Annotated in this window: 54 protein-coding genes and 1 rRNA gene; 19 read left to right on the top strand and 36 right to left on the bottom strand. The window is 70.6% G+C overall.

The window, feature by feature from the left end:
- Positions 1 to 107: 107 nt before the first annotated feature.
- A complete protein-coding gene (locus AB0F13_RS22990; RefSeq protein ID WP_362085528.1) occupies positions 108 to 1,136 on the top strand; it encodes an alpha/beta hydrolase-fold protein in 1,029 nt (342 codons plus the stop codon).
- 89 nt (positions 1,137 to 1,225) lie between these two features.
- On the opposite strand, the gene AB0F13_RS22985 is transcribed toward AB0F13_RS22990, so the two are convergent.
- Positions 1,226 to 2,116, bottom strand: a complete 891-nt coding sequence (locus AB0F13_RS22985) for a menaquinone biosynthesis protein (protein WP_362085344.1) — start codon at positions 2,114 to 2,116, stop codon at positions 1,226 to 1,228.
- 285 nt (positions 2,117 to 2,401) lie between these two features.
- Between AB0F13_RS22985 and AB0F13_RS22980 the strand changes: the two genes are divergently transcribed.
- The gene (locus AB0F13_RS22980) at positions 2,402 to 2,605 is read left to right on the top strand and encodes a cold-shock protein (protein ID WP_003984261.1); all 204 of its coding nucleotides are present in this window, start codon (positions 2,402 to 2,404) and stop codon (positions 2,603 to 2,605) included.
- 166 nt (positions 2,606 to 2,771) lie between these two features.
- On the opposite strand, the gene AB0F13_RS22975 is transcribed toward AB0F13_RS22980, so the two are convergent.
- Positions 2,772 to 4,571, bottom strand: a complete 1,800-nt coding sequence (locus AB0F13_RS22975; RefSeq protein WP_362085342.1) for a long-chain fatty acid--CoA ligase — start codon at positions 4,569 to 4,571, stop codon at positions 2,772 to 2,774.
- 140 nt (positions 4,572 to 4,711) lie between these two features.
- Between AB0F13_RS22975 and AB0F13_RS22970 the strand changes: the two genes are divergently transcribed.
- Together AB0F13_RS22970 and AB0F13_RS22965 are read left to right on the top strand one after the other, a co-directional pair.
- The gene (locus AB0F13_RS22970; protein ID WP_362085525.1) at positions 4,712 to 5,794 is read left to right on the top strand and encodes an AraC family transcriptional regulator; all 1,083 of its coding nucleotides are present in this window, start codon (positions 4,712 to 4,714) and stop codon (positions 5,792 to 5,794) included.
- A gap of 98 nt (positions 5,795 to 5,892) precedes the next feature.
- Complete coding sequence (locus AB0F13_RS22965; protein WP_362085339.1) at positions 5,893 to 7,059, top strand: lipase family protein; 1,167 nt, start codon at positions 5,893 to 5,895, stop codon at positions 7,057 to 7,059.
- Positions 7,060 to 7,119: 60 nt separating this feature from the next.
- Here the strand turns inward: AB0F13_RS22965 and AB0F13_RS22960 are convergent, their stop codons facing one another.
- Positions 7,120 to 8,985, bottom strand: coding sequence for an AMP-dependent synthetase/ligase (locus AB0F13_RS22960; protein ID WP_362085522.1), 1,866 nt, complete (start codon positions 8,983 to 8,985; stop codon positions 7,120 to 7,122).
- A 418-nt stretch (positions 8,986 to 9,403) separates the two neighbouring features.
- The gene (locus tag AB0F13_RS22955) at positions 9,404 to 10,039 is read right to left on the bottom strand and encodes a TetR/AcrR family transcriptional regulator (protein WP_362085519.1); all 636 of its coding nucleotides are present in this window, start codon (positions 10,037 to 10,039) and stop codon (positions 9,404 to 9,406) included.
- Positions 10,040 to 11,208: 1,169 nt separating this feature from the next.
- Between AB0F13_RS22955 and AB0F13_RS22950 the strand changes: the two genes are divergently transcribed.
- On the top strand, positions 11,209 to 11,571 hold the full coding sequence (locus AB0F13_RS22950) for a hypothetical protein (protein WP_362085336.1): 363 nt from the start codon (positions 11,209 to 11,211) through the stop codon (positions 11,569 to 11,571).
- Between the two features lie 287 nt (positions 11,572 to 11,858).
- Here the strand turns inward: AB0F13_RS22950 and AB0F13_RS22945 are convergent, their stop codons facing one another.
- From AB0F13_RS22945 to AB0F13_RS22930, 4 genes are all read right to left on the bottom strand, one after another.
- Complete coding sequence (locus AB0F13_RS22945; RefSeq protein ID WP_362085333.1) at positions 11,859 to 13,199, bottom strand: dicarboxylate/amino acid:cation symporter; 1,341 nt, start codon at positions 13,197 to 13,199, stop codon at positions 11,859 to 11,861.
- Between the two features lie 170 nt (positions 13,200 to 13,369).
- On the bottom strand, positions 13,370 to 13,657 hold the full coding sequence (locus tag AB0F13_RS22940; RefSeq protein WP_362085330.1) for a DUF4229 domain-containing protein: 288 nt from the start codon (positions 13,655 to 13,657) through the stop codon (positions 13,370 to 13,372).
- Positions 13,658 to 13,725: 68 nt separating this feature from the next.
- Positions 13,726 to 14,889, bottom strand: a complete 1,164-nt coding sequence (mqnE, locus tag AB0F13_RS22935) for an aminofutalosine synthase MqnE (protein ID WP_362085327.1) — start codon at positions 14,887 to 14,889, stop codon at positions 13,726 to 13,728.
- Positions 14,890 to 14,959: 70 nt separating this feature from the next.
- Entirely contained in the window at positions 14,960 to 15,415 is a 456-nt protein-coding gene (locus AB0F13_RS22930) for an Lrp/AsnC family transcriptional regulator (protein ID WP_362085324.1), read from the bottom strand.
- A gap of 139 nt (positions 15,416 to 15,554) precedes the next feature.
- Between AB0F13_RS22930 and AB0F13_RS22925 the strand changes: the two genes are divergently transcribed.
- The gene (locus tag AB0F13_RS22925; protein WP_362085546.1) at positions 15,555 to 15,689 is read left to right on the top strand and encodes a hypothetical protein; all 135 of its coding nucleotides are present in this window, start codon (positions 15,555 to 15,557) and stop codon (positions 15,687 to 15,689) included.
- Here AB0F13_RS22925 and AB0F13_RS22920 read toward each other — a convergent pair.
- Positions 15,686 to 16,381, bottom strand: a complete 696-nt coding sequence (locus AB0F13_RS22920; RefSeq protein WP_362085321.1) for a UbiX family flavin prenyltransferase — start codon at positions 16,379 to 16,381, stop codon at positions 15,686 to 15,688. The two genes, AB0F13_RS22925 and AB0F13_RS22920, sit on opposite strands and share 4 nt — an antisense overlap.
- A gap of 112 nt (positions 16,382 to 16,493) precedes the next feature.
- On the opposite strand from AB0F13_RS22920, the gene AB0F13_RS22915 reads away from it, so the two are divergent.
- On the top strand, positions 16,494 to 17,735 hold the full coding sequence (locus tag AB0F13_RS22915; protein WP_362085318.1) for a hypothetical protein: 1,242 nt from the start codon (positions 16,494 to 16,496) through the stop codon (positions 17,733 to 17,735).
- Between the two features lie 91 nt (positions 17,736 to 17,826).
- On the opposite strand, the gene mqnP is transcribed toward AB0F13_RS22915, so the two are convergent.
- Both mqnP and AB0F13_RS22905 read right to left on the bottom strand, forming a co-directional pair.
- Complete coding sequence (gene mqnP, locus AB0F13_RS22910) at positions 17,827 to 18,726, bottom strand: menaquinone biosynthesis prenyltransferase MqnP (protein ID WP_362085315.1); 900 nt, start codon at positions 18,724 to 18,726, stop codon at positions 17,827 to 17,829.
- On the bottom strand, positions 18,723 to 20,174 hold the full coding sequence (locus AB0F13_RS22905) for a menaquinone biosynthesis decarboxylase (protein WP_362085312.1): 1,452 nt from the start codon (positions 20,172 to 20,174) through the stop codon (positions 18,723 to 18,725). The genes mqnP and AB0F13_RS22905 overlap by 4 nt, the downstream gene beginning before the upstream one ends.
- Before the next feature lie 87 nt (positions 20,175 to 20,261).
- Between AB0F13_RS22905 and AB0F13_RS22900 the strand changes: the two genes are divergently transcribed.
- Positions 20,262 to 20,567, top strand: coding sequence for a PLD nuclease N-terminal domain-containing protein (locus AB0F13_RS22900; protein ID WP_362085309.1), 306 nt, complete (start codon positions 20,262 to 20,264; stop codon positions 20,565 to 20,567).
- Between the two features lie 6 nt (positions 20,568 to 20,573).
- Here the strand turns inward: AB0F13_RS22900 and AB0F13_RS22895 are convergent, their stop codons facing one another.
- The 9 genes from AB0F13_RS22895 to hemL all read right to left on the bottom strand — a co-directional run bounded on the left by AB0F13_RS22895 (position 20,574) and on the right by hemL (position 29,630).
- Positions 20,574 to 21,098, bottom strand: a complete 525-nt coding sequence (locus tag AB0F13_RS22895; protein ID WP_362085306.1) for an SRPBCC domain-containing protein — start codon at positions 21,096 to 21,098, stop codon at positions 20,574 to 20,576.
- 37 nt (positions 21,099 to 21,135) lie between these two features.
- Positions 21,136 to 21,696: a Uma2 family endonuclease gene (locus AB0F13_RS22890; protein WP_362085303.1), complete on the bottom strand. Its 561-nt coding sequence runs from the start codon at positions 21,694 to 21,696 to the stop codon at positions 21,136 to 21,138.
- 121 nt (positions 21,697 to 21,817) lie between these two features.
- On the bottom strand, positions 21,818 to 22,897 hold the full coding sequence (gene ccsB, locus AB0F13_RS22885; RefSeq protein ID WP_362085300.1) for a c-type cytochrome biogenesis protein CcsB: 1,080 nt from the start codon (positions 22,895 to 22,897) through the stop codon (positions 21,818 to 21,820).
- On the bottom strand, positions 22,894 to 24,678 hold the full coding sequence (locus AB0F13_RS22880; protein ID WP_362085297.1) for a cytochrome c biogenesis protein ResB: 1,785 nt from the start codon (positions 24,676 to 24,678) through the stop codon (positions 22,894 to 22,896). Before AB0F13_RS22880 ends, ccsB begins: the two co-directional genes overlap by 4 nt.
- 3 nt (positions 24,679 to 24,681) lie before the next feature.
- On the bottom strand, positions 24,682 to 25,449 hold the full coding sequence (locus AB0F13_RS22875; protein WP_362085516.1) for a cytochrome c biogenesis protein CcdA: 768 nt from the start codon (positions 25,447 to 25,449) through the stop codon (positions 24,682 to 24,684).
- Between the two features lie 38 nt (positions 25,450 to 25,487).
- A complete protein-coding gene (locus AB0F13_RS22870; protein ID WP_362085294.1) occupies positions 25,488 to 26,111 on the bottom strand; it encodes a TlpA disulfide reductase family protein in 624 nt (207 codons plus the stop codon).
- Positions 26,112 to 26,134: 23 nt separating this feature from the next.
- Positions 26,135 to 27,451: a hypothetical protein gene (locus AB0F13_RS22865; protein WP_362085291.1), complete on the bottom strand. Its 1,317-nt coding sequence runs from the start codon at positions 27,449 to 27,451 to the stop codon at positions 26,135 to 26,137.
- 164 nt (positions 27,452 to 27,615) lie between these two features.
- A complete protein-coding gene (locus tag AB0F13_RS22860) occupies positions 27,616 to 28,308 on the bottom strand; it encodes a histidine phosphatase family protein (protein ID WP_362085288.1) in 693 nt (230 codons plus the stop codon).
- Positions 28,305 to 29,630, bottom strand: coding sequence for a glutamate-1-semialdehyde 2,1-aminomutase (gene hemL, locus AB0F13_RS22855; protein WP_362085285.1), 1,326 nt, complete (start codon positions 29,628 to 29,630; stop codon positions 28,305 to 28,307). The genes AB0F13_RS22860 and hemL overlap by 4 nt, the downstream gene beginning before the upstream one ends.
- A 127-nt stretch (positions 29,631 to 29,757) precedes the next feature.
- Here hemL and AB0F13_RS22850 point away from each other — a divergent pair, with 127 nt between their 5' ends.
- From AB0F13_RS22850 to AB0F13_RS22835, 4 genes are all read left to right on the top strand, one after another.
- A complete protein-coding gene (locus AB0F13_RS22850; RefSeq protein WP_362085282.1) occupies positions 29,758 to 30,324 on the top strand; it encodes a hypothetical protein in 567 nt (188 codons plus the stop codon).
- A 98-nt stretch (positions 30,325 to 30,422) separates the two neighbouring features.
- On the top strand, positions 30,423 to 30,773 hold the full coding sequence (locus AB0F13_RS22845; protein ID WP_362085279.1) for a YnfA family protein: 351 nt from the start codon (positions 30,423 to 30,425) through the stop codon (positions 30,771 to 30,773).
- Between the two features lie 59 nt (positions 30,774 to 30,832).
- On the top strand, positions 30,833 to 31,594 hold the full coding sequence (locus AB0F13_RS22840) for an SDR family oxidoreductase (RefSeq protein ID WP_362085276.1): 762 nt from the start codon (positions 30,833 to 30,835) through the stop codon (positions 31,592 to 31,594).
- Between the two features lie 141 nt (positions 31,595 to 31,735).
- Complete coding sequence (locus AB0F13_RS22835) at positions 31,736 to 32,116, top strand: VOC family protein (RefSeq protein ID WP_362085273.1); 381 nt, start codon at positions 31,736 to 31,738, stop codon at positions 32,114 to 32,116.
- Positions 32,117 to 32,236: 120 nt separating this feature from the next.
- On the opposite strand, the gene AB0F13_RS22830 is transcribed toward AB0F13_RS22835, so the two are convergent.
- Positions 32,237 to 33,430, bottom strand: coding sequence for an RtcB family protein (locus AB0F13_RS22830; protein ID WP_362085270.1), 1,194 nt, complete (start codon positions 33,428 to 33,430; stop codon positions 32,237 to 32,239).
- 162 nt (positions 33,431 to 33,592) lie between these two features.
- Here AB0F13_RS22830 and AB0F13_RS22825 point away from each other — a divergent pair, with 162 nt between their 5' ends.
- Together AB0F13_RS22825 and AB0F13_RS22820 are read left to right on the top strand one after the other, a co-directional pair.
- Positions 33,593 to 34,462: a hypothetical protein gene (locus tag AB0F13_RS22825; RefSeq protein ID WP_362085267.1), complete on the top strand. Its 870-nt coding sequence runs from the start codon at positions 33,593 to 33,595 to the stop codon at positions 34,460 to 34,462.
- Between the two features lie 148 nt (positions 34,463 to 34,610).
- Positions 34,611 to 35,327, top strand: coding sequence for a hypothetical protein (locus tag AB0F13_RS22820; RefSeq protein WP_362085264.1), 717 nt, complete (start codon positions 34,611 to 34,613; stop codon positions 35,325 to 35,327).
- An 80-nt stretch (positions 35,328 to 35,407) separates the two neighbouring features.
- Here AB0F13_RS22820 and lysS read toward each other — a convergent pair whose 3' ends face one another.
- The gene (gene lysS / locus AB0F13_RS22815) at positions 35,408 to 37,120 is read right to left on the bottom strand and encodes a lysine--tRNA ligase (protein WP_362085261.1); all 1,713 of its coding nucleotides are present in this window, start codon (positions 37,118 to 37,120) and stop codon (positions 35,408 to 35,410) included.
- A gap of 158 nt (positions 37,121 to 37,278) precedes the next feature.
- Here lysS and argS point away from each other — a divergent pair, with 158 nt between their 5' ends.
- Positions 37,279 to 39,042: an arginine--tRNA ligase gene (gene argS, locus AB0F13_RS22810; protein ID WP_362085259.1), complete on the top strand. Its 1,764-nt coding sequence runs from the start codon at positions 37,279 to 37,281 to the stop codon at positions 39,040 to 39,042.
- Positions 39,043 to 39,063: 21 nt separating this feature from the next.
- On the opposite strand, the gene AB0F13_RS22805 is transcribed toward argS, so the two are convergent.
- From AB0F13_RS22805 to AB0F13_RS22780, 6 genes are all read right to left on the bottom strand, one after another.
- Positions 39,064 to 39,504 (bottom strand): ATP-binding protein, encoded by a 441-nt coding sequence (locus AB0F13_RS22805; RefSeq protein WP_071965504.1) that lies wholly within the window; start codon positions 39,502 to 39,504, stop codon positions 39,064 to 39,066.
- Positions 39,505 to 39,773: 269 nt separating this feature from the next.
- Positions 39,774 to 40,766 (bottom strand): porphobilinogen synthase, encoded by a 993-nt coding sequence (gene hemB / locus AB0F13_RS22800; protein ID WP_362085256.1) that lies wholly within the window; start codon positions 40,764 to 40,766, stop codon positions 39,774 to 39,776.
- Entirely contained in the window at positions 40,763 to 42,421 is a 1,659-nt protein-coding gene (locus AB0F13_RS22795; protein WP_362085253.1) for a bifunctional uroporphyrinogen-III C-methyltransferase/uroporphyrinogen-III synthase, read from the bottom strand. The genes hemB and AB0F13_RS22795 overlap by 4 nt, the downstream gene beginning before the upstream one ends.
- Positions 42,418 to 43,392: a hydroxymethylbilane synthase gene (hemC, locus tag AB0F13_RS22790; RefSeq protein WP_362085250.1), complete on the bottom strand. Its 975-nt coding sequence runs from the start codon at positions 43,390 to 43,392 to the stop codon at positions 42,418 to 42,420. The genes AB0F13_RS22795 and hemC overlap by 4 nt, the downstream gene beginning before the upstream one ends.
- Positions 43,389 to 44,822 (bottom strand): glutamyl-tRNA reductase, encoded by a 1,434-nt coding sequence (locus tag AB0F13_RS22785; RefSeq protein WP_362085247.1) that lies wholly within the window; start codon positions 44,820 to 44,822, stop codon positions 43,389 to 43,391. The genes hemC and AB0F13_RS22785 overlap by 4 nt, the downstream gene beginning before the upstream one ends.
- On the bottom strand, positions 44,819 to 45,622 hold the full coding sequence (locus AB0F13_RS22780; RefSeq protein WP_362085244.1) for a redox-sensing transcriptional repressor Rex: 804 nt from the start codon (positions 45,620 to 45,622) through the stop codon (positions 44,819 to 44,821). Before AB0F13_RS22780 ends, AB0F13_RS22785 begins: the two co-directional genes overlap by 4 nt.
- Before the next feature lie 345 nt (positions 45,623 to 45,967).
- On the opposite strand from AB0F13_RS22780, the gene AB0F13_RS22775 reads away from it, so the two are divergent.
- The 4 genes from AB0F13_RS22775 to AB0F13_RS22760 all read left to right on the top strand — a co-directional run bounded on the left by AB0F13_RS22775 (position 45,968) and on the right by AB0F13_RS22760 (position 50,079).
- The gene (locus AB0F13_RS22775) at positions 45,968 to 46,246 is read left to right on the top strand and encodes a glutaredoxin family protein (RefSeq protein WP_362085241.1); all 279 of its coding nucleotides are present in this window, start codon (positions 45,968 to 45,970) and stop codon (positions 46,244 to 46,246) included.
- A 104-nt stretch (positions 46,247 to 46,350) separates the two neighbouring features.
- Entirely contained in the window at positions 46,351 to 47,295 is a 945-nt protein-coding gene (locus AB0F13_RS22770; RefSeq protein ID WP_362085238.1) for an HAD-IB family hydrolase, read from the top strand.
- 580 nt (positions 47,296 to 47,875) lie between these two features.
- Complete coding sequence (locus tag AB0F13_RS22765; RefSeq protein ID WP_362085235.1) at positions 47,876 to 48,676, top strand: ECF subfamily RNA polymerase sigma factor, BldN family; 801 nt, start codon at positions 47,876 to 47,878, stop codon at positions 48,674 to 48,676.
- Between the two features lie 215 nt (positions 48,677 to 48,891).
- A complete protein-coding gene (locus AB0F13_RS22760) occupies positions 48,892 to 50,079 on the top strand; it encodes a DUF5667 domain-containing protein (protein ID WP_362085233.1) in 1,188 nt (395 codons plus the stop codon).
- A gap of 57 nt (positions 50,080 to 50,136) precedes the next feature.
- On the opposite strand, the gene AB0F13_RS22755 is transcribed toward AB0F13_RS22760, so the two are convergent.
- From AB0F13_RS22755 to rrf, 8 genes are all read right to left on the bottom strand, one after another.
- A complete protein-coding gene (locus tag AB0F13_RS22755; protein ID WP_362085230.1) occupies positions 50,137 to 51,189 on the bottom strand; it encodes a lysophospholipid acyltransferase family protein in 1,053 nt (350 codons plus the stop codon).
- Positions 51,190 to 51,203: 14 nt separating this feature from the next.
- Positions 51,204 to 52,250 (bottom strand): NAD-dependent epimerase/dehydratase family protein, encoded by a 1,047-nt coding sequence (locus tag AB0F13_RS22750; protein ID WP_362085228.1) that lies wholly within the window; start codon positions 52,248 to 52,250, stop codon positions 51,204 to 51,206.
- 217 nt (positions 52,251 to 52,467) lie between these two features.
- On the bottom strand, positions 52,468 to 52,566 hold the full coding sequence (locus AB0F13_RS22745) for an AURKAIP1/COX24 domain-containing protein (protein WP_003948845.1): 99 nt from the start codon (positions 52,564 to 52,566) through the stop codon (positions 52,468 to 52,470).
- Positions 52,567 to 52,676: 110 nt separating this feature from the next.
- A complete protein-coding gene (locus tag AB0F13_RS22740) occupies positions 52,677 to 52,886 on the bottom strand; it encodes a helix-turn-helix domain-containing protein (protein ID WP_031145511.1) in 210 nt (69 codons plus the stop codon).
- A gap of 128 nt (positions 52,887 to 53,014) precedes the next feature.
- The gene (locus AB0F13_RS22735) at positions 53,015 to 53,830 is read right to left on the bottom strand and encodes a phosphatase (RefSeq protein WP_362085224.1); all 816 of its coding nucleotides are present in this window, start codon (positions 53,828 to 53,830) and stop codon (positions 53,015 to 53,017) included.
- 168 nt (positions 53,831 to 53,998) lie between these two features.
- Positions 53,999 to 55,171 carry an acetoin utilization protein AcuC gene (locus AB0F13_RS22730; RefSeq protein WP_362085222.1) on the bottom strand — a complete coding sequence of 391 codons (1,173 nt, stop codon included), beginning with the start codon at positions 55,169 to 55,171 and terminating at the stop codon, positions 53,999 to 54,001.
- Between the two features lie 34 nt (positions 55,172 to 55,205).
- A complete protein-coding gene (locus AB0F13_RS22725) occupies positions 55,206 to 55,850 on the bottom strand; it encodes an HAD family hydrolase (protein ID WP_362085219.1) in 645 nt (214 codons plus the stop codon).
- 68 nt (positions 55,851 to 55,918) lie between these two features.
- Positions 55,919 to 56,006: ribosomal RNA gene (rrf, locus tag AB0F13_RS22720) — 5S ribosomal RNA — on the bottom strand; the annotation flags it as partial.

Genomic DNA, 56,006 nt, shown 5'->3' with positions numbered 1-56,006 from the left:
CCCACCCCAACGGCGACTACGACAACCACGGCGATTACGGCGACTACCCGCCCAACGGCTCCTACCAGTCCCAGGGCCGCAAGCGGGCTTCCCGCGCCAAAAAATGGATGATCATAGTCGCGTCCATAGCCACGCTCGGCCTGATCGCCGGCGGGGTCCTCAAGTACTTCGAGATCGGTCCCTTCTCCGAGAAGGGCAAGCCGGTCAGCTTCGGCTCGGGCGACAATAAGGGCGGCCAGGCGGGCGGCACCAACGGCGCGAAGCCGGCCGACTCCAAGACGCTCATGCCGACCGGCCCGAAGGCCGACTTCCGCGTGGCCAACACCCTCGGCGACGGCACCAAGATCGGCGTGGTCACCCTGGACGGCCCCAAGTCGGGCTTCAAGGGCAAGGTCTGGGTCTGGGCGCCGAAGCAGTACGACGACCCGAAGTACAAGGACAGCGGCTTCCCGGTCATGGTCGCGCTGCCCGGTGGCCCCGGCTACCCGAACAACTACTGGATGGGCACCGACCTCGGCCTCCAGCAGAGCATCAGCAAGTGGTCGCAGGAGGGCAAGAGCCTGCCCTTCATCCTCGCCATGCCGGTCCTGAACCCGGACGACAAGCACTACTACGACGGTAGTGACATCCCCGGCCAGGCCAAGATGGGCACGTGGCTGACGGAGGACGTCCCGGAGCTGGTGAAGCAGAACTTCCGCACCCTGAAGTCGCGTGACGGCTGGGCCTTCATGGGCTCCTCCTCCGGTGGCTTCGCGGGCTTCAAGGCCGTGCTGAAGCACCCGGACAAGTTCAAGGCCGTGATCGCGTCCGGCCCCGACATCGTCCCGGACTCCCCCCTGTGGAAGGGGCACGAGAAGGAGATGGCGGAGAACAACCCGGAGGTCCTGGCCAAGCGCCTGATCGACACCAAGGGCCCGGACGTCTACGTCGCCTTCCAGGTGGGTACGGCGGAACCACCCATCGTGATGAGCCAGGTCAAGAAGTTCCAGGCGCAGTACGGCAAGGGCCCGGTGCACACCATGCTGCGGGAGATCCCCGGCGGTAAGCACAACGCCAAGACATACGTACCGAACATGGGCGAGGGACTGATCCAGTACATCAGTCAGCACATGGAAGGCCCCACGCCCTCCTCCTGACACCCGCCGCCGGGCCCCGGTGGTTCCACGGGAGCACGGCATCGCCGCTGCCGGTCAACGAAAAGCCCTGATCCCTCCACCCGGAGGGGTCAGGGCTTCAGCAGTTCCACGTGCACATCGGCGGGGAAGCCCGTCGTCGGCCCGGTGCGGCGGGCGAACTCCGCCACCCCGGCCAGCTGGTCCGGGCCGAAGCGGAAGTCCAGCGTGGTGAAGTAGCGCTCCAGCAGTCCGGCGTCGAAGGCCTCCCAGCGGGCCGCCTGCTCGGCGACCTTCCCGACCTCCTGCAGCGACACGTCCCGGGACGCCAGGAACGCCTCGTGCACCTTGGCGACGATGCGCGGCTCGCGGGCCAGATAGTCGCGGCGGGTCGCCCACACGGCGAAGACGAACGGCAGGCCCGTCCAGTCCTTCCACATCTGCCCCAGGTCGTGGACCTCCAGGCCGAGCCGGGGCGCATCGTGCAGCGAGGCCCGCAGGGCGGCGTCCCCGATCAGTACGGCCGCGTCCGCCTCCTGCATCATCGCGCCCAGGTCCGGCGGGCAGGTGTAGTAGTCGGGCGTCACCGAGTAGCGCTCGGCGAGCAGGAGCTGCGCCAGCCGCACCGAGGTGCGCGAGGTGGAGCCGAGCGCGACCCTGGCCCCGTCGAGCCGGTCAAGCGGCAGCTGCGAGACGATCACGCACGACATGACCGGGCCGTCGCAGCCCACGGCGATGTCCGGCAGGGCGACGAGCTCGTCGGCGTTCTTCAGGAACTCGACCAGCGTGACCGGGGCGATGTCGAGCTCGCCCCGGACGAGCTGCTCGCTGAGCTTCTCGGGGGTGTCCTTGGTCAGATCCAGGTCGAGCAGCGTGCCGGTCCGGGCGAGGCCCCAGTACAGGGGCAGGCAGTTGAGGAACTGGATGTGGCCGACGCGGGGGCGGGTACGGAGCCGCTGCGGCCCGTCGACGGCGATCGCTGCATCTGAGGCTGAATTGTCCACATCCGGAGGCTAGCCCCGGGCTGCCGGGGCCGCTGGCCCGGGGTGCCCCGCGACAGGAGCCCGACCAGCGATCTTTTCCTCTCGGAAGGGCCGGAAAACCCTCCCTGGGCGTGATCTTCGACTCCTTCCGCACGCGAACATCGCGTGCTAGGCTCGCCGCAAGTTGCAGTTTGGTTTCCCTTGCAGTACAGAGCCTGCGGAGCATGTGACCCGCAGGCTTTTGTAGTTTTCAGACTTCTCGCAGGTTCTGGAGCAGGGCAACCCTTTGGGCCCAAGGAGGGCTTTATGGCTACCGGAACCGTGAAGTGGTTCAACGCTGAAAAGGGCTTTGGCTTCATCGCCCAGGACGGCGGGGGCCCCGACGTCTTCGTTCACTACTCCGCGATCAACGCCTCTGGTTTCCGCTCCCTCGAGGAGAACCAGCAGGTCAACTTCGACGTCACGCAGGGCCCGAAGGGTCCGCAGGCGGAGAACGTCACCCCGGTCTGATCCTCGGATCTCTCCGGTACGACGGCTCGGCCGATCGCGGTCGACTTTGCTGTACCCAAGGAGCCCTGCCTCCCGCTTCGGCGGAAGGCAGGGCTCCTGCCTTTCCCCGGCCGTACCCCTTCTCACGGCCGGTGGTTTTTAACTTCTTTCACTTGAGTAACTTCGTTCACCGGCCTCGCTCGTACAGCGCATCGATTTCCGCCGCATAGCGCCGGCTGATCGCCGCGCGGCGGATTTTGAGGGTGGGGGTGAGCGCCCCGCTCGCCACGCCGAAGTCCTCGTCCAGGACCGTGAACGCACGGATCCGCGCGGGCCGGGCGACCTGCTCGTTGGCCGCGTCCACCGCCTCCTGGCACAGCCGCCGCACCGCCGGGTGCCGGGCCGGGCCGGCGTCCTCGAAAACCACCCCCTCGCGGGCCGCCCACGCCTCGATCTCCCCGGCATCCAGGGTGAGCAGCGCCACCGGGTACGGGCGGCGGTCGCCGACCATGACGGCGCGGGAGATCCAGCGGGACTGCTGGAGGGCGAACTCCACCAGCGACGGCGTGAGGTTCTTGCCGCTCGACGTGATGATCAGGTCCTTCTTGCGGCCGGTGATGCTGAGGTAGCCGTCCGCGTCCAGGGTGCCGACGTCGCCGGTGTGCAGCCAGCCCTGCGCGTCCAGCGCCTCGGCGGTCGCGGCCGGGTTGCCGTGGTAGCCGGGGAAGACGCCGGGCCCCCGGGCCAGGACCTCCCCGTCCTCCGCGATCCGCACCTCGCACCCCTGAACCGGCCGCCCGACCGTGCCGTAGCGGACCGCGTCCCGGTGATTGAGGGTGATCACGCCCGAGGACTCGGTCATGCCATAGCCCTCGTACACCGCGATGCCGCAGGCGCGCAGCAGGTCCAGGGTCTGCGGCGCGATGGGCGCGGCCCCGGTCAGGGCCCAGCGCAGCCGGCCGCCGAAAATCGCCCGGACGGGTGCGAACAGGCTCTTCTCCGCCGCCTCCCACGCCGCCCGCAGCTCCTCGTCCGGTTCCTCGCCCCGCGCGCGGGCCTCGGCCACCGCCAGCCCGGTCCGTACGGCGGCCGCCAGCCAGGCCGGGCCGTCCGGGCCCCGGGCCTCGGCGAGGGAGACCACCGTGGCGTGCACCTTCTCGAACAGGCGCGGCACCGACGGCAGATGGGTGGGCCGGACCTCGGCCAGCTCGGCGACGACGTTCTCGACCCGGCCGCCGAAGTAGCACAGGGTGCCGCCGCGGCGCAGCGCCGTCAGCTCGATGAGCTGGCCGAGGATGTGGGCGAGCGGCAGGTAGAGGTAGGTGGTGTCGCCCGGGCCGCCCTCGCTGAGGTGGGCGGTGGCGTCCTGGTTGGCGACGATGTTGCCGTGGGTGAGGCGGCAGCCCTTGGGGAGGCCGGTGGTGCCGGAGGTGTAGACGATGGTGCACAGGTCCTCGCTCCTGCGGGCCGCGCTCCGCGCGAGGAGCTCCTCCAGCGGCGCCCCGGCCGGCAGGTGCCCGAGGACCGGGATACGCGCGGCGCCGCCGTCCCCGTCGATGAGCACCAGGTGCCTCAGTCCGGGCAGCTTCGCCCGGACCGCCTCGACCCGTGCGGCCTGGGCGGCGTTCTCGCAGACGACGACCGAGGCGGCCGAGTCGCCCAGGACCCAGGCCAGTTCGTCCTCGCCGGCCGTCGGATAGACCGGCACCACGACCGCCCCGGCGGCGAGCGCCCCGAAGTGGGCGTGGGTCCACTCCGGCCGGGTCTCGGCGAGGATCGCCACCCGGTCGTCGGGGCGCACTCCGAGCGTGATCAGGCCGCGCCCGACGGCCCGGACGGCATCGCGCAGCCCGTCGTAGCAGGTCTGCGTCCAGCCGTCGCCGTCGCGCGAGCGGCAGCGCAGCGCGGGAAGCCGCCCGTACTGCCCGGCCGTCCATTCGGTGAACTGTGCGAGTGTGCCGGGCCGTTGCCGTTCCTGCTGCCGCACGACGCCTCCCTGGACTGTGCACGGACGACGGATGACATACGCCGTCGACGCTACGAAGCCCACCCGTCGCTCAGGGATGACCGGAATCGTCAGCACCACTGACCGGGACGCTCAACGGCGTTACCGTGCAGGGCATGGGCATGGGCATGCGGACGGTCTCCGTGCACTACGTGCGGGACTCGCTCGGTGGCGCGCGGCGGCTCGGCATCGACACCGCGCCGCTGCTGCAGTGCGCGGGGATACCGCCGCTGCTGCTCGGCGACGACCGGGCGCAGGTGGCGCCCGAGCAGTTCGCGCGGCTGGTGCGGGCGCTGCACCGGGCGACCGGGGACGAGTTCATGGGGCTGGGCGTGGTGCCCAGCCGGCCGGGCACGTTCGCCATGATGTGCTACGCCTGCGTCGGCTGCCGTGACCTGGGTGCGGCGCTGGAGCGGGCGGCGCGGTTCTACGGGCTCTTTCCCGGCGGCCCGGACCTCGCGCTCGAACGGCACGGGAGCGAGGCCGTGTTCGCGGTCCGCAACGACCTGCGCGGGCATGCGGAGGGCCGGTTCCTGGCCGAGTGCGCGATGCTCGTCTGGCACCGGCTGGCGAGCTGGCTGATCGGGCAGCGCATCCTGCTGCGCTGGGCCCGCTTCGCCTGCCCCGCGCCACCGTACGCCGGTGAGTGCGCTCTGATGTTCGGCTGCCCGGTGCGGTTCGGGGCGGGGCCCGCTCCCACGGCTGCGGCCGGGTTCGACGCGCGGTGGCTGACGGCGCCCGTGGTGCGGGACGAGGAGGGCCTGCGGGAGCTGCTGCGGCGGGCCCCGGCGGACCTGCTGAGCCGGCGCGAGTACGGCACGACGGTGGCCGAGCAGGTGCGGCGGGCGTTCCTGCGGTCACTCGGCGAGGGCCGGCCGGCCCGGCTGCCGGAGGTGGCGCAGCTGGCGGCGCGGCTGGCGGTGAGCCCGGCGACGCTGCGCCGGCGGCTGCAGGAGGAGGGCACCTCCTACCAGCGGCTCAAGGACCAGGTGCGGCGGGAAGCGGCGATCAGCGGGCTGGCGGAGGGGCGGGAGCCGATCGCGCAGCTGGCGGCGCGGCTGGGGTTCTCCGAGGACACCGCCTTCCACCGGGCGTTCCGCCGCTGGACGGGGACCACGCCGGGGGCGTACCGGCTCGGCGGCCCGCGGGGGCTGCCCGGCCGGCCCGGGCCCCATGGCGGCGACGTTCGCGGTCAGGAAAGCTGAGCTTTCCGGCCAACGCCTCCTTACCCACCGGTCACTACGGTCGGCCCAGTGCTTCACCTCCATCTGCTTGACCCTCACGGGACAGTTGGGAGAGCCGCATGGACCTGCGCACCAGAGCCCTCGCTGCCTTCGCCGCGCTGGCCGTCTCCTTCGGCCTGGCGGGCGGGACCGCCTCGGCCGGCGAGCCGGCCGGAAGACCGGGCGACATCGTCAGCTCCGCCCCCACCTCCTTCCATCCCCTGCCCGGCCAGCCCACCAACAGCAAGGCCTGGCACATCACCTACCGCTCCACCACCGCCCGCGGCGCCCCCGCCGTCGTCTCCGGCACGGTGATCGTTCCCCAGGACGGCCGGACGGGCCCGCGCCCCCTGGTCACGTACGCCGTCGGCACGGTCGGCCTCGCCGACCACTGCGCCCCCTCCGCCGGCTTCCCGTACGGCACCACCATGGAGGCCAACCTCATCCAGCTCCTGACCGCGCGCGGCTGGGCCGTGGCCGTCACCGACTACGAGGGCCTGGGCACCCCGGGCGAGCACACCTACGCCGTCGGCCGGGCCGAGGGCCACGCCGTCCTGGACGCGGCCCGCGCCGCCCAGCGCCTGCCGGAGGCGGGCCTCGGCACGAAGTCCCCCGTCGGCATCATGGGCTACTCCCAGGGCGGCCAGGCCGGCGGCTGGGCCGCAGAGCTGCACGACTCGTACGCCCCCGAACTGGACGTACGCGGCACGGTCACCGGCGGCGTGCCCGCCAACCTGCTGAAGACCGCCGAGCACAACAACGGCAACATCGGGGCCGGCCTCATCCTCATGGCCGCCACCGGGCAGGACGCGGCCTACCCGGAGCTGAAGCTGGACAGCTACCTCAACGACAAGGGGCGCTCGTACGTCGGCTTCCTGAAGAAGCACTGCGTGATCGTCGACACCGCCGCCGGGCTCTTCAAGCGCATCTCCGACGTGACGGTGAAGAACCCGCTGTACGAGAGCGACTGGCAGCGCGTCCTGCGCTCCTCCGACCTGGGCTCGCATGCCCCGGACCACCCCGTGTACCTCTACCACGGGGTGATCGACGAGCTGATCCCGTACGAGGTCGGCAAGCAGCTGCGCGCCGACTGGTGCACCAGGGGCACCACGGTGCAGTGGAAGTCGCTGCCGCTGGGCGAGCACGTCCTGGGCGTGATCAGCGAGTCGGTGCCGGCGGCGAACTGGCTCGCGGACCGCTTCGCCGGCAGGCCGGCGGCGGGGAACTGTCAGGCCCGCACCGCTTGAGTGCCCGGTCGCCGGGCGGGCCGGACCTCAGCCCGCCCGGCGACACGGCCACGGCACGGGTCAGCGGAGAAGGCCGCCGGTGCCTGCCTCGCCGTACAGCCGGTCGATCTCCGCCGCGAAGTCCCGTTCGATCACGGCCCGCTTCAGCTTCATCGACGGGGTCAGATGGCCGCTCTCCTCCGTGAACTCCACCGGCAGCACCGCGAACCGGCGGACCGACTCCGCCCGTGACACCGCCCTGTTGACCTCGTCCACCGCCTCCTGCACATCGGACAGCAGCCCCTTGTCGCCGACGAGTTCGGCGGCCGGCACGTCCTCCATGCCGTGCATGCCCTGCCAGTGCGCGAGGCCGTCGGGGTCCAGGGTGATCAGGGCGGTGACGTAGGGGCGGTTGTCGCCGACGAGCGCGCACTGGCCCACGAGGGGATGGGCCCGCAGCCGGTCCTCCAGCGGCGCGGGGGCCACGTTCTTGCCGCCGGAGGTGACGATCAGCTCCTTCTTCCGGCCGGTGATGGTGAGGTAGCCGTCGTCGTCGAGGGCGCCCAGGTCGCCGGTGGCGAACCACTCCCCCGGCGCCCCGCCACCCACGGGGCGCTCCGCCTCCTGCCGGCCGGCGTCCCAGTAGCCGGCGAAGACGTGGCCGCCGCGCAGCAGCACCTCGCCGTCCTCCGCGATGCGCACCGCGCTGCCGGGCAGCGGCCAGCCGACCGTGCCGAGCCGGGGGCGCAGCGGCGGGGTGAGGGTGCTGGCGGCCGCGGTCTCGGTCAGTCCGTAGCCCTCGAAGACCTCGATGCCGGCGCCCGTGTAGAAGGCGGCGAGGCGTCTGCCGAGCGGGGAGCCGCCGCTGATGATGTAGCGGACGCGGCCGCCGAGGGCGGCGCGGATGCGGCGGTAGACGAGCGTGTCGTACAGGGCCCGGGCCGCCCTGAGCCGCAGGCCGGGCCCGGCGCCGGTGCCGTGCCTGCGGGAGACGTCCGCCTCCCCGTAGCGCCGGGCCACGAGGGCGGCGCGGTCGAAGGAGGCGGCGCGGCCGAGCTGCTCGGCCGTGGCCCGGCCGGTGTTGTAGATCTTCTCCAGGACGTAGGGAATGGCGAGCAGGAACGTGGGCCGGAACCCTGCCAGGTCCGCGCGGAGTTCGTCGCCGCCGAGGGAGGGCGCGTGCCCCAGCCGTACGCGCGCCCTCAGGCAGCCGACCGCGACCATGCGGCCGAAGACGTGCGAGAGCGGCAGGAACAGGAGCGTGGCCGCGGGCTCCTTGCTGACGGACCGGAAGACCGGGTGCAGCAACTCGGTGCAATTGTCGACTTCTGCGAAGAAGTTGGCGTGCGTGAGGACGCAGCCCTTGGGACGGCCGGTGGTGCCGGAGGTGTAGATGAGGGTGGCGATGTCCCCGGGTGTGCGGCCGGCGCGCCGCTCGGCGACCACGGCGTCCGGCAGGTCGCGCCCGGCGGCGGTGAGCAGGCCGACCGCCCCTGCGTCGATCTGCCAGACGTGGGCGAGGGCGGGCAACCGCCCGCGCTCGGCGCCGACGAGGCGGACCTGCGCGGCGGTCTCGACGACGCAGGCGGCAGCCCCGGAGTCGCCGAGGACCCAGCGGAGCTGGGCGGCGGAAGAGGTGGGATAGACGGGGACGGTGACCAGGCCGGCCGCCCAGGCGGCAAAGTCCAGGAGCGTCCACTCGTAGCGCGTACGGGCCATGATGGCGAGCCGGTCGCCGGGGTGCAGGCCGTGTGCGATCAGCCCCTTGGCCACGGCCCGCACCTCGGCGGCGAAGCGCGCGGCGGTGACGTCGCGCCAGAGGCCGTCGGCCTGCTTGCGGCTGAGGACGATGTCGGCGGGGGCGACGACGGCGTTGTCGAACGGCAGGTCGCCGAGCGAGCCGTGGTGGACGGGCGGTGCCAGCGGGGGCACCGACGCCTCGCGCACGACGCCGGCGACGGCCGTCGTGCGGGGCGGGACGAGGAGGGAGGGGGTTTCGCTGCGGGGTACGGACACGTGCGGCTCCTGTTCCAGACCCACAAGAGACCGATAAGTAACCTTACTCAGCGGTAAAACTATGGCCGTAAAGGTACGCCTCCCAGTCCTGCCCGGCCAGAGGGCCCGCAGTCCTCGCGGCGGGCCCGCGCGGCGCCGCGCGGGTGGCCGCACCGGTGGCCGCACCGGTGGCCGCACCGGTGGCCGCACCGGTGGCCGCACCGGGCCGGCTGCGGCCCGGCTACCGGCGCGAGCGGCAGTCCGCGACCGGCCCGCGGGGACCGTGGCCCCGGCGGCGCCGCGCGGGCGACCGGAGCCGCGCGGGTGACCCGAGCCGGCAGGCGACCGGAGCCGGCGGGCGGCAGGGGGCTCAGGAACGGCCGTCGGGCGACCAGCGCCGTCCGTTCATGAGGTTCTCCAGCCCCACCCAGGCGACGTTCATCAACGTCGCCGCCGTCTCCTGCGCCGACGGGACGTCGTCCGTGCCTGTATTGGCCCAGCACGCGAGCGACTCGGCGGCGCCCACCAGCGCGTGGGCCAGCCCGGAGACCTCGTGCCCGTCCGGCGGGGCGCCGCACCCGGCCGACGCGGTCGCGGCCGTGGCCGCGATCAGCCGGGTGACCAGCGCGACGATCTGCTGCCGCAGCTCCGCCACCACCAGCGCGAACGGCCCCCCGTGCGTACGCGCCTGGCAGCTGAGCACCGCCCAGCCGGAGGGATGCTCGGCGGTGTACGCGAAGAAGGCGCGCAGCCCGCTCCACAGCCGGGCGTCGGCGGGGGCGTCCGGCTCGCTCGCGGCGCCCACCGCCGCCATCAGCGCCTCGGCCTCGCGCCGGATGCAGGCGCTGAAGAGCTCTTCCTTCGAGTTCAGATAGAGGTACACCAGCGGCTTCGATGCCCCGGCCAGCTCGGCGATCTCGTCCATGGACGCCGCGTTGTAGCCGCGCCGGGCGAAGACCTCCACGGCCGCGTCGAGCATCTGACGCTCACGCACCTCCCGCGGCATGCGCCTGATCTTGCCGCTGCCGCCCTTCCGCTTGGCCTTCTGCTCCATCGCGACACGTGCGGCGCCGGTCTGCGCACTTCCCATCGGCGGTACAACCTCTGCGTCATTTACGACATTCATGTCAAAAATCCCTCCCCCCCGTCACATTACCGGCAGGTAATATCACGCGGAGGAGGGACGTCAAGGGGAGAGATCAAGCCGTCGAGGCACTTCTCCGGCGCGCACACCACGAGCCGGCAGTCGATCGAACGTCCAGCGCGTCCTGCGCACGGGTGCGCGCTGCCATGACCCCAGAGACCGACAGGGCCCGCCGACACCCGCTTCGGTGGCACGCTGCGCACACACGTCGGCACTTTGCGTGAAATCACCCATGCGGTGCCGCCGATGGACGGCCCGGGACGACAACTGGCGACATGCCGATCGAAACCCGGGGGCGTGAGGGCCGGTAGTGATCCTGCTTGCCGTTCGGTTGGGCGTCGATGGTCGCTGTTCCGAACGGCAACGGCAGGGCGCGGGACTTCAGGCGGCTGCGAGGGTGGCCGGCGACGCCTCGGCCTGGCCGGCGAGGCCGGGCCGGGCAGCGGGACATGAGCGGGATGAACGCCCACTGGGTCTGGGCTTCGGGGTGGCCTGGGGCTGGTGATCCGTTGTCATGTGCGGCCTGACGTCCGCCGGGCGTGGCGGGCACAGTGCCTGGGAGCTGGTTGGGACGAGTGTCAACACCGCGACGGGGCAGGCCTCGTGCCGGTGACAGCGGTGAGGGCTGGCCGGATGCAGCGACCTCTTCAAGGGGACGGGTCAACTCGGCATGGGCGAGGATCCGCCGTTTCGGCGAACGCCGGAAGGTTTGAGGTGACCTGGGCCGTGGGCGGAATCGTCACGGTCGTCAGCTCTCTCCGGGCGGCCGTTCGAGCAGGCGTCAGGTGTGTGGTGTGACGGTGCCGTTTCCGGTCGGGTGTTTTGACCGGCGGGTTATCGCACCGGTACCCCTTGGGCCTCGCGGAGCAGCCCCCCTCGGGTGGTGGCCCGGGCCCGGGCCTTCCAGCCGTTGTTCAGCGGCGCGGGCCCGGTGCTCCGCACACCTCCGCCGTGCGCACTCATGTGCTGTGCCTCGCGTTTCGGGGCGTGCGGCGGTTTTCCTCTCCAAGTGACCCAACAAGGAGCACGTGATGTTCTCGATGCGTAGCCGCCTGGCGGCTGTGACGCTTGTCCTGGTGGCCGGTGGTGCGGTGCTGGGCCAGGCGTCGGCGGCGGTGGCCGACGACCACGACCGCCACGGCGGTTTCCCCGTCCTGGTGGTCTCCCCGGCACCGGGGAAGCTGACCAAGGAGCACAAGATCACCGACACCTTCCAGTACGACCCGAAGGCGTCGGGTTCTTCGCAGGAGCAGCCGCCGCCCCCCGGTGGTGGCTCCGCCCAGCCGTCGGCTCCCGAGCCGGGCCCGGTGTCCAACGCCAAGGACACGGCGAACCAGGCCGTGCAGTCGGCTGCCTCCGGCGCCGGGAGCACGGCCGACTCAGCTCTCAAGTAGTCCAGGCCGCGCCGGCCTGTCCACCGGCGTGGATGTGGCGCCGGGGGAGGCGCTGCTCTTCGGGCAGCGTCTCCCCCGCTGGCCACCAGGCAGTGTCTGGTGGCGGGACAGAAGCGCGTTCGCACGGTCTTCCGGAAATACGGACGAACCAGTCGCACGACCGGATGGTTTCACGACTATGACGGAGCTCACCCCACCCTGCACTGAAGGGCGTACCCGGCTTCGTGCCGGTGCCCCTGACCTCGGGCGAGATCAGGGGCACCGTCGCACTCTATGCAGCTAGGCAACTAGGCAGCGGCTGCAACCGCCTGCGGCTGAGTCTCGGTCTCGGCAACGCCGAGCTTCGAGCCGTCGGCCGTGGCGTACGCGTCACGGTCCAGGATGTTCTCGCGGGACGCGACAATGATCGGGATCACGGATTGTCCAGCAACATTGGTCGCCGTCCTCATCATGTCCACGATCGGGTCGATGGCCAGCAGCAGGCCCACGCCCGCCATCGGCAGGCCCAGCGTCGACAGCGTCAGGGTCAGCATCACGGTGGCACCGGTCAGTCCGGCGGTGGCGGCCGAGCCGATGACGGAGACGAACGCGATCAGGACGTAGTCCTTGATCTCCAGCGGCACGCCGAAGACCTGCGCGACGAAGATGGCGGCGATGGCCGGGTAGATCGAGGCGCAGCCGTCCATCTTGGTCGTCGAGCCGAACGGCACCGCGAAGGAGGCGTACTCCTTCGGCACGCCGAGCCGCTCGGTGACCTTCTGCGTCAGCGGCATCGTGCCGACGGAGGAGCGGGAGACGAAGGCCAGCTGGATGGCGGGCCAGGCGCCCTTGAAGAACTGCAGCGGGTTGACCTTGGCGACCGTGGCCAGCAGCAGCGGGTAGACGCCGAAGAGGACGATGGCGCAGCCGACGTAGATGTCGGCGGTGAACGTGGCGTACTTGCCGATCAGATTCCAGCCGTAGGTGGCGATGGCCGTGCCGACCAGGCCCAGGCTGCCCAGCGGGGCGAGCCGGATGACCCACCACAGGACCTTCTGCAGCAGCTCCAGCGCGGACTGGCTGAGATCGAGGACCGGCTTGGCCTTGTCGCCGAGCTGGAGGATGGCGATGCCCGCGGCGGCGGCCATGAAGACGATCTGCAGGACGTTCAGCTGGGTGAACGGGGTGATGACGTCGGTGGGGACGATCCCGGTCAGGAAGTCCAGCCACGAGCCGTGCTTCTTGGGCTCGGCGCCGTCGGCGGGCGTCAGGCCGGTGCCTGCTCCGGGGTCGGTGATCAGGCCGATCGCGAGGCCGATCACGACCGCGATCAGCGACGTGATCATGAACCACATCAGGGTGCGGGTGGCCAGCCGTGCGGCGTTGGAGACGTTCCGCAGGTTGGTGATCGACACCAGGATGGCGAAGAAGACCAGCGGGGCGATCACCACCATCAGCAGCTGGACGAACAGGTCGCCGATCTTGCCGAGCGTGACCTCCAGCCAGTGGATGTCACCGCTCTTGGCCGCCCAGCCCAGCAGGGCGCCCAGCACGAGGCCGAGCAGGATCTGGGCCCAGAAGGGGACGTTGAGGATGCGCGATATGCGCCCGCGCTGAGCGGACGCCGGGTTGGACGGGGGCGTCGACATGCCGAACACGTTAACACCGCTGCTTTGAGCTACCCAAAGGGAAACTTTGAGACCTATGTGACGCGGCCGCCCGGAATACACCGACGCCCCGCCACGGAACGGCTGTTCCGTGGCGGGGCGTCGCCGGGAGTGTGAGGAGACTTACACGCCTTGCTCGGGATTGGGGTGGTTTACACCCCGTCCTCCTGGCCGGCGTTGGCATTGATCCGCGCCTTGGCCCGGTCCACGCGCTCCACGATCTGCTCGGACATGGCGTCGCGCTGCTTGCGCAGCAGGACCCAGCTCAGCGGCGCGGAGAGGATGAGCGCGAGCAGCACCATCCACACGAGGTTCGAGCTGCCGACGCCGAGCGGGATGACGCGCGCGGCGCACAGCCCCCAGACGGCGGCGAAGCATGCGATGAGCAGTCCGACACGCGCAGCGGTGTAACGGAGCGAGGCGTACTTCTGGCTACTCACGGACGGGACCTTCTTCTCAACGGCAACCGAAAGGGTCTGCTCCAGTACAGCACGGCCCGGAGTGGATCTCAGAGGCGCATCGGCTGGGGGGACTCCCGCAGCGAGGCGTCGGGGCCGGGGTACTCGCGGATGACCTCGTAGCGGGTGTTGCGCTCGACGGGCCGGAAGCCGGCCTCGCGGATCAGCTCCAGCAGGTCGTCCCGGGTGAGCTTGTTCGGCGTGCCGTAGTTGTCGGCATCGTGCGTGATCTTGTACTCGACGACCGAGCCGTCCATGTCGTCCGCGCCGTGCTGCAGCGCGAGCTGGGCGGTCTGGACGCCGTGCATGACCCAGAAGACCTTGACGTGCTGGATGTTGTCGAGGAGCAGCCGCGAGACCGCGAAGGTCTTGAGCGCCTCGGCACCCGTCGCCATGCTGGTGCGCGCCTGGAGGCGGTTGCGGACCTTGCCGTCCTTCATGTCCACGAAGTCGTGCTGGTAGCGCAGCGGGATGAAGACGTGGAAGCCGCCGGTCTCGTCCTGCAGTTCCCGCAGGCGCAGCACGTGGTCCACGCGGTGGCGCGGCTCCTCGATGTGCCCGTAGAGCATCGTCGCCGGGCCCTTGAGGCCCTTGGAGTGCGCGAGGCGGTGGATGCGCGACCAGTCCTCCCAGTGGGTGTCGTGGTCGACGATGTGCTGGCGGACCTCCCAGTCGAAGATCTCCGCGCCGCCGCCGGTCAGCGACTCCAGGCCGGCGTCGATCAGCTCGTCGAGGATCTCGGAGGCGGTCAGGCCGGAGATCTTCTCGAAGTGCTGGATCTCGGTGGCGGTGAAGGCCTTCAGGGAGACGCCCGGCAGCGCCTCCTTGAGCGCCTTGAGCGAACGCGGGTAGTAACGCCAGGGAAGGGTGGGGTGCAGGCCGTTGACGATGTGCAGCTCGGTGAGGTTCTCGTTCTCCATCGCCTTGGCGAGGCGGACGGCCTCCTCGATGCGCATCGTGTACGCGTCCTTCTCGCCCGGCTTGCGCTGGAACGAGCAGTACGCGCACGACGCCGTGCACACGTTGGTCATGTTGAGGTGGCGGTTGACGTTGAAGTGGACGACGTCACCGTTCTTCTGCGTCCGGACGTGGTGCGCCAGTCCGCCCAGCCAGGCCAGGTCGTCGGACTCGTAGAGGGCGATGCCGTCCTCGCGGGTCAGCCGCTCCCCGGCGTGGACCTTCTCCTCCAGCTCGCGCTTGAGCCCCGCGTCCATGGATACGCCCGCCTCTCCTGGTACTTCCGGCACTTCCGCCTACAACCGCTTCGAGCGTACTCCCCCGCTTTCAGCCCTCTTCGGGCAGCTCGCCCACCCGGTTCTCCCACTTGGTGGAGAGCACGATCGTGGTGCGGGTGCGGCTGACGCCCTTGGTACCGGACAGCCGGCGGATGGTGCGCTCCAGCCCGTCCACGTCGCCGACGCGGACCTTGAGCATGTACGAGTCGTCGCCGGCGATGAACCAGCAGTCCTCGATCTCCTCCAGGTCGCGCAGCCGGCGCGCGACATCCTCGTGGTCGGCGGCGTCCGAGAGCTGGATGCCGATCAGGGCGGTGACGCCCAGGCCGAGCGAGGCGGAGTTGACGGTCGCGCGGTAGCCCGTGATGACGCCCGCCGCTTCCAGGCGGTTGATCCGGTCCGTGACGCTCGGTCCGGAGAGGCCCACCAGCCGGCCCAGCTCCGCGTACGAGGCACGGCCGTTCTCCCGCAGGGCCTGGATGAGCTGCCTGTCCACCGCGTCCATTGCCTGGCACCTTTCAATAATCAGCGAACTCGCCGGTTTACGTGTAGAATCTAAGGCATACAGGGTCCGAGACCCCGCAAATCTTTCACCAGATCAGTGAATCATCGACGATCCTTCGATCCTCAGGAGTGAAGCCCCCGTGTACTCGATCGAGATGGCCTACGCCCGGATGCGCGAGCTGCAGGACCTGGCCAACCGCTCGCGTGCCCACCAGTCCCCCGACCCGCGCGCCACCCTGGCGAAGCTCCGCCTGCCGCGCGCGAAGAAGCGCTAGCTCGCATCGCGAGCCCCGCTCGCACTCGCACCACCGAGCTCTCCTTCCCAACGGCGGTACAGCCGGTGCGGCACTCCCGCCGCGTCCAGCACCCGCCCGGCGACGAAGTCCACCAGATCCTGGATGTGCGTCGCCCCCGCGTAGAACGCCGGCGAGGCGGGCAGCACCACGGCTCCCGCTTCGTCGAGCGCCACGAGCTGCTTGAGCGTCTGACCGCTCAGCGGCGTCTCGCGCACCGCGACGATCAACGGCCGGCGCTCCTTGAGCGTCACGCTCGCCACCCGCTGCAGCAGATCCTTCGACAGACCGAGGGCCACGCCGGCCACGCTCGCCGTGCTGGCGGGAACGATCAGCATGCCCTGCACGGGGTACGAGCCCGACGAGGGCCCGGCGGCGAGATCGCCGGCCGCCCAGTGGCGCACATCCGACACATCGGCCTCGAACGTCCCCGGCTTGCCGTCCGCGCCCCGCGCCAGCCAGGCGCGCAGGTCCTCCTGCCAGTGTGCGTCCCGGAAGCGGATCCCGGTCTCGTCGAGCAGCGTCAGGCGCGCGGCCCGGCTGACGACCAGGTCCACGGACTGCCCCGCCGCCAGCAGCCCGCGCAGCACGGCTGCGGCGTACGGCGTCCCGGACGCGCCGGAGACCCCGACCACCCAGGGCCGGCGTTGCGTTGTGTGTTCGTACGGCTCCACGGCATCGAGCCTATCCGGACAGCGATGGCCGACCGGCCCATGTCTGCGGGCGGACGGACCGCGGGGGGCTTGACGGCACCTTGACAGCGCCTTGGCGGGATAGTCCTTTGACATGCTTATCGCCCTGGACTTAAGTGGCTTCGCACTTTCACAGCACCTGCCACTGGGGGGATTCACCATCTACACCAAGCGCAAGGGTCTGGCCGCCGCCGGCTGCGTGGCTCTCATCGCCGCCGCGACCGTCGCCTGCGACCCCACCGACAAGCTCAGCCCCGAGGGCAAGGTGGAACGCGCCTTCGACAAGCTGAGCCGGCAGAAGTCCCTGTCCGCCGAGTTCGGCTTCGACGCGAACGCGGACAAGATCTTCAGCGCCATGAAGGACCAGAAGGACTTCGACCGCGAGGCCGCCGACCTCCTGGCGAGCCTGAAGCTCTCGTTCGCCATCAGCAACGACAAGCCGCTGGGGGACGTCCAGGAGGGCGACAGGAGCGGTGCAGGAACGTTCAAGCTGGCGAAGGGCGACAAGACCCTGGTCGAGATCCGCTCCGTCGGCGAGAAGTTCTACGCGCGCGGCGACATCAAGACCCTGGCCGAGCTCGGTGGCAAGAGCAAGAGCGCCAGGAGCAAGGACCGAAGCGAGCTGGGCGGCCGCGGCAAGAAGGCCATCGACGACCTCATCAAGAAGGCCGACCAGCTGCCCCCGTCCCTGGACGCGGTCAAGAGCGCCGTCAAGGGCGACTGGGTGAGCATCGACGCCAAGTCGTTCGAGGAGTTCAGCAAGGCCGCCGGCAAGTCCTCCGGCACCGCGAAGAACGACGGCACGCTCGACCCGAAGGGCCAGAAGCAGGCCCTTGAGGCGATGCGCAAGGCGCTCGTCGACAACGCGAAGTTCGAGGACGCGGGCTCCAGGGACGGCGCCGACCACGTCAAGGTCACCGTCCCCGCGAAGAAGGCCGCGAACGACCTCGCCGAGGGCCTCAAGCCGCTCAAGGACAAGCTCGGCGACAAGTTCAGCAAGCTCACCGAGCTCGACGACGTCCCGGACAAGGACGTCACCGTCGACGTGCGCATCAAGGACGGCATGCTCGCCGGCCTGAGCCTGGACGTGGCCCAGTTCGACAAGAAGGTCAAGGGCGAACTGCCGCTGGCCATCGGCATCAAGGGCGGCGCGGGCAAGGTCGAGGCCCCCGCCGGCGCGAAGGAGCTCAAGCCGCAGGACCTGATGGGCGCGGCGATGTTCCTGTTCGCGGGCGGCGACAGCGGCAGCGGCGGGGACAGCCCCTTCGGCGGCGGCTTCGGCGGCAGTGGCGGCTTCGGCGGCGGCCGCACCAGCTCCTTCTCCAAGGACACCTGACCGCACCTGCCGAACGACGAACGGGCGGCCGCACCCAGCAGGGTGCGGCCGCCCGTTTCGCGTGGTCGCGGGCCGTCGGGCCGACGGGCCGTCAGACCGTCAGGCCACGGACCAGCAGGTCGAGCAGCGCGCACACGAACAGCGCGATCCCGATGAAGCCGTTGACCGAGAAGAACGCCCTGTTCAGGCGCGAGAGGTCAGCCGGCTTGACGATCGAGTGCTCGTAGAGGAACGCCCCCGCGACCACCACCAGGCCGGCCCAGAAGAACACACCGGCACCGGTGGCCAGCGCGTACCAGACCAACAGCCCCGTCGTGATGACGTGGCACGCCCGCGCGCCGTACAGCGCCGCCGCGATGCCGAAGCGGGCCGGGGTGGACTTCACGCCGTGGGCGCGGTCGGCGGCCACGTCCTGGCAGGCGAAGATCAGGTCGAAGCCGCCGATCCATACGCCGACCGCCAGACCCAGGATCACCGCGTCCCAGGACCACTCGCCGGTGATCGCGAGCCAGGCACCGACCGGGCCGATGGCCTGGGCGAGGCCGAGGATCGCATGCGGGAAGTTCGTGAACCGCTTGCCGTACGGGTAGACCACCATCGGGATCACGGCGAGCGGCGCGAGCGCCAGGCAGAGCGGGTTGAGCAGCGCGGCCGCGCCCAGGAAGAAGACGACGGCCACCACAGCGCCGGTCCACGCCGAGCGTACGGACAGCGCGCCGGTCACCAGCTCCCGGCTCGCGGTGCGCGGATTACGGGCGTCGATCTCACGGTCGATGATGCGGTTGCACGCCATCGCGAAGGTGCGCAGGCCCACCATGGCCACGGTGACGAGCAGCAGCCGTCCCCAGTGGATGTTCCCGTCCCACTGGAACATCGCGGTGAGGGCGGCGATGTAGGCGAAGGGCAGCGCGAAGACCGAGTGCTCGATCATCACCACCCGCAGGAAGGCCCTGGTGCGGCCCTGCGGCACCGCGGCGGCGGAGGCGCTCACAGCCCGTACTCCTTCCAGCGCTTGGTCACCCGGTCGGCGACCTCCGGATCCGACTCGACCATCCGCGGCCAGCCGCCGTCGCGCGTGTAGCCCTCCTCGGGCCACTTCGCGGTCGCGTCGATGCCCGCCTTGCCGCCCCAGAACTGCTGGTAGGAGGCGTGGTCGAGGTGGTCGACGGGCCCCTCGACGACGGTGAGGTCACGGGCGTAGTCGGTGTTGCCCAGCGCCCGCCAGGACACCTCGTGCAGGTCGTGCACATCGCAGTCGGAGTCGACCACGATGATCAGCTTGGTCAGCGACATCATGTGCGCGCCCCAGATGGCGTGCATGACCTTCTGCGCGTGCTTGGGGTACTTCTTGTCGATCGAGACGATCGCGCAGTTGTGGAAGCCGCCGGACTCCGGCAGGTGGTAGTCCACGATGTCCGGGACGATCACCTTGAGCAGCGGCAGGAAGAACCGTTCCGTGGCGCGCCCCAGCGGGCCGTCCTCCGTCGGCGGGCGGCCGACGACGATCGACTGGAGCAGCGGGCGCCGCCGCATCGTCACACAGTCGATGCGCAGGGCCGGGAAGGGCTCCTGGGGAGTGTAGAAGCCCGTGTGGTCGCCGAAGGGGCCCTCGGGGAGCATCTCGCCGGGCTCCAGCCAGCCCTCGATGACGACCTCGGCGTTGGCCGGGACCTGCAGCGGCACCGTCTTGCAGTCGACCATCTCGATCCGCTTGCCCTGGATGAAGCCCGCGAAGAGGTACTCGTCGATGTCACCGGGCAGCGGCGCCGTGGAGGCGTACGTCACCGCCGGGGGGCAGCCGAAGGCGATGGCGACCGGCAGCCGCTCCCCGCGCTTGGCGGCCACCTGGTAGTGGTTGCGGCTGTCCTTGTGGATCTGCCAGTGCATGCCGATGGTGCGCTTGTCGTGGCGCTGGAGGCGGTAGAGGCCGAGGTTGCGGACGCCGGTCTCGGGGTGCTTGGTGTGGGTGAGGCCCAGGTTGAAGAAGGAGCCGCCGTCCTCGGGCCAGGTGAACAGCGCGGGAAGCCGGTCGAGGTCCACGTCGTCGCCGGTGAGGACCACTTCCTGGACCGGCGCGTCCTTGACCTTCTTCGGCGGCACGTGCGCCACCGCACCCAGCTTGCCGAAGGCCTCGCGCATACCCACGAAGCCCTGCGGCAGCTCCGGCTTGAGCAGCCCGCCGATCTTCTCGCTGATCTCCCCGTACGACTTCAGGCCCAGGGCCTTGAGCAGCCGCCGGTCGGTGCCGAAGACGTTCATGGCGAGCGGCATCGCCGCGCCCTTGACGTTCTCGAAGAGGAGCGCGGGGCCGCCCGCCTTGTTCACTCTGTCGACGATCTCCCCGATTTCCAGGTATGGATCGACTTCCGCCTTGATGCGCTTGAGATCGCCATCGCGCTCCAGCGACCGGAGGAACGAGCGAAGATCGTCGTAAGCCATGCCTTCCAGTATCGAGCACGCACTACCCTGGACCCGTCACGGGGGCCGCCGAGCGGCCCGTAGCACCGCACTCCGGGGGCCGCCACCATGCTCAGGTATCTGCCGTTCCTGCTGATCCTGGCGCTGTGGATCTACGCCTTCATCGACTGCCTCAACACGCCGGAGAAGGAAGTGCGGGGCCTGCCGAAGCTGGCGTGGGTGTTCGTCATCCTGCTCTTCGGCGAGGTGCTGGTGGGCCCGGTGGCCTGGCTCGTGGCGGGCCGCCCGCGCGGTCGCGCGCGCGTCCGCCCGGCGCGGCAGCGGTGGGTCGCCCCCGACGACAACCCGGAGTTCCTGCGCTCGCTGAAGAAGGACGACGACAAGGACCCGGGTGGCGAGGGCCCGAAGGGCTGAGCGGCCTCAGCCGCCCTGCCCGCGCTCGTAGTGCCCCCGCAGCTGCTGCCAGCGCTCCCGCGTCCAGGTGGACCAGTCGGCGGGGTGCCCGGCCAGGGCCTGCATCAGGTACTCGAAGTGGTGGTGCCACCCGGCCAGGCAGTCCAGGCGGACGTCCTCGGGCCCGGCCATCTCATTGGTGAAGTGCAGCAGCGTCCCGCCGACACCGAGCGGCCCCGGCTCCAGCTCGAAGCGGATGCGGCCGTGGATGTCCACGGTGTACTCCGCGAGCCGCTTCGGCTCCCACGCGGTCACCTGCCCGGGCGCCACCGTGGCGTGACCCCGGGCGTCGGTGTTCTGCCACCGCAGCGTGATCGCCCCGCCCTCGCGCCGCTCGAACGGCTCGGCCACGGCCAGCCAGGTCGGCAGCCCTTCGGGCGTGGCGACGGCGTCCCACACCTCGTCGACGGGATGCGGGATGGACAGCTCGTAGCGCAGGGTGTGGGTGTCGCCCCGGGACTCGGACGCGCCGTAGGGGGAGGGGATCTCCATGGGTCCACGTCTAACACGTGGCGGCGCGGGGCGCGCGTCAGTCGCGGGGCCAGGACGTCGTGTCGACGACGATCTCGGGGAACGGGAGGGTGAATTTGCTCGTGAAGCTGTACGTGGCCTGGTCGGTGTACTCACCGTCGAATGGCGCGTGAAAAACGTGCACGAACCCGGTCTTCGGGTCTGCGATCACGTACGTGGGGATCTCGGCGATGGCGTAGGTTTTCAGCTTCGACCCGAAGTCGTCCCGTCGACTGCTTCGGGAGACGACCTCTGCGACCAGTTCCAGGTCCTGGTACTGGTACAGGCCCTTCTCCGTCTTCTCCGCGCCCTCCCTGACGAGCGCCACATCGGGTGCGAAGCCGTTGAGGCAACCTGGGAAATCGACACGCACGTCCCAGAGGATGCCCGGATAATCCATGCCGCGTACGGCCTCGAGGGCACGGGTGAACATACGGATGATCGTGGAGTGCACGTCATGCTGCGGATTCAGGACGATCTCCCCCTCGATGATCTCCGCCCGGTAACCCGCAGGCACGTTCATGGCATCAATGAGTGCGAACATCTCATCGAGCTGCGCCGAGTCCTCTATGGTCGCCATCCGGTACCTCCCCAGTCCGTTCCGAGTCTAGGGAGCCACACCACCTCCCGCTCGCACAAAGGCCCGCTTCCCCCGAACGAGGGAGCGGGCTTTCGTACACGCGCGCGGCGCGAGCGTGCGGTCACACCCCCGCGTAGGAGTGCTTGCCGCTCAGCAGGATGTTCACGCCGTAGTAGTTGAACAGGTAGCAGGCGAAGGCCAGCAGGGCCAGGTAGGCGGCCTTGCGGCCCTTCCAGCCGGCGGTGGCGCGGGCGTGGAGGTAGCAGGCGTAGGCGACCCAGGTGATGAAGGACCAGACCTCCTTGGGGTCCCAGCCCCAGTAGCGGCCCCAGGCGGCCTCGGCCCAGATCGCGCCCGCGATGATCGTGAACGTCCACAGCGGGAAGACGGTCGCGTTGATGCGGTAGGCGAACTTGTCCAGGGTGGCCGCCGAGGGCAGCCGGGAGAGGACGTTGCTCCAGGCACCGCCGCCGTCGCCGCCCTCGGCCAGACGGGCCTCGTAGCCGTCACGGAAGAGGTAGAACAGGCTCGAACACGCCCCCACCCACAGCGCCGCGCCCGACAGGATGGCGCAGGAGACGTGGATCCACAGCCAGTAGGAGTGCAGCGCCGGCACGAGCTGGTCGCTGTCGGTGTACAGCACCGAGACGGCCAGGCCCAGGTCGAGCAGGATCGACGTGGTCAGCGGCAGGCCCAGCCAGCGGACGTTCTTCTTCGCCGCGAGCAGGCCCAGGTAGACGCCGACGGCGGCCATGGCGAACGTCGTGGAGAACTCGTACATGTTGCCCCACGGCGCCCGCTCCACGGACAGCGCGCGGGTGAGCACGCCGCCCACGTGCAGGGCGAAGGCGAGGACGGTCAGCGAGACGGCGATGCGGCCGTACAGGTCGCCCTTCTCGCTGGTGCCGGCGGCGCCGGGGCCGTCGGGCACGTCACGGCTGCCGGGGGCGGCGCGCGTGACGACCTTCGGGCGCTCCAGGACGGCCGTGCCGCCGCCCTGCCCGGCCTTCTTCACGTTGACGGTCACGGCCGGCGCCGCCGCCGTGATCGCCGCGGCGGTGCGGCCGACGGCGCTGCGGCTGCCGAGGACCCACTCGGCGATGTGCGCGAGGAAGGCGAGGGTATAGACAGCCATGGCCGAGTAGACCAGCACATTGCTGATGTGGGCCAGGTTCTCGTTGGCTGCGGCGGCGAGAATCACGCGCGCGCTCCTTCGGACGGTTCGGCGGGGGCTGCTGTGTCGTCGGCGTCGGCGGCTGCGTCGGCGTCGGTGGCTTCGGTGGTGACGGGCGGGGCATCGGGCTGCAGGGCCACGGCGAGGGCGGCAAGCTCTTCGGGCAGCCGGGCGGACTCACTGCGGCCGAGGCCGGCCAGCTCCACGACCGTACGCCCCCCGCCGTCGGCCACGGCCCGCACCCACACCCGGCGGCGCTGGATGAACAGCGACCCGGCCAGGCCGATCAGGGCGCAGACCGCGCCGACGAGCGCGAGCTCGTTGCCCGGCTTCTGCGAGATCTGGAACGTGGCCCACTGCTTGATGCCCTCGAACTTCAGCTCGCCCGCACCGTCCGGCAGCGCCATGGTGTCGCCGACCTTGAGGGCCTTGGCGAAGGCCGAGCCGTCCGCGTCCTTGAACTGCTTCATCTTGGACGTGTTGAGCTGGTAGACGCTCTGCGGCACGCCCGAGTCGAGGCCGAGGCTGCCGCGGTAGGCGGTCAGCACGAGCGCCGGATTGTCCAGCGCGGGGAACCGGGACAGCATGGTTCCGGACCGCAGGTCCAGGGTCGGCACGAAGTTGCCCTGGAAGCCGAGGTCGTCCTCCTTGCCGTCCTTGTCCCGGTAGTCCGGCACCTTGAGCACACTGGTCTCGGTGACGTTGTTGTCCAGCGGCAGCGAGGGGATGGGGCCCCTGAAGGCGACGTTGCCCTTGCCGTCGCGGACCGTGACCATCGGGGCGTAGCCGTGGCCGATGAGGTAGACCTTCGAGCCGGCCGTCTCCAGCGGCTCGTTCACCTTGATGGTGGCCTTGCGGGGCGCGCCGTCGGCCCCCTCCCGGTACGTGACGTGGGCGGCGTAGTCGCGCGGGGTGCCCTTCTCGGGGCCGGTGCGCTCGTACGTGCCGGAGAAGCTGTCGAGGTCGAAGTCGAAGGCGTCGAGGTCGTCGGCGTCGAACAGCGACCCGGCCTTGAAGTCGTCGTACTGGGTGAGCGTGTTGGCGAAGCCGTCGCCCTCGACGACCAGCTTGCCGCCCTCGGACTTCCACAGCTGCCCGGCGGCGAACGCCACGAGCATGACGATCAGGGAGATGTGGAAGAGGAGGTTGCCGGCCTCACGCAGGTAGCCCTTCTCCGAGCCGACCGAGTCCGCGGCCCGCTCGGTGCGGAAGCGCCTGCGCCGCAGCAGCTTCTCCGCCGCCGCCAGCACCTGCTCCGGCTCGGCGTCCGTGCGCCAGGTGGCGTGCGCGGGCATCCGCGTCAGCAGGCGCGGGGCGCCCGGCGGGCGGCTGCGCAGCTGGCCGACGAACTGCCAGGTGCGCGGCACGATGCAGCCGATGAGGGAGACGAACAGCAGGATGTAGATCGCGGAGAACCACACCGAGCTGTAGACGTGGAAGAGCCCGAGCTTCTCGTAGACCGGCGTGAGCGTCTCGTGCCTGGTCTTCCAGGCCTCGGCCTTGAGGACGTCGACGGAGGCCTGCGGCACGAGCGAGCCGGGGATGGTGGCCAGGGAGAGCAGGAAGAGCAGGATCAGCGCGACCCGCATCGAGGTCAGCTGGCGCCACACCCAGCGCACCCAGCCGAAGGCCTCCCGGCCCGACCAGGCCAGGGCCCCCAGGGCGCCGGGCTTGCGCATGCCGCCGAACGAGCCGGGCACCGCCTCCCCACGGTCCTCCACGGGGGCCGTGGACATGGATGCGCCCGCGGCGCCGGCGTCGGGATCCTCCGGCGCCGGAGCGGAAGCGGTGCTTTTCGTCTTGGCCATTGATCAGATCCCGGGGGTGAATTGCGACGACCACGTCTGAAGGTCCTGGACCATGCTGTCCCACGCGCCTGTGACCAGGAGCACACCGACCACGACGAGCATCCCGCCGCCGGCCCGCATGACCCACGCGTAGTGCCGCTTGATCCAGCCGAACGTGCCGAGCGCGCGCCGGAAGGCGACGGCGGCCAGGACGAAGGGCAGGCCGAGGCCGAGGCAGTAGGCGACCGTGAGCAGCGCACCGCGCCCGGCGCTGGCCTGCTGGGAGGACAAGGACAGGACGGCGGCGAGCGTGGGGCCGATGCAGGGCGCCCAGCCGAGGCCGAAGAGCACCCCGAGCAGCGGCGCCCCGGCCAGGCCCATCGCCGGTCTGGTGTGGAAGCGGAACTCGCGCTGGCCGAAGCGGTTCAGCAGCCCCATGAAGGCCAGGCCCAGCACGATGGTGAGGGCCCCGAGCACCGTGGAGATCGTCTCCTTGTACTCCAGCAGCGTCTGGCCGAAGAAGCCGAAGGCCGCGCCGAAGGAGACGAAGACGGCGGTGAAGCCGAGCACGAACAGCGAGGACCCGGCGACCATCCGGCCCCGCCGGGCCTCGGCCAGGTCGGCGCCGCTGACGCCCGTGACGTAGGAGAGGTAGCCGGGCACGAGCGGCAGCACGCACGGCGAGAAGAACGAGACGAGGCCGCCGAGCACCGCCACGGGCAGGGCCAGCAGCAGCGCTCCGGTCAGGACCGTCTGGTTGACCTCACCCGCGGCGGCGAGCGAGGTGGCCACGGTCGCGTGCGTCACATCGGCCACGGAGTTCACCGGGGTCACTTCTCCGCGACCAGCGGGTCGAGGGCCTCGCGCAGCTCGTCCTCGCCCAGCGGCTTGATCGCCCTGGCGGCGATCCTCCCGTCCCGGTCGATGAAGACGGTGGAGGGGATGGCCTGGGGGTTCAGGCTGCCCTTGGGGAAGCGCAGCAGCAGCTTGCCGGAGGAGTCGTACAGGCTCGGATAGGGAACCTTGAACTCCTTCTCGAAGGCCAGGGCCGGGGCGGGGTCGGGGTCGCGGGTGTTGAGCCCGACGAACTCCACGCCCTTGGCCTTGTAGTCGTTGGCCACCGCGACGAGGTTCTTGGCCTCGGCCCGGCAGGGCGCACACCACGAGCCCCACACGTTCAGGACGACGATCTTGCCCTTGTGGTCCTTGGCGACGTCGAGGTCCTTGCCGTCCAGGCTCTTGCCGGAGAGGTCCGGCGCGCTCTGCCGGCCGGCCTTGTCCTTGACCACGTCGACGCCGCCGGAGCCCTGCACGAACTGGGTCTGCCCGCCTCCGCCGGAGGTGTTACCGGAACCGCACGCGCTCAGCGTCAGCGCCGCAAAAGCGGCTCCGGCGGCCAGCACGGTGGTACGACGGCGGGAACGGTGGCGTCGAAGGGCGCGGCAGGCACTCATGTGAAAAGTTTCGCATGGGCAGTTCAGGGATCTTCCTCACCCCCCTCGGTGTCCTCCTCGGCAGGCTTCTGCGGCTTCTCCGGCTTGGGCGGGGCTTTCGGCCCGGCTTTCGACGCGGCTTTCGGCCCCGCCTTCGCGCTCCACTTCTCGCCCACATCAAGCTTGCGCAGTCCGGCGAGCACCGCCGGACTCTGCACATCCAGCCAGTCGACGAACTGCCGGAACGACACCGGACGGACGTCCTTGCGCTTGTCGTCGGCGATGTACTTGATCGCCTCCTCCACCGCATCCATGTAAATCCCCCCGTTCCATTCCTCGAAGTGATTCCCCACAAAGAACGGCGCCCGGTTCGTCTCGTAGGCCCGGTCGAATCCGGCGATGTACGACTCCGTGGCCTGCCGCCGCCAGGACGAGTAGTGGTGGGAGGGACCGCGGGTGGTGTTCTTCGACTGATTGGCCAGGATGTTGTAGTCCATGGAAAGGACCTCGAACGAGTGACCCGGAAAGGGCATCTGCTGCAGCGGCAGGTCCCACAGCCCGTGCTTCTTCCGCGGCCACACCTGCAGCCCGCCGGCCGAACTCGCGTCGTAGCGCCAGCCGAGTTTCGCGGCGGTGGGCAGCAGATTGTCCTGGCCCAGCAGACAGGGGGTGCGGCCGCCGACGAGTTCCTTGCGGTAGTCGAAGGGCAGCGGATCAAGATCGGTGAATCCGGTGTGCGTCCGCCACCGGGAGACGAACGAGACCGCCTGCTCGATCTCGTATTCCCACTCCTTGGGCGTCCAGTGGGCCACCGATCCGCTCCCCGAACAGAAGTGGCCGTTGAAGTGCGTGCCCACCTCGTGGCCCTCCAGCCAGGCCGCCCGCATCTGGCGCAGCGTCTCCCTGATGTGCCCGTCCGTGAGGTACCCGATGTCGGACGCGCCGACGGGATTGTTCGGCGGGTCGTAGAGCCGCTTCTTCGACTCGGGCACGAGATAGACCCCCGACAGGAAGAACGTCATCCGCACGCCGTGGTCCCGGGCGAGCTTGCGGAAGCGGGGGAAGAGACCGTTGCCGACCTCGCCCGCCCCGTCCCAGGAGAAGATCACGAACTGCGGGGGCTTCTCGCCCGGCTCCAGCGGGACAGGCTTCGGCGGCTGGTTGGGCTGCCGGCCGTAGTCGGCTGTGGACCCGTCACCGATCAGGCGAGGCTTGACCGGGGCGTTCGCCTTCGCGCCGGGCTCACTCGGCCCGAGGCTCGCGGTGGCGGAGGAGCAGCCGACGCCACCGCCCAGCGCGGCCGCCGCTCCCACCCCCATTCCGAGCAGGGTCCGTCGGGTGATGTCGCGGCTTTCGCGCATGTCGGCTCCGTCCGTGCTCGCTGCGCCCCCGTACCATATGCCGTCCATATAAGTGGACATTGAGTACGAGGGCGCGTCGAACTACGACGGTTGCGCTGTTTTCAGGGTCTTCACGGAATTTTCGGTTGCGACCCTTCACCTGGTTCGCGCGGGCGTACGACCGCCTACGCCCCGAACGCCTTCGCGCCGCCCTTCACCGGCTTCGCGCCCGCCAGCAGATGAGCGGGCACCAGATCCCGGGCCGGCTCGCTGTATCCCACCGAGACGATCCGGTCCCCGCGGTAGGTGAACGTCGTCAGGCTCGCCAGCGTGCACTGCCGCCTGCGCGGGTCGTGCCACAGCCGACGCTTCTCCACGAAGCTCCGCACGATCCAGATCGGCAGCTGATGACTGACCAGCGCGGCCTCATGACCGCGCGCGGCATCCTTCGCCGCGTCCAGCGCACCCATCATCCGCACGACCTGCTCGACGTACGGCTCACCCCAGGAGGGACGGAACGGATTCGTCAGGTGCCTCCAGTTGGCCGGCTTGCGCAGCGCGCCGTCGCCGACCCCGAAGGTCTTGCCCTCGAAGACGTTCGCCGCCTCGATCAGCCGCTCGTCCGTCGCCAGCTCCAGGCCGTGCACCTTCGCCACCGGCGCCGCCGTCTCCTGAGCCCGCTCCAGCGGGGAGGCGACCACATACGCCACATCCCGCTCCGCCAGATGCTCCGCCACCCGGTCGGCCATCCGCCGGCCCAGTTCCGAGAGGTGATAGCCGGACCTGCGCCCGTACAGCACGCCGTCCGGGTTGTGCACCTCACCGTGGCGCACCAGATGGACGACGGTGATGTCGCTGTCCTTGCCCGCCCCGCTCACTTGCCCTCCTCCGTCGCCCCGGCCGCCGCACGCGCCGCGGCCGGCAGCGCCGCCGCGATCCGCTCGATCGCCGCCGCGTCGTGCGCCGTCGAGACGAACCACGACTCGAACGCCGACGGCGGCAGGTACACGCCCTGCGCCAGCATCGAGTGGAAGAAGGCGTTGAAGCGGAACGACTCCTGCGCCCTGGCCTTGTCGTAGTCCGTGACCTCGCTCCCGGTGAAGAACACCGAGAACATGTTGCCCGCCGTCTGCAGGCGGTGGACCACGCCCTCCTTGGTGAGCGCCTCGCCCACCAGGGCGCGGATCTCGGCGGAGACCGCGTCCACCCGCTCGTACGCCGCGTCGTCCAGCAGCCGCAGCTGCGCCAGGCCCGCCGCCGTGGCGACCGGGTTACCCGAGAGCGTGCCCGCCTGGTAGACCGGGCCCGCCGGGGCCAGGTGCGCCATCACATCGGCGCGGCCGCCGAAGGCCGCGGCCGGGAAGCCGCCGCCCATGACCTTGCCGAAGGTCATCAGGTCCGGCTTCACGCCGTCGATGCCGTACCAGCCGGCCTTCGAGACCCTGAAGCCCGTCATGACCTCGTCGGAGATGAACAGCGCGCCGTTGCCGGCGCAGGCGGCCTTGAGGCCCTCGTTGAAGCCAGGCAGCGGCGGGACCACGCCCATGTTGCCCGGCGAGGCCTCGGTGATCACACAGGCGATCTCGCCCGGGTGGGCGTGGAAGGCCTCGTGGACGGCCTCCAGGTCGTTGTACGGCAGGACGATCGTGTCCCCGGCCTGCGCGCCCGTGACGCCCGGCGTGTCGGGGAGGCCGAACGTGGCCACACCGGAGCCGGCGGCAGCCAGCAGGGCGTCCACATGGCCGTGGTAGCAGCCCGCGAACTTGATCACCTTGGCGCGGCCGGTGAAACCGCGGGCCAGCCGGATGGCCGACATCGTGGCCTCGGTACCGGACGAGACCAGGCGCACCTGCTCGACCGGCTCGATCCGCGCGACGATCTCCTCGGCCAGCGCGACCTCGCCCTCACCGGGCGTGCCGAACGAGGTGCCGCGCGCCACCGCGTCCTGCACGGCAGCAATCACTTCGGGGTGGGAATGGCCGAGAATCATCGGCCCCCATGAACACACGAGGTCCACATATTCCCGGCCATCGGCGTCGGTCAGGTACGGACCGGAGCCGGAGACCATGAACCGGGGCGTACCGCCCACGGCTCGGAACGCGCGCACCGGAGAGTTCACGCCACCGGGGGTCACGACCGACGCACGGTCGAAAAGCGTCTGCGAGACTGGGGCTTCATATGGGTAGCTCACGCTAGCCATGGTCTCAGAGCCCTCCGGCGAGTCGCGGCCGGGCGTTTCGCACGCTGTGCACGGGGGAGGTCTCTGAGACGATGATCGGGTTGCGCGGCGGGGGCTGTGCTGCCTAAAAAAGCGGTCGGGTGGAGATATGCATCGCGGTGGCGGACTGGGCGAGGGCACCGATGACCTGGGGCCCGAGCGAGCCGAGCAGGCCCACAGGGGGCGACACCGGCGCGAGGAACAACGCGAGGAATACAGCGCGAGCAGGAGTGGCCGGGTGGGGGTGACCTACAAATACTTCGGGGCACCGAATGGCGCCACCGCTGCCCGCGTGCCCATTTCCATGCGCCCGGAAGAGCTCGGCGGCGACGAGCTGGGCATGGGCGGCATGTTTACGAAGATCAAACCGGAGACGGTGGCCGCGATGGTCCTCACCGGCATCGAGGGCATACCCCTGCACAAGGTCCCCCCTCTCGAACTGGTCGTTCTCCATCCCGACTACGCCGTCGTGAAGCTCCCCATGACCGTGGTCGATCCGCTGCGCGGCATTGGCGAGGAATCGGTGGGCGCAGCCGCTTTCATCTGGTCCACGGTCCCCGACCGGGGCGGCCCGCGCGACGCGTTCTCGGTCTACCGGCTGCTGCACGAATGGCAGGACTTCTCCCATCGCCTGCACGAGGCCGGCCACCAGCCGTACTGCCTGGTGTGGCCGTAACCAATCCCCCGTAAATCGCCGCCGACCAAAACAAATCCCCGCTGACCGAAACAAACCCTCGCCGACCGGAACAAATCCCCGCGACATAATCTGCGGCCATGCTCATCGCCCGTTCCATCACCCTCTTCCTCCTCGCCGCACTCCTGGAGATCGGCGGCGCCTGGCTGGTCTGGCAGGGCGTACGCGGCAGCGGTTCCGGACCGGGGCGCGGCTGGGCCTGGACCGGCGCCGGCGTCCTCGCCCTCGGCGCATACGGCTTCGTCGCCACGCTCCAGCCGGACGCGCACTTCGGCCGGATCCTCGCCGCGTACGGCGGCGTCTTCGTGGCGGGCTCCCTCGCCTGGGGCATGGCCGCGGACGGCTTCCGCCCGGACCGCTACGACGTGGCAGGCGCACTGGTCTGCCTCGCCGGCGTAGCAGTGATCATGTACGCGCCCCGCGGCCGCTGACCCGGCCGGACGGGCCGCCTATGCTGCGCCTAGACCACGCCAGTCCCAGGAGGCCCAGCATGAGCACCCGCACCGCAGTCATCACCGGCGCGAGCAGCGGCATCGGCGCCGCCACCGCCCGCCGGCTGGCCGCCGCCGGCTACCGCGTCGTGCTCACCGCCCGCCGCGAGGACCGCATCAACGCCCTCGCCGAGGAGCTCACCGCAGCCGGCCACGAGGCGGTCCCCTACGTCCTCGACGTCACCGACCGCCCGGCCGTCGACGCCTTCGCCGCCTTCCTCGACGCCCACGCCCCCGTGGAGGTCCTGGTCAACAACGCCGGCGGCGCCATCGGCGCCGAGCCCGTCGCCACCGCCGACCCCACCGACTGGCGCACGATGTACGAGGTCAACGTCCTCGGCACCCTCCACATGACCCAGGCCCTGCTCCCCCGCCTCGTCGCCGCCGAGGGCACGGTGATCGTCCTCTCCTCCACGGCGGGCCTGGCCACCTACGAAGGCGGCGGCGGCTACGTCGCGGCCAAGCACGGCGCCCACGTCATCGCCGAGACCCTGCGCCTGGAGCTGTGCGGCGAGCCCGTACGCGTCGTCGAGATCGCCCCCGGCATGGTGCGGACCGAGGAGTTCGCCCTCACCCGCTTCCGCGGCGACAAGGACAAGGCCGCCGCCGTCTACAACGGCGTCGCCGAGCCGCTGAGCGCCGACGACGTCGCCGACACCATCTCCTGGGCCGTCACCCGCCCCCCGCACGTCAACGTCGACCTGCTCGTCGTCCGCCCGCGCGCCCAGGCCTCGAACTACAAGGTGCACCGGGAGAGCTGAACCGGGACGGGGGCCGGGACCGGACCGGGACCGGGACCGGGACCACGGTCGCAGGACCGGCGACCGATGCGTAAACGATCATCCAACGGTAGTTTCGTCCGTACAGCCGCCCACTGGCGGACCCGTACCAAGGGGGATCCCATGCGCGTCACCGGCTTCGACCACCTCGTGCTCAACGTCTCCGACGTCGAGCGCGCCCTCGCCTTCTACACCGGTCCCCTCGGCCTGGAGCCGGTCCGCGTGGACGAATGGCGCGCCGGCAAGGTCTCCTTCCCCTCGGTCCGGGTCTCCCCCGGCACGATCATCGACCTGGTGGCCCGCGAGCGCGGCGAGTCCAACGTCGACCACATCTGCCTCGTCGTCGAGCCCCTGGACTGGCAGGACGTCATCGCCGCCGGCACCTTCCAGGTCGTCGACGGCCCCGGCCCCCGCTACGGCGCCCGCGGCACCGCCGAGTCGGTCTACGTCCTCGACCCGGACGGCAACACGGTCGAGCTCCGCTGGTACCCGCAGGACGCGTGAACGCAAACGGAAGCGGCGCCTACGCGCGTTGCGCGCTCGCGGGTTCGAGTGACGCCCGGTTGTTCAGGACAACCGGGCGACGGGGGCGACTGACGATCGCTGCGCCGAAAATAGCGCCCGTCAGCCCTTCACGCAGACGACCTGCTTGAGCTTCGCCACGACCTCGACGAGATCCCGCTGCTGCTCCATGACCTGCTCGATCGGCTTGTACGCGGCCGGGATCTCGTCGACCACACCACGGTCCTTGCGGCACTCGACGCCCTGCGTCTGCTCCGCCAGGTCCCGCTCGGAGAAGCGCTTCTTCGCCTGGTTGCGGCTCATCCGGCGGCCCGCGCCGTGCGAGGCGGAGTTGAACGACGCCGCGTTGCCCAAACCGCGCACGATGTACGAGCCGGTGCCCATCGAGCCCGGGATGATGCCGTACTCGCCGCCGCCCGCGCGGATCGCACCCTTGCGGGTGACCAGCAGGTCCACGCCCTCGTACCGCTCCTCGGCCACGTAGTTGTGGTGGCAGGAGATCGTGGGCTCGAACATCGGCTTGGCCTTCTTGAACTCCTTGCGGACGACGTCCTGGAAGAGCGCCATCATGACCTCGCGGTTGTGCCGCGCGTACTCCTGCGCCCAGAACAGGTCGTGGCGGTAGGCGGCCATCTGCGGGGTGTCGGCTATGAACACCGCGAGGTCGCGGTCGACGAGCCCCTGGTTGTGCGAGAGCTTCCGCGCCTCGCCGATGTGGTACTCGGCCAGTTCCTTGCCGATATTGCGGGAGCCGGAGTGCAGCATCAGCCAGACAAATCCTTGGCCATCGATGCAAACTTCGCAGAAGTGATTTCCGGATCCGAGCGTTCCCATCTGCTTCAGTGCCCGACCCTGACGGAATTTGACCGCCTCCGCCACCCCGTCGAACCGTGCCCAGAAGTCGTCCCACCCCGCCGTCGGCAGCCCGTGCAGGCGGCGCGGGTCCACCGGGTCGTCGTGCATGGAGAAGCCCACCGGAATCGCCTGCTCGATCTTCGACCGCAGCCGCGACAGATCCCCCGGCAGGTCGTTGGCCGTCAGCGAGGTCTTCACCGCCGACATGCCGCAGCCGATGTCGACCCCCACCGCCGCCGGGCACACCGCGCCCCGCATGGCGATCACCGAGCCGACCGTGGCGCCCTTGCCGAAGTGGACGTCCGGCATCACGGCGAGGCCCTGGATCCACGGCAGCGTGGAGACGTTCCGCAGCTGCTGCATCGCTACCGGCTCGACCGTGGCGGGGTCCGCCCACATACGGATCGGTACCCGGGCGCCGGGCACCTCTGTGTAGGACATACCTTCCTCATTCCCCCGAAAAACATGGATAACGCAAAAGCCGGAACTATCAGCTCATCCACGACAGCGGGACGGCAGACGCGGCAGCGCGTGCGGTACACATTGTGTCCAGTCGCCACCGCGCGACGACAAACGGTTTTCGGCTGAAGGGAGCCACGGACAGTGCAGCGAAGGGCGTACGCACCGGCAGCCGCACTGGCCGCGGCGGTGCTGGCGGCAGGTCTCACCGGGTGCGGTGGAGGCGGCGGGTCCGGCGGCGGGGGCATCGACGCCAAGGCCGGGCAGTCGGGGTCCTCGGCCCCCGCGGGGCCGCCCGGGAAGTACCACAGCCTCCCCGAGCCGTGCGGTTACGTCAGCCCCGGCACCCTGCGCCGCATGCTGCCGGGCGCGGGCGACGGTGACGAGGCGGAGGCCAAGCGGCTCCTGCGGGGGCAGGCGGCCATCACGTACGACACCGACCGCCGCGTCGGCTGCCGCTGGAAGCTGGAGACGCCCAACGGCACCCGGCACCTGTCGGTGGACTTCGAGCGGGTGGTCTCCTACCAGCCGGGGGTCAGCGACGAGGCCCGGGCGCAGCAGCTGTACGAGCGCCAGGCGAGCGCCGCGCGCATCCCCAGCGCCGCGCCCTCCGCCCCGTCCGGCAAGCCCTCGGCCGCCCCCTCCGCGTCCGCGAGTGCGTCCGCGAGTGCGGGCGCGCCCGGTGACGGGGGTCCCGTGCCGCAGCTGGGCGAGGAGTCGGCGGTGCCCTCGGCCCCGTCCTCGGCGCCGGCGTCCGCGTCCACCGATCCGCGCCTGGCGCCCCGGGTGCTGGACGATCTCGGCGATGACGCGTTCGTGAACGACAAGTTGGCGACCACCGGCACGGGAGTGCACCGGGATGTCACGGTCGTCTTCCGGTCCTCGAACGTGCTGGTGACGATCGCGTACGACCAGTGGACGACGGACAAGCAGCAGGTTCCCAGCAGTCAGGACCTGCAGGGCAAGGCCCATGGCCTGGCCCGTGAACTCGACGCCGGGCACTTCGGCAATTAGCCCGCCGCCCGGCGGGTTGACGGCCCCGTTTCGGCCGCTGCCGGGCGTGGGCCGCGTACCGTGCCCGTAGGCACGACCCCGTAGGTACCGGGCGCGTACGACAGCCGCCACGCCCCGCGACCACTTACTCCGAACGAGCGAAGGACCCATGCACCGACGAACCGCCCCGCGACTCGCCCGAATCCTCGCCTGCGCCGCAGTACCGGTGATGCTCGTCGCCACCGGCTGCTCCTCGGACGGCGACTCCGGGTCCAAGAAGGAGTCGGGCAAGCCGACGAAGTCGGCGACGCCCAGTGCCGCGCCCACGGTCAAGGCGGCGACGTTCGCCAAGCTGCCGGAGGTCTGCAAGACGGTCGCGGAGAAGTCCGTCGAGAAGCTGGTGCCGAAGGCGGACAAGAAGGAGGGCAAGGCCCTCCCGGCGAGCGACACCAACGACTCGGCGAGCTGCTTCTGGAGCGGTCTGAACGACGAGGACGTGAAGGACCTGCAGTTCCGGTCCCTGACCGTCTCGTTGAAGCGGTTCGCTTCCGACCCGACGCTGGGTTCGGGCGAGAAGCGTGCGGAGGCGTTCGCGGCGCAGCAGGTGACGAAGGCGACGACGGCGGACGGTGCGAAGAACGCCAAGACCGACAAGGCGGACGGCATCGGTGAGAGCGCGAGCGTGGTGAGCACCGAGTCGAAGAAGGACGACAACGACTTCCGGAACGAGACCGTGGTGACGCGGACCGCGAATGTCGTGGTGGTCGTGAAGTACAGCGGTGCGGGCTATGAGGGTGCGAAGTCGCCGAATGTGGACGACATGAAGAAGGACGCGCAGGAGGCGGCCAAGGAGGCCGTGAAGTCGGTCGCCGAGGCGAACAAGTAGCAGCTGGGCGGGCGTGAAGCGGCGAAGGGCCGCCGGCCGGTGGGGTTCACCGGGCGGCGGCCCTTCGTGCTGTGGGGTGGTTACGCCCCGAGCAGTGTGCGTACGCGGTCGGCGCCGACCGCGAGCAGCAGCGTGGGCAGGCGCGGGCCGGTGTCGCGGCTGACCAGGAGCTGGTAGAGCAGGGCGAAGAAGGCGCGCTGGGCGAGCTTGAGCTCCGGGGTGGGCTTGGCGTGGGGTTCGAGCCCGGCCTGGACCTTGGGGACGCCGTAGACGAGGGCGGTCAGGCCGTCGAGGGACCAGTGCTCGTCCAGGCCGTCCAGGAGGAGGCGCAGGGATTCGCGGGCCTGCTCGTCGAGGGAGCCGAGGAGCTCGGTGTCGGGTTCGGAGCGGACGACCGTGCGGGACTCGGCGGGGACCTGGGTGTTGATCCAGTGCTCGGCCTTGTCCAGGCGCGGGCGGGTCTCGTCGAGGGACTTGACCGGGTTGGCCGGGTCGAGGTCGCCGAGGATGCGCAGGGTCTGCTCGTCGTGGCCGGCGGTGATGTCGACGACCGAGGCGAGCGTGCGGTAGGGCAGCGGGCGGGGGGTGCTGGGCAGCTCGCCGGCGGCGGTGCGGACGGCGCGGCTGTAGGCGGCGGCGTCGGCGGGCAGGACGGTGCCGTCGGCGACCTTCGCGCCGAGCTTGTCCCACTCGTCGTAGAGCCGCTGGATCTCCTGGTCGAAGGCGATCTTGAAGGACTGGTTGGGCCTGCGGCGGGCGTAGAGCCAGCGCAGCAGGGGGGCCTCCATGATCTGGAGGGCGTCGCCGGGGGTGGGGACGCCGCCCTTGGAGGAGGACATCTTGGCCATGCCGCTGATGCCGACGAAGGCGTACATCGGGCCGATGGGCTGCTCGCCGCCGAAGATCGGGCCGACGATCTGGCCGCCGACCTGGAAGGAGGAGCCGGGCGAGGAGTGGTCGACGCCGCTGGGCTCGAAGATGACGCCTTCGTGGGCCCAGCGCATGGGCCAGTCGACCTTCCAGACCAGCTTGCCGTGGTCGAACTCGCTGAGGAGGACGGTCTCGCGGTGGCCGCAGGCGCAGTGGTAGGCGAGCTCGGTGGTCTCGTCGTCGTACGCCGTGACCGTGGTGAGGTCCTTGTTGCAGACGGTGCAGTAGGGCTTGTACGGGTAGTAGCCCGTGCTGCTGCTGCCGTCGTCCTCGGCGGCGGCGCCGGAGCCTTCGGCGGCCTCCAGCTCGGCCTCGTCGACCGGCTTCTGCCCCTTCTTGGCGGGCTTGGCCTTGGTGCGGTACTGGGCGAGGATCGCGTCGATGTCGCCGCGGTGCTTCATGGCGTGCAGGATCTGCTCGCGGTAGGCGCCGGCGGTGTACTGCTCGGTCTGGCTGATGCCGCGGTAGTCGATGCCGAGCTCGTCCAGGGCCTCGGTCATGGCGGCCTTGAAGTGCTCGGCCCAGCTGCCGTAGGGGCTGCCGGGCGGGGCGGGGACGGCGGTCAGCGGCTTGCCGATGTGCTCCGCCCAGGAGGCGTCGACGCCGGCCGGGACCTTGCGGTACCGGTCGTAGTCGTCCCAGGAGAGGACGTGGACGCATGCGTGGCCGCGACGGCGGATCTCGTCGGCGACCAGGTGCGGGGTCATGACCTCGCGGAGGTTGCCGAGGTGGATCGGGCCGGAGGGGCTGAGACCCGAGGCGACGACGATCGGTTTGCCCGGGGCACGGCGCTCCCCCTCGGCGATGACCTCGTCGGCGAAACGGGAGACCCAGTCGGCCTCGGTGCTCTGAGCCTGAGCCACGGCACTTCCTTCCTTACGGTCCTGGCATGACCATTGTCCCAGACGGAAGGGGTGGCTCCGGGGTTGCCCGGGGCGCGGGAAATCCCCGGGAGTCCGTGATAGGCGCATGGGATACTCGGACTGTCGAAAATGCCGCCTACCGGAATGGCAACCACCTCATGGCTTCGGTTCCCTCCCTCGCTTCCACGCTCGACCAGCGCATCGCGGACGCCCTCTCGGCTGTTGTGCCGGAGGCCGGTGCCGCCGATCCGCTGCTGCGACGAAGCGACCGGGCGGACTTCCAGGCCAACGGCATGCTGGCGCTGGCGAAGAAGCTGAAGGGCAACCCGCGCGAGCTGGCCGCGAAGGTCGTCGGGGCGCTGCCGGCCGGTGACCTGATCCGGGACGTCGAGGTGTCCGGTCCGGGCTTCCTCAACATCACCGTCTCCGACAAGGCGATCACCGAGACGCTGGCGGCCCGTGCGGCCGACGAGCGGCTGGGTGTTCCGCTCGCGGAGCAGCCGGGTACGACGGTCATCGACTACGCCCAGCCGAACGTGGCGAAGGAGATGCACGTCGGCCATCTGCGCTCGGCGGTGATCGGCGACGCGGTCGTGCGGATCCTGGAGTTCGCGGGCGAGAAGGTCGTGCGCCGTCACCACATCGGGGACTGGGGCACGCAGTTCGGCATGCTCATCCAGTACCTGACCGAGCACCCGCACGAGCTGGACCACAAGGACGCCTCGTCCGGCGAAGAGGCGATGTCCAACCTCGGCCGGCTCTACAAGGCCTCCCGGGCGCTCTTCGACTCCGACGCGGAGTTCAAGGAGCGGGCGCGCCGCCGGGTGGTGGACCTGCAGGCGGGGGACGAGGAGACGCTGGCGCTGTGGCAGCGTTTCGTGGACGAGTCGAAGATCTACTTCTACTCGGTCTTCGGCAAGCTCGACATGGACATCCGCGACGAGGACGTGGTCGGCGAGTCGGGGTACAACTCCATGCTGGCGGAGACCTGCCGCCTGCTGGAGGAGTCCGGTGTCGCGGTGCGTTCCGAGGGTGCGCTGTGCGTCTTCTTCGACGACGTCAAGGGTCCGGACGGCAACCCGACGCCGCTGATCGTGCAGAAGTCCAACGGCGGCTACGGCTACGCGGCCACCGACCTGTCCGCGATCCGCGACCGGGTGCAGAACCTGGGCGCGGACACGCTGTTGTACGTGGTGGACGCCCGTCAGTCGCTGCACTTCAAGATGGTCTTCGAGACGGCGCGGCGCGCGGGCTGGCTGACCGAGGGTGTGCGGGCCGTCCAGCTTCCGTTCGGCACGGTGCTGGGCAAGGACGGCAAGCCGTTCAAGACGCGTGAGGGCGAGACGGTCCGGCTGGTGGACCTGCTGGACGAGGCCGTCGAGCGGGCCACGGCGGTGGTGCGGGAGAAGAGCGAGAAGATCGGCCTGACCGAGGCCGAGATCGTCGGGAACGGCAATCAGGTGGGCATCGGCGCGGTGAAGTACGCCGACCTGTCCACCTCGGCCGCCCGTGACTACAAGTTCGACCTGGACCAGATGGTCTCGCTCAACGGCGACACGTCCGTCTACCTCCAGTACGCCTATGCCCGTATCCAGTCGATCCTGCGGCGTGCCGAGGGTGTGAGTGCCAAGGCGCATCCGGAGCTGGAGCTGGCGGCGGCCGAGCGGGCGCTGGGGCTCCACTTGGACCGGTTCGCCGAGACGCTGGCCGAGGTGGCCGCTTCGTACGAGCCGCACAAGCTGGCCGCGTACCTGTACCAGCTGGCCTCGTTCTACACGGCCTTCTATGACCAGTGCCCGGTCCTGAAGGCCGAGGGCGGCCCGGCCCAGGTGGAGAACCGCCTCTTCCTGTGCGACCTCACGGCGCGCACGCTTCACCAGGGCATGGCGCTGCTGAGCATTCGCACTCCCGAGCGGCTGTAGCGCGTGGGGCGGCGGGCGCGCTCACCCCGTGCCCGCCCCGAGCTCGAACCAGATGAGCTTGCCGACCAGCCCCTGTGGCTGGTCGCGCAGTGCGAAGCCGCCCCAGCTGTCGGCGCACCACTGGACGAGGCCGAGACCGCGGCCCTGCTCGGCGGCCTCGGTCTCCGCGTCGGGCAGGGTGACGCGGTCGAGGGCGGGCAGCCTGGGGTTGGTGTCCCAGACGGCGACGCGCACCCGGTTGCCCTCGCGCTTGACGCGCACGGAGGCCGGGCCGTCGGAGTAGCGGTAGGCGTTGGTGACGAGCTCCGAGGTGAGCAGCTCGGCGGTGTCGGCGAGCTCCAGGAAGCCGTGCTCCTCGAAGATGGTGCGCAGCGTGCGTCGCGCGATGCACGGCGCCATGGGGTCGGAGGGGACCTGAAGCGTGTACTCCCAGTCGTCCGTCAGTTCCGGTTCATGGCTCATGCACGCCTCCGTAGCGTAAGCGTCCTGATACACACGGTAGTCATGGTCCGAGTGCATACCCCGCGCCCAAGCCGTTTCCACGAGACTCGACCTGTGTGGGTGACGGCCGTGAACTATGCGCCTCGTCTTGCGTGAGCTGCGCAAACGCGACGGGCTCGCACCAACGCATACGCCGATGGCGGCGTTCGGGGGCCAACAGGCCTTGAGAACGCCGCCATCGCGCTGTGTCACGGGTGCCGCGGGGACGCCGCCGGGGCGTCAAGCCGGTGCTACAGCTGCCGTGCGACCTCCGTCGCCCAGTACGTCAGAATCATGTTCGCACCGGCGCGCTTGATGCCGGTGAGCGTCTCCATGATCGCGCGGTCGCGGTCGATCCAGCCGTTGGCGGCGGCCGCCTCGACCATCGCGTACTCACCGGAGATCTGGTAGGCGGCGACCGGCACGTCCACCGCGTCGGCCACCTTGGCCAGGATGTCCAGGTAGGGCAGCGCCGGCTTGACCATCACCATGTCGGCGCCCTCGGCGAGGTCGAGCGCCAGCTCGCGCAGGGACTCGCGGGCGTTGGCCGGGTCCTGCTGGTACGTCTTGCGGTCGCCCTGCAGCGAGGAGCCGATGGCCTCGCGGAAGGGGCCGTAGAACGCGGAGGCGTACTTGGCGGTGTAGGCGAGGACGGAGACGTCCTCGTGGCCGGTCTGGTCGAGGGCGTCGCGGATGACGCCGATCTGGCCGTCCATCATGCCGCTGGGGCCCACGACGTGGACACCGGCGTCGGCCTGGACCTGGGCCATCTCGGCGTAGCGCTCGAGGGTGGCGTCGTTGTCGACCCGGCCCTCGGAGTCCAGGACCCCGCAGTGGCCGTGGTCGGTGTACTCGTCCAGGCACAGGTCGGACATGATGACGAGCTCGTCGCCGACCTCGGCCTTCACGTCGCGGATGGCGACCTGCAGGATGCCGTCGGGGTCGGTGCCGGCGGTGCCGAGCGCGTCCTTCTTCGCATCCTCGGGGACGCCGAAGAGCATGATTCCGGCGACGCCGGCCTCACGTGCCTCGACGGCGGCCTTGCGCAGGGAGTCGCGGGTGTGCTGGACGACGCCCGGCATCGCGGAGATCGGCACCGGCTCGCCGGCTCCCTCCCGCACGAAGGCGGGAAGGATCAGGTCGGCCGGGTGCAGCCGGTACTCGGCGACCATGCGGCGCATGGCCGGGGTGGTGCGAAGGCGCCGGGGCCGGGACCCCGGGAACGTGCCGTACGTGGTGCTCAACTCCGTGCCCTTCTGCGCGATCCGGGCCGCCGCTCGCTCGGGCGGGTGACCGGGTCGCCGGCCTCCAGCGCGGCATCGCGCCGCGCCGCCCCGAACTGTGCGAGCGCCTCGGCCAGCTTGTGCACCGAGGGCTCGGGCGACAGCACGTCCACCCGCAGGCCGTGCTCCTCCGCGGTCTTCGCGGTGGCCGGGCCGATGCAGGCGATGACGGTGACATTGTGCGGCTTGCCGGCGATGCCGACCAGGTTCCGCACGGTGGAGGAGGAGGTGAACAGCACGGCGTCGAAGCCGCCGCCCTTGATCGCCTCGCGGGTCTCGGCCGGCGGCGGCGAGGCCCGTACGGTGCGGTAGGCGGTGACGTCGTCGACCTCCCAGCCCAGCTCGATCAGGCCGGCCACCAGGGTCTCGGTGGCGATGTCGGCGCGCGGCAGGAAGACGCGGTCGATCGGGTCGAAGACCGGGTCGTAGGGCGGCCAGTCCTCCAGCAGGCCGGCGGCGGACTGCTCACCGCTGGGCACGAGGTCGGGCTTCACACCGAACTCGATCAGCGACCTGGCGGTCTGCTCGCCGACGGCCGCGACCTTGATGCCGGCGAAGGCACGCGCGTCGAGCCCGTACTCCTCGAACTTCTCGCGCACCGCCTTGACGGCGTTGACCGAGGTGAAGGCGATCCACTCGTAGCGGCCGGTGACCAGGCCCTTGACCGCGCGCTCCATCTGCTGCGGGGTGCGCGGCGGCTCCACGGCGATCGTCGGCACCTCGCTGGGCACGGCGCCGTACGAACGGAGCTGGTCGGAGAGCGAGGCGGCCTGCTCCTTGGTGCGCGGCACGAGCACGTTCCAGCCGAACAGCGGCTTGGACTCGAACCAGGAGAGCCGGTCGCGCTGCGCGGCCGCGCTGCGCTCGCCGACCACGGCTATGACCGGCTGGGCGCCCTCGGCGGACGGCAGCACCTTGGCGGCCTTGAGCACCTGCGCGAGCGTGCCGAGGGTGGCCGTCCAGGTGCGCTGGCGCGTGGTGGTGCCGGCGACGGTGACGCTCACCGGGGTGTCGGGCTTGCGCCCGGCGGCCACCAGTTCGCCCGCCGCGACGACGACCGAGTCGAGGGTGGTGGAGACGACCGCGGTCACCTCGCTCGCGCCGACCTCGGTCCAGCAGGTGGCCGAGGCGGTCCGGGCGTCGACGAAGCGGACGTCGCCGCCCCGTCCGTCGCGCAGCGGCACGCCGGCGTAGGCGGGCACGCCGACGGCCGTGGCGACGCCGGGCACCACCTCGAAGGTGATGCCCTCGGCGGCGCAGACGAGCATCTCGTCGGCGGCGTCACCGTCGAGGCCGGGATCGCCCAGGACCGCTCGGACGACCCGCTTGCCGCCGCGCGCGGCCGACATGACAAGATTGGCGGTGTCCCGAAGGACAGGTACACCGAGGGCACTGACGTTCTTTGACGACTCGTCAGTAATCGTCGGGGCCGGCATGTCCACAGTGCTGCGGGCATGCGTACGCACCACGTCGAGCACCTGCGGATCGGCGATCAGGACGTCCGCGGCGGCCAGGGCCTCCACGGCGCGCAGCGTCAGCAGTCCCGGGTCTCCGGGGCCGGCACCGAGAAAGGTGACGTGCCCGTGCGCGGGGTGGTTCGGGGCGGTGGGGTTCAATGTGCTCGCTCCCCCATAAGACCGGCCGCACCCTTGTCGAGCATCTCGGCGGCGAGTCCGCGGCCGAGAGCAAGGGCGTCCTCCTCGGACGCGGGTACGGGACCGGTGGTGGACAGCTGCACCAGCGTCGAGCCGTCGGTCGAGCCGACGACGCCGCGCAGGCGCATTTCGGTGACAACCTGCCCGCAGGCCAAAAGGTCGGCCAGTGCACCCACGGGTGCGCTGCAGCCGGCCTCCAGGGCGGCGAGCAGGGAACGCTCGGCGGTCACGGCGGCCCGCGTGTGCGGGTCGTCGAGCTCGGCGAGCGCGGCGGCGAGCGGTGCGTTGGTCGCGGCGCACTCGATCGCCAGGGCCCCCTGACCGGGGGCGGGCAAAACGGTGTCGGGCTCCAGGAACTGGGTGATCTCGCCGGTCCTGCCGATGCGGTTCAGGCCCGCGGCGGCCAGTACGACGGCGTCCAGTTCGCCCTTGGTGACGTACCCGAGGCGGGTGTCGATGTTGCCCCGGATCGGCACGGTCTCGATCGCGCGGCCGAGTGCGCGCGCCCAGGCGTTCAGCTGCGCCATGCGGCGCGGCGAACCCGTTCCCACGCGCGCGCCCTCGGGCAGGGCCTCGAAGGTCAGCCCGTCGCGGGCGACCAGCACGTCGCGCGGGTCCTCGCGGACCGGGATCGCGGCCAGGACGAGATCGTCCGGCTGTGTGGTCGGCAGGTCCTTCAGCGAGTGCACGGCGAAGTCGATGTCGCCCTCGAGCAGCGCGTCGCGCAGCGCGGAGACGAAGACCCCGGTGCCGCCGATCTGCGCGAGCGCCTCCCGCGAGACGTCGCCGTACGTGGTGATCTCGACCAGCTCGACCGGTCGCCCGGTGAGCTGCCGGACGGCCTCGGCCACCTGTCCGGACTGGGCCATGGCGAGCTGGCTGCGGCGGGTGCCGAGCCGCAGCGGCCGCCGGCCGGTAGAGGTGTCGTTCATGCCGACTCCCGTGCTGTGGTGTGCCTGTCGGCACGTGTGTCCGCCCGGCTGACGGCGGCTACCGCCTGCGGGTCGAGGTCGAAGAGTTCCCGCAGGGCGTCGGCGTAGCCGGCGCCTCCGGGGGTGGAGGCGAGCTCCTTGACCCGCACGGTCGGCGCGTGCAGGAGCTTGTCGACGACGCGGCGCACGGTCTGGGTGATCTCCGCGCGCTGTTTGTCGTCGAGGTCGGGAAGCCGGCCGTTGAGGCGGGCCATCTCGCCCGCGACGACGTCGGCGGCCATGGTGCGCAGCGCGACCACGGTGGGCGTGATGTGCGCGGCCCGCTGGGCGGCGCCGAAGGCGGCGACCTCGTCGGAGACGATGGAGCGCACCTGGTCGACGTCGGCGGCCATGGGGGCGTCGGCGGAGGCCTCGGCCAGGGTCTCGATGTCGACGAGCCGGGCGCCCGCGCCCTCCAGGCGGTGGACGGCGGCGTCGATGTCGCGCGGCATGGCGAGGTCGAGGAGGGCCAGGCGTACGCCCGTACCCGCCGCGGCGGCGCAGGGGCCGGGGGCGGCGCACGGGCCGGCCGTGTCCTTACGGCCCGCGAGGGCGGCCCGTATGGCGTCGGCCGTCAGCACCAGACCGGTGGCGCCCGTGCAGGAGACGACGACGTCCGCGAGCGCCAGCTCGTCGGCGACGGCGGTCATCTCCACCGCCGAGGCCGTCAGGCCGGCGGCGACGCCGGGGGCCCCTGCTTCGGTGAGGATCTGCGCCAGGCGCTCGGCCCGCGCCAGCGTGCGGTTGGCGACGGCCACGTGGGCCACGCCCGCGCGCGCCAGCGTGGCCGCGGCCAGCGAGGACATGGAGCCCGCGCCGATGACCAGGGCCCGCTTGCCCGCCGCCCACTCGGTGACGGGCAGGCCGTCGGCGAGCTGCTCCAGGCCGAAGGTCACCAGCGACTGGCCGGCCTTGTCGATGCCGGTCTCGCTGTGGGCTCGCTTGCCGACGCGCAGGGCCTGCTGGAAGAGGTCGTTCAGCAGCCGTCCGGCGGTGTGCAGCTCCTGGCCGAGCGCGAGGGCGTCCTTGATCTGGCCGAGGATCTGGCCCTCGCCGACGACCATGGAGTCCAGCCCGCACGCCACCGAGAACAGGTGGTGGACGGCCCGGTCCTCGTAGTGCACGTAGAGATACGGAGTGAGCTCGTCCAGAGCGACGCCCGAGTGCCGGGCGAGCAGGGTGGACAGCTCGGCGACGCCCGCGTGGAACTTGTCCACGTCGGCGTAGAGCTCGATGCGGTTGCACGTGGCGAGCACCGCCGCCTCGGTGGCGGGCTCCGCGGCCAGCGTGTCGTGCACGAGCCTGGCCTGCGTCCCGCGCGAGAGGGCGGCCCGCTCCAGCACGCTGACGGGCGCGCTGCGGTGGCTGAGGCCCACGACCAGAAGACTCATGCCGGCATCACGGCGGGAACGTCCCCGTCCGGTCCCTTCCGGCCGGCCGCGGCGGCGGCCGTACGGGGCTGCGTACCCGTCCGCGGCGCGATGTCCGGGCGGGGCGAGGCGGTCGCGGCGGCGGCCGCGGCGCTCTCCTCGCCGGCCTTGCGCTGCTCGTGGAAGGCGAGGATCTGCAGCTCGATGGAGAGGTCGACCTTGCGCACGTCCACGCCGTCGGGCACGGACAGCACGGTCGGCGCGAAGTTGAGGATCGAGGTGACCCCGGCGGCCACGAGCCGGTCGCAGACCTGCTGGGCGGCGCCGGCCGGGGTGGCGATGACGCCGATGGAGACGCCGTTGTCGCTGATGATCGCTTCGAGCTCGTCGGTGTGCCGCACGGGCAGCCCGGCGACCGGCCTGCCGGCCATGGCGGGGTCGGCGTCGATGAGGGCCGCCACGCGGAAACCACGCGAGGCGAAGCCGCCGTAGTTGGCCAGGGCCGCGCCGAGGTTACCGATACCGACGATCACGACCGGCCAGTCCTGGGTCAGGCCGAGTTCCCGCGAGATCTGGTAGACGAGGTACTCGACGTCGTAGCCGACACCGCGGGTGCCGTACGAGCCGAGGTAGCTGAAGTCCTTGCGGAGCTTGGCGGAATTGACCCCCGCCGCGGTCGCGAGCTCCTCGGAGGAGACCGTGGGCACCGAGCGCTCGGAGAGCGCGGTCAGCGCACGCAGATACAGCGGAAGCCGGGCGACGGTGGCCTCGGGGATCCCTCGGCTTCGGGTCGCCGGTCGGTGAGTTCGGCCAGTTGCCACGGTGCTCCTGCGGGTAGAGCGGGGCTGCAGGCGGCGCCTTGTCCCAGGACCGCCCCGTCGAACGCAGGCTATGCCTTTGTGAACGCGTGCACAAAGATGGTGTCCGTTTTGCCCCGGCAACGTGATGGGTGTCACGCGGTGATTCGGCCCGATCCGGGAACCATCGCCCGCGCCATCGCGACCGTCACACCTGTCACACGAGCACCAGGAGCGCATGGACGGGGGCACAGGTGCTCACTCCTCACCGCTATCCCCCCGGACGCAAACAAATCGCCCTCGATGGTAGTCGACTCAGGCACCCATTCCGGCCGCACGAACCATCGCGGAGGCGGCACAATTACCCCCATGAGTCCGCTCCTGCGCCGCAGCGCCCGCAAGAACCCCGCCGACAGCGTGGTCACGCTGATCGGCAAGCCCGGCTGCCACCTGTGCGACGACGCCGAGGCCGTCATCGCCGCGGTCTGCGCCGAGCTCGGCGCCCGCTGGGAGAAGAAGGACATCACCGAGGACGAGGAGCTGCACCGCAAGTACTGGGAGCAGATCCCGGTCGTCCTCGTCGACGGCGCCCAGCACGACTTCTGGCGGGTGAACCCCGACCGGCTGCGCAAGGCCCTGGCCGGCTGACGCGGCGCGCCCACGCGGTGGGTAACCGGACCGACGCGCAGAGTTCACGCCATCGCACCGTCCCGACTTCCGGTTACCCCGAACAAACTGGCTATGCTCGCCGCATGGCCGCACTCGGATGGTTCACCCACCGCAGGCGCTCCGCGACGGCACGCAGCGTGCTGGCAGGCGAGGCGGCGGCGGAGGCTGCCCGCAAGTCCGCTCAGGAGAACGAGGAAGCCCTGGCCGCGGGCCAGGCCGGCGCCCAGGAGCCGGAGGCGGAGTTCCCCGTCTCGGGCGACGAGAAGGCCGCCGCGTTCTTCGACCTCGACAACACCGTCATGCAGGGCGCCGCCATCTTCCACTTCGGTCGCGGCCTCTATAAGCGGGAGTTCTTCGGCAAACGCGAGCTCGCGCGCTTCGCCTGGCAGCAGGCCTGGTTCCGGCTGGCGGGCATCGAGGACCCCGAGCACATGCAGGAAGCCCGCGACAGCGTCCTGTCGATCGTCAAGGGCCACCGCGTCTCCGAGCTGATGACCATCGGCGAGGAGATCTACGACGAGTACATGGCCGAGCGCATCTGGCCCGGTACCCGCGCGCTGGCCCAGGCGCATCTGGACGCGGGCCAGAAGGTGTGGCTGGTCACCGCCGCGCCGGTCGAGACCGCGACGATCATCGCGCGCCGGCTGGGCCTGACGGGCGCGCTGGGCACGGTCGCCGAGTCGGTCGGCGGCGTCTACACGGGCAAGCTGGTCGGTGAGCTGCTGCACGGCCCGGCCAAGGCCGAGGCGGTCCGGGCACTGGCCGTGGCCGAGGGCCTGGACCTGGCCCGCTGCGCGGCCTACAGCGACTCGGCCAACGACATCCCGATGCTCTCGCTCGTCGGCCACCCCTACGCGGTCAACCCCGACAGCCGGCTGCGCAAGCACGCCCGCGAGCGCGGCTGGCGGCTGCGCGACTACCGCACCGGCCGCAAGGCCGCCAAGATCGGCCTCCCGGCCGCGGCCGGCCTCGGCGCCCTGGCGGGCGGCGCGGCCGCCGGCATCGCCCTGCACCGCCGCCGCCGCTGAGGCGCGAACACCCCTGAGGCGCGCCGCCGGCGATCGGGGCGCGAGCCGGGGCGGCTCTCCACCGGGCGGGTGCGACCCCGGGGGCACATCCGGCGGGGGCACGAGCCCGGGGGCCGCATCCGGGCGCCGTCGGTCACCGCGAGGCACCCACTGTCGGTCACCACGAGGCCCCGCGAGGCCATCCTCGCGGCCCGTGACCGTCAGCAGCCCCATCACCGGAACGGGCGACACCTTCGGCGCGCCTCCTCGCCACAGCCCGTAACCGAACTGGCCGCGCAGGCAATCTTATTGTCATACCCCCACATGGCCCCCGACAGTCCTGTGGTGTCCGGATTGCCACAACACGCTGCCCAATCGGCCACACCCTCAGCAAATCTGGTCAACTTCCGTTCGTAGTTCGATATTTGATCGGCCATGAATCGGACTGAGATCGAACGTAAACGATGATTTGAGCAACTCGGTGTAGCGCTGCCTGTACGAAGGGTTATTCTCCTCAGACGCAAGCCAGTACCCGCTTGTCCCTACGACGGGTGAACGGTCTGGCACTGCACGTGATGGAAGCTCTGCCTCTGGGAGTCCCGTGTACCCACACGTCGGGGTTGACGCCTCGGGCCTGGCTACGCTGCGCGCAGCGGTCGTCGACCGTCTGCGCGTCTTCGTCCCCACCGCGTACGCCGTCCCCGCCTTCGCCACGCTCGCCCCTGCCGTAGCGGGAGGCCCTGCGGGTCCCTGCTACGCCCTCGCCGAGAGCAGCGCGGCCGTCGGCAGACGCGCCCGCCGAGGGGCCGGCACCGGTACGTCCACCACCACCCGCCGCCCGAGCGCCGACAGCGACAGCGCGCGCATGCTCGACCTGGTCGAGCGCGCACAGGCCGGCGAGGCCGAGGCATTCGGCCGTCTCTACGACCAGTACGCCGACACCGTCTACCGCTACATCTACTACCGCGTGGGCGGCCGCGCCACGGCGGAGGACCTCACGAGCGAGACGTTCCTGCGCGCCCTGCGCCGGATCGGCACCTTCACCTGGCAGGGCCGCGACTTCGGCGCCTGGCTGGTGACCATCGCCCGCAACCTCGTCGCCGACCACTTCAAGTCGTCAAGATTCCGGCTCGAAGTGACTACCGGCGAGATGCTCGACGCCAACGAGGTCGAGCGCAGCCCGGAGGACTCCGTCCTCGAATCCCTGTCCAACGCCGCCCTGTTGGAGGCGGTGCGCAAGCTCAATCCCCAGCAGCAGGAGTGCGTCACCCTCCGCTTCCTGCAGGGCCTGTCGGTCGCCGAGACCGCCCGGGTCATGGGGAAGAACGAGGGGGCCATCAAGACCCTCCAGTACCGGGCCGTGCGCACCCTGGCGCGGCTCCTCCCGGACGACGCCCGCTGACCTTGCGCCGACCCGATGCCTGATTTCACTCGCCGGCGGCCAGCTCGCCCCGGCCGCGTAACCCGACTGCCGCGCCGCTCGTTGTCCGGGATGCAGACTTCCCCACGCCATGTCATGCCTGTATTCACTCACTCGATCGAGTGGATGCTCTCAAGGCATGCAACCCTTCAGGTGCCCAGGGGAGTCGACCGTCATGACGAGAGGAGGTGCCGCCTGTGATCGCGAATGTATCGGCGCACCGGCGGGCGAACGCCTTCGCCCAGGCCCTGGAGGACCAGGACGTCCAGGGTGCTGCGGCCGCACAGTCCGGCCCATCGGCGGAAGTCGCCGAGCAGGCAAAGCTGTTGACCCTGGTGGGCGGGCTCGGTGCGCTGCCGGCGCCCGAGCTGGACCCCGAGGTCAAAACCGTGCAGCGGGCGCAGCTGATCGCCGCCATGGAGGCCCAGTTCGCGGGGGCCGCCGTCCCGGAGCAGCGCCCCGGCCGTGCGGCCCACCGGGCGAGCCCGCTGAGTCGGCTCAGGCCGCGCTCCCGCTGGTCCAAGGGGCTGGCGGCCGGCGGGCTGACGGTGGGCGTGGCGGCGGGTGCGTTCGGCGGTGTCGCCGCGGCGAGCACCAACGCCCTGCCCGGCGACACGCTGTACGGACTCAAGCGGGGCATGGAGGACCTCAAGCTCGGCATGGCCGACGGCGACTCCACCCGGGGCGGCCTCTTCCTCGACCGGGCAACGACACGGATGCAGGAGACCCGTCGGCTGATGGAGCGCGGCCGGTCCGGTGAGCTCGACCACGAGTCGCTGACGGAGATCCGCAAGACCCTCTCCGGCATGCGCCACGACGCCGCCGAGGGCCACCGGCTGCTGCACGGCGTCTATCAGCGGGACGGCTCGCTCGGCGCGATCGAGCGGCTGTCGACCTTCTCCTCCTCGCAGCGCGAGGGCTGGAGCCGGCTGCGCGACCGGCTGCCGGACCAGCTCACCGACGTGGCGGACGACGTGACGTCGGTCTTCGCCGCCATAGACCATGAGGTCGAGCCGCTGCGGTCCCTGCTCCCGGACGACAGGCACGGCAAGCAGGGCTCCGGCAGCCGCCACGGCGGCTCCTCGCACTCCCCGGAGAGCGCAGGGCACTCCGCGTCGGCGTCCAAGGCTCCCGCCACGGCCGACGGCAAGCACCCCGGCAGCAAGGCCCCGCAGTCCGCTCAGGGCACCCCGGACGAGCACGAGGGTCTCCTGGGCGGTACGGGCCTGCTGCAGCCCCCGCAGAGCTCCGACAGCACGAGCCCGGACCGTCCGTCGCACGGCAAGGACGGCAAGCCGTCCAAGCAGCAGCCGGACATCACCATCCCCCCGCTGCTCCCGGACATCCTCCCGGGCCTCGGCATCCGCGGGGAGGACGACAAGTAGCGGGCCCTGGCCCGCGTCCCCGCGAGGCGGTCGGTGTTCTTCGGAAGACGGTGTTCTTCAGAAGAACACCGACCGCCTCTGCACGAGCAGCTTGTACAGCGTGTGCTGAATCGTTTCCCGCACCTGATCGGTCAGGTTGAACATCAGCATCGGGTCGTCCGCCGCCTCCGGCGGATAGTCGTCCGTGGAGATCGGCTCCCCGAACTGGATCGTCCACTTCGTCGGCAGGGGCACCAGGCCCAGCGGCCCGAGCCAGGGGAAGGACGGCGTCAGCGGGAAGTACGGGATGCCCAGCAGCCGCGCCACCGTCCTGGAGTTGCCGATCATCGGATAGATCTCCTCCGCCCCGACGATCGAGCACGGCACGATCGGCGCCCCGGCACGCAGTGCCGTCTGCACAAAGCCGCCCCGCCCGAAGCGCTGCAGCTTGTACCGCTCGGAGAACGGCTTCCCGATCCCCTTGAAGCCCTCCGGCATCACCCCCACCACCTCGCCGCGCTCCAGCAGCCTCTGGGCGTCCTCGGCGCAGGCGAGGGTGTGCCCGAGCTTGCGGGAGAGCTCGTTGACGACCGGCAGCATGAAGACGAGGTCCGCCGCGAGCATCCGCACGTTCCGGCCGGCCGGGTGGTGGTCGTGCACGGCCACCTGGAGCATCAGCCCGTCGATGGGCAGGGTGCCGGAATGGTTGGCGACGATCAGCGCCGCCCCCTTCTCCGGGATGTTCTCGATGCCCTTCACCTCGACCCGGAAGTACTTCTCCTTGAAGGGCCGCAGCAGGGACATCATGACCTGGTCGGTGAGCTCCTGGTCGTACCCGAAGTCGTCGACGTCGTACTCGCCGGTGACCCGCCGCCGCAGGAAGCTCAGCCCGTGGGCGATCCTCCGGTCCCAGCCGCCGCCCTGGCCGGCCCGCTCGCCGCCGGAGTCGCCGGGCCCGGCCTGCCCCGCCTGCCCGGCCGGGAGAGCCGCGGGCCGCTGCTCCTCGTCGCGCTGGGCCGGTACGGGCGCGAGCGGCGCCGGTGCCCGGTTCGTGCGGCTCGTACCCGTGCGCTTCGCCCGCCTCTTGGACCGGGGTTCCTCGCCGAACGGAATGACCTTCGCATCGGCCATGGTGCGTGCGCTCCTCAGTTCTGGCCGCGGCCGGCAGGCATCAGCGCGGCGATCCGGTCGACGGTACGGGCGAGGGTCTCGGGCGGCAGCAGTCCCGTCCCGCGGCTGCGGGCGAAGTCCGCGAAGGCCGCCGCGGTGGTGTAGCGGGGGTGGAAGCCCAGCGTCTCGCGCATCTGGGTGGTCTGGACGACGCGGCCGTGGGTGAGCAGCCGGATCTGCTCGGGCGAGAAGTCCAGGGCGCCGACCGACCGCAGGGCGGAGCCGACCCAGGTGACGGTGGGCAGAAAGAAGGGGAGGGTGGGGCGCCCGAGGCGCCTTGCGGCCTGGGAGAGCAGCAGCACGCCATCCCCCGCGACGTTGAACGTGCCGCTGTTGAGCGTGCCCCGGCGGGGCTCTCCGGTGGCGATCCGCAGCACCTCGATCGCGTCGTCCTCGTGCACGAACTGCAGGCGGGGGTCGAAGCCGAGGACGCTGGGCAGCACGGGCAGCGAGAAGTACTCGGCGAGCGGCGAGTCGGCACAGGGCCCGAGGACGTTCGCGAAGCGCAGCACGCACACGGCCACATCGGGCCGACGGCGGGCGAAGCCGCGTACGTACCCCTCGACCTCGACGGCGTCCTTGGCGAAGCCACCGCTGGGCAGCGACTTGGGCGGCGTGGTCTCCGTGAAGATCGCCGGGTCGCGGGGGGCGGAGCCGTACACGCTCGTGCTGGACTTCACCACCAGCCGCTTGACGGTCGGGGTCTTCTGGCAGGCGCCGAGCAGCTGCATGGTGCCGATGACGTTGGTCTCCTTGACCAGCGCCCGGCTGCCCCGTTTGGCCAGCGGGGTGCCGTTGACGTCCATATGGACGACCGTGTCGACGGACTGCTCCGCCAGGACCCTGCCGATCGTGGGGTGGCGAATGTCCGCCCGTATGAATTCGGCCCCGCCGAGGTGGTGCTCGGGTGGCACTGCGTCCACCCCGATGACCCGGTCGACATCGGGCTCGCGCTGGATGCGGCGGACAAAACGGCCGCCCAGCTGCCGTGCGACTCCGGTGACGAGCACGACCTTGCCCAAGATCAGCGCCTTCCTTCCCGCCCTCGCCCGACGAGTGGTGCACTCCCGAGCGGTGCCCTGTGGCGGCCACCGTAGCGGGTCGTTGTTGCACTGTGATGACCGCCCGACGAGACGGGCGTCATTTCAAGCCGTAGCGAGAGTTTCACTCACTGCAACGCACCGCAGCCCCCCCACCAGGAACGGTGGAAGGGCTGCGGGACGTTCACAGCGGCGCTGCTTACTTCTTGTTGCGACGCTGAACACGCGTGCGCTTGAGCAGCTTGCGGTGCTTCTTCTTGGCCATCCGCTTGCGCCGCTTCTTGATAACAGAGCCCACGACTACCCTCGCTTACATCGATTCACTCGGTGCGGGGCGTCCGAGCCCACACGACCTACATCGGGCCAGCCTACCCGGCACCGGGCGATCAGCGTAATCCGAGGGGATCCTCAGGCTGTTTCCACCCCCACGTAGGACTCTCGGAGGTACTCGTGCACCGCTTGTTCTGGGACCCGGAACGACCTGCCCACCCGGATCGCCGGCAGATGACCACTGTGCACCAAGCGGTACACGGTCATCTTGGAGACTCGCATCACCGAGGCGACTTCCGCCACGGTCAGGAACACGACCTCGTTGAGAGGCCTTTCGCCAGCAGCCATGACACACCTGAACCTTCCGCACATGACGCGCACCGGCTTCCCCTCCGGTGACTCCTCGTCGCTGCGCGCTCACTCCCCAGGTTAGGGGCGGGTGATGCGAGTGGGGAAGAGGAGCAGCCATCGGCCGCCTACTGTGACAGACACGCTCGATTGAGTACATAGCGAGTAAGCGGTCGGTAGTAATCAGACCGCACAGTGTCATCAAGCGGAACGGCCACGGACACTCGCCCCTCGGCCTCGCCGACGAACAGCGCGGGGTCGTCCGAGTCGGCCAGCCCGATGGCCTCGATGCCCAGCTGACCTGCCCCGCAGACCCATCCGTGGTCCCCGATGACCAGGGCCGGGAGGGGGCCGCCGGAGTCCGCCGCGGCCGCCAGCGCCGTACGAACCGGGAGGGGTGAATGGGTATGCGCGCCCGGCTCACTTCCCGCCGCCCGTGCGCCGGGTTCGTGCACCATCGCGACTCCCTGAACGTAGTCGAGACGGTAGGTGCGTACTCCGAACCGGGTCGTTATGTCGACACTTTGACCCTGCGCCGGGGTGAGGACACCGCATCCCGCCGCCGAGAGAGCGGCGGCCAACGCGGCGTAGAAGTCCAGGAGCCGGTGCGGGTGCCCGGTGCCGATCAGCACCGGCGCCCCGGTCGCGGCGACCGTCGCCAGACGGTCGGCGAAGGCATCGAGTGCCACAAGTGTCCGGTCGGGGTCGATCACATCATGCCCGGAAGTGTGCTTGGGATCGGCCGAAACTCCACACTTCTGCCCCATCAACCGCAACAAGTCAGCAAAACACCAGTCGGATTTCGGCTCCAGACCGATCAGCACCCGGGGGTCCCGGGCCGCGAACATCCGGTAGCGGCTCAGACTCCGCTCCCGCGGAGTGGCGATGGCACCCGCCAGACGGGTGGTCAGGAGATGGGCATGCAGGGCGCTTCGGGTAGGCACGGGGGCGGCGGGGACAGGGGGAGAGACGGGGCCGGAGGGGCCAGGGGCGGGACCGGGGGTGACGCCAGGGGTCGACACGAGCCCGATGCTGACGCACCGCGCTGCCGGCCGCCGCAATTCCCGCCCGGCTTCCCACGCGCGGGCTAACGCCCCTTTCCCGCAGGGCACTTATGGCAGCAACCCGTGTGAGGGGAACACCGCGCGCCGGGTGGCGAGGATCGCCTGGTCGAGCCGGTCGGCCGGGTCGTAACCGGAGTTGACGAAGTCCCGCCACTGCGGCTTGCACCCGTCCGTCATCCGCAGCGGGCCCAACTGACGTGTCCGCCGGAAGACTTCATGCCGCCACTCCTCCGGCACCGCCGACTCCGGATCCACCGGCTCTCCGGCCGCGATGGCCACCAGATGTGTCCACGAGCGCGGCACCACGTCCGTCACGGCGTATCCCCCGCCGCCGAGGGCCACCCACCGCCCGTCCGCGTGCTCGTGCGCCAGTTCGTGGCATGCGGCCGCCACCATCCGCTGCGCGTCGAGGGAGACGGTCAGGTGCGCCAGCGGATCCTCGAAGTGCGTGTCGGCGCCGTGCTGGGTCACCATCACCTGCGGCCGGAAGGCCGCCAGCAGCTCGGGAACGACCGCGTGAAAGGCCCGCAGCCACCCGGCGTCCCCCGTCCCCGCCGGCAGCGCCACATTGACCGCACCGCCCTCCGCGCTCTCGGCCCCCGTCTCCTCCGGCCAGCCGGTCTGCGGGAAGAGCGTGCGGGGGTGCTCGTGCACAGAGATCGTCAGGACCCGGGGGTCCTCCCAGAAGGCCGCCTGGACGCCGTCCCCGTGGTGCACGTCCACATCCACGTACGCGACCCGTGTGGCACCGAGTTCGAGCAGCCGGGCGATGGCGAGGGCCGCGTCGTTGTACACGCAGAAGCCGGAAGCACTGCCCGGCATCGCGTGATGCAGCCCACCCGCGAAGTTCACCGCGTGCTGGACGTCCCCACGCCACACGGCCTCGGCCGCGCCCACGGACAGCCCCGCGATCAGCGCGGCCGCGCCGTGCATCCCCGCGAACGCCGGGTCGTCCGGCGTGCCGAGGCCGTACGACCCGTCGGCGGACCGCGGGTCGGCCGACGCGGCCCGCACAGCCGTGATGTAGTCCTGCCGGTGCACGAGCCGCAGCGTCGAATCACCGGCCGGCGCGGCCGATACCGTACGGGCCACTCGGTCCAGCCCATAGGCTTCGACCAGCCGCATGGTGAGTGCGAGGCGCACAGGATCCATTGGATGCCCGGGACCGAAGTCGTATCCCGTTACTGCCTCGTCCCACATCACCTGTGCACGGCCGCTCATGGGCGCCACCGTAATGGATGGCCCACCGGAGCCCTCACCCGAGGAGCCGGGGAAGCTCCGTCATCCCGCCGAAGTGCCCGGTCGCACCGGAAAGCCGGTCGGCGGATGTCATAGCCGTGAATCCGTAGACGTCGATTCCCGCCGCCACGGCCGCCTGGACGCCGAGCGGGCTGTCCTCGATGACGACGCAACGCCCGGGCTCCACGCCCATCGAGCGTGCGGCATGCAGAAAGAGATCGGGGGCCGGCTTGCCCCGGCCGACGTCCTCAGCACTGTAGATCCACGCGTCCTCGAACCACTCCGTCAGGCCGGCGGCGCGGTGGCCGGTCCGGATGCGCTCGTGGGTGCCGGAGGAAGCGACACAGTACGGAGTGCCGGCGGCGACCAAGTGCTCCAGGAGCTCCGTGGCGCCCTTCATGGGCTGGAGTTCACGGGCGAACGCGGAGAAGGTCCGCGAGTGGAGGGTGTCGTCGAAGTCGGCAGGGAGGCTCCGGCCGGTCCGCTCAAGGATGAGGTCGTGCACTCGGTGAACGGCCCCGCCCATGTAGTCGCGTATGGACTCCTCGTAGGTGGTGGGGTGCCCGAGTTCGGTGAGGTACTCCGCGAGGACGCGGTTGGCAATCGGTTCACTGTCGACGAGCACGCCGTCGTTGTCGAAGATGACGAGGTCATAGCGCATGACGTCACCCTAAACGCAAAAATGCCGCAGGCCCCGAGTCAAAGACTCAGGACCTGCGGCTAAAAATTGTTCGGCGGCGTCCTACTCTCCCACAGGGTCCCCCCTGCAGTACCATCGGCGCTGAAAGGCTTAGCTTCCGGGTTCGAAATGTAACCG

The organism is Streptomyces sp. NPDC026206 (assembly GCF_040638465.1).
In the GTDB taxonomy this organism is placed as follows: Bacteria; Actinomycetota; Actinomycetes; order Streptomycetales; family Streptomycetaceae; genus Streptomyces.
Note: the sequence above shows the minus strand (reverse complement) of the source record. Positions and strands in the feature narration are given on the sequence as shown.

Excerpts from the sequence above, each read along its gene's own strand:
- AB0F13_RS22955 (WP_362085519.1), bottom strand. The coding sequence starts at position 10,039 with ATGCCGCGGGAGGTGCGTGAGCGTCAGATGCTCGACGCGGCCGTGGAG.
- AB0F13_RS22775 (WP_362085241.1), top strand. The coding sequence starts at position 45,968 with ATGAGTCCGCTCCTGCGCCGCAGCGCCCGCAAGAACCCCGCCGACAGC.
- AB0F13_RS22755 (WP_362085230.1), bottom strand. The coding sequence starts at position 51,189 with ATGGCCGATGCGAAGGTCATTCCGTTCGGCGAGGAACCCCGGTCCAAG.
- AB0F13_RS22950 (WP_362085336.1), top strand. The coding sequence starts at position 11,209 with ATGTTCTCGATGCGTAGCCGCCTGGCGGCTGTGACGCTTGTCCTGGTG.
- AB0F13_RS22980 (WP_003984261.1), top strand. The coding sequence starts at position 2,402 with ATGGCTACCGGAACCGTGAAGTGGTTCAACGCTGAAAAGGGCTTTGGC.
- AB0F13_RS22730 (WP_362085222.1), bottom strand. The coding sequence starts at position 55,171 with ATGAGCGGCCGTGCACAGGTGATGTGGGACGAGGCAGTAACGGGATAC.
- AB0F13_RS22805 (WP_071965504.1), bottom strand. The coding sequence starts at position 39,504 with ATGAGCCATGAACCGGAACTGACGGACGACTGGGAGTACACGCTTCAG.
- hemC (WP_362085250.1), bottom strand. The coding sequence starts at position 43,392 with ATGAACGACACCTCTACCGGCCGGCGGCCGCTGCGGCTCGGCACCCGC.
- AB0F13_RS22865 (WP_362085291.1), bottom strand. The coding sequence starts at position 27,451 with ATGCGCGAAAGCCGCGACATCACCCGACGGACCCTGCTCGGAATGGGG.
- AB0F13_RS22870 (WP_362085294.1), bottom strand. The coding sequence starts at position 26,111 with ATGAGTGCCTGCCGCGCCCTTCGACGCCACCGTTCCCGCCGTCGTACC.
- AB0F13_RS22820 (WP_362085264.1), top strand. The coding sequence starts at position 34,611 with ATGCACCGACGAACCGCCCCGCGACTCGCCCGAATCCTCGCCTGCGCC.
- AB0F13_RS22740 (WP_031145511.1), bottom strand. The coding sequence starts at position 52,886 with ATGGCTGCTGGCGAAAGGCCTCTCAACGAGGTCGTGTTCCTGACCGTG.
- AB0F13_RS22770 (WP_362085238.1), top strand. The coding sequence starts at position 46,351 with ATGGCCGCACTCGGATGGTTCACCCACCGCAGGCGCTCCGCGACGGCA.
- AB0F13_RS22900 (WP_362085309.1), top strand. The coding sequence starts at position 20,262 with ATGCTCAGGTATCTGCCGTTCCTGCTGATCCTGGCGCTGTGGATCTAC.
- mqnE (WP_362085327.1), bottom strand. The coding sequence starts at position 14,889 with ATGGACGCGGGGCTCAAGCGCGAGCTGGAGGAGAAGGTCCACGCCGGG.
- AB0F13_RS22945 (WP_362085333.1), bottom strand. The coding sequence starts at position 13,199 with ATGTCGACGCCCCCGTCCAACCCGGCGTCCGCTCAGCGCGGGCGCATA.
- AB0F13_RS22895 (WP_362085306.1), bottom strand. The coding sequence starts at position 21,098 with ATGGAGATCCCCTCCCCCTACGGCGCGTCCGAGTCCCGGGGCGACACC.
- AB0F13_RS22840 (WP_362085276.1), top strand. The coding sequence starts at position 30,833 with ATGAGCACCCGCACCGCAGTCATCACCGGCGCGAGCAGCGGCATCGGC.
- hemL (WP_362085285.1), bottom strand. The coding sequence starts at position 29,630 with ATGGCTAGCGTGAGCTACCCATATGAAGCCCCAGTCTCGCAGACGCTT.
- AB0F13_RS22965 (WP_362085339.1), top strand. The coding sequence starts at position 5,893 with ATGGACCTGCGCACCAGAGCCCTCGCTGCCTTCGCCGCGCTGGCCGTC.
- argS (WP_362085259.1), top strand. The coding sequence starts at position 37,279 with ATGGCTTCGGTTCCCTCCCTCGCTTCCACGCTCGACCAGCGCATCGCG.
- AB0F13_RS22915 (WP_362085318.1), top strand. The coding sequence starts at position 16,494 with ATGCTTATCGCCCTGGACTTAAGTGGCTTCGCACTTTCACAGCACCTG.
- AB0F13_RS22905 (WP_362085312.1), bottom strand. The coding sequence starts at position 20,174 with ATGGCTTACGACGATCTTCGCTCGTTCCTCCGGTCGCTGGAGCGCGAT.
- AB0F13_RS22890 (WP_362085303.1), bottom strand. The coding sequence starts at position 21,696 with ATGGCGACCATAGAGGACTCGGCGCAGCTCGATGAGATGTTCGCACTC.
- AB0F13_RS22785 (WP_362085247.1), bottom strand. The coding sequence starts at position 44,822 with ATGAGTCTTCTGGTCGTGGGCCTCAGCCACCGCAGCGCGCCCGTCAGC.
- AB0F13_RS22930 (WP_362085324.1), bottom strand. The coding sequence starts at position 15,415 with ATGGACGCGGTGGACAGGCAGCTCATCCAGGCCCTGCGGGAGAACGGC.
- AB0F13_RS22830 (WP_362085270.1), bottom strand. The coding sequence starts at position 33,430 with ATGTCCTACACAGAGGTGCCCGGCGCCCGGGTACCGATCCGTATGTGG.
- AB0F13_RS22970 (WP_362085525.1), top strand. The coding sequence starts at position 4,712 with ATGGGCATGCGGACGGTCTCCGTGCACTACGTGCGGGACTCGCTCGGT.
- AB0F13_RS22725 (WP_362085219.1), bottom strand. The coding sequence starts at position 55,850 with ATGCGCTATGACCTCGTCATCTTCGACAACGACGGCGTGCTCGTCGAC.
- AB0F13_RS22845 (WP_362085279.1), top strand. The coding sequence starts at position 30,423 with ATGCTCATCGCCCGTTCCATCACCCTCTTCCTCCTCGCCGCACTCCTG.
- AB0F13_RS22835 (WP_362085273.1), top strand. The coding sequence starts at position 31,736 with ATGCGCGTCACCGGCTTCGACCACCTCGTGCTCAACGTCTCCGACGTC.
- AB0F13_RS22990 (WP_362085528.1), top strand. The coding sequence starts at position 108 with ATGATCATAGTCGCGTCCATAGCCACGCTCGGCCTGATCGCCGGCGGG.
- AB0F13_RS22880 (WP_362085297.1), bottom strand. The coding sequence starts at position 24,678 with ATGGCCAAGACGAAAAGCACCGCTTCCGCTCCGGCGCCGGAGGATCCC.
- AB0F13_RS22850 (WP_362085282.1), top strand. The coding sequence starts at position 29,758 with ATGCATCGCGGTGGCGGACTGGGCGAGGGCACCGATGACCTGGGGCCC.